Genomic DNA, 56,206 nt, shown 5'->3' with positions numbered 1-56,206 from the left:
CGTACGACGCGTAGTGCGACGAGGCGGCGTCGGAAGCCGGAGCCGGGGTGGTCATTGTCCCCGACGGGTGACGGTCGTTCACCAACTTCTCTTTCGCCTCGACAACAGGGGCTGCCAGAGCAGTGCGGCGACTGTACCCGGCGGTATGCGGGCACGACAATCTTCGGCTGGTTTTAGGCGCGCAGGAAACGGGCATTCGGCTGTGTTTCGGGGGACGGCGGGCACGGGTTTGGCCCTGTGTTCGGAGCGTGTTCGATTTCAGTCGGTTGTTCAGGTGCTGTCGGCGGACTGTCGGCGAGCTTTGTGGGCGGTCGTCGGCGGGTTCGTCGGCGGGTGCGTGGCGGACGGTCGGGCGCGGTCCGCTTGTGGTGCTGTCACGCCACCGTCAGACCGCCTGGACGCGCCTCGGCCTCGGCTGCTGTGCGTGCCGTGTCGAGCACTTCCCGTATTCCGGTTGCGACGGCGGGGTGCACGGGCAGGGCGAGATGCCCGATGCCGCTCACCCGCACGTTCTGCACGCTCAGGTCGGGGTGGTTGATGCAGGCGGTCTCCAGCGGGTCCATCAGGTGGTCGAGGTCGCTCCAGTAACTGACGAAGTGCGTACGGCAGCCGGGCGCGGGCCGGGTCAGCTCCTCGAGCAGCTCAGAACCGGGGCGCATCTGGCGCACGATCGGGTGCGCGTTCGCCAGCCGCACCACGTTGGTGCCGGAGTGCGGGGTGCCGAGTGTCACGAGCGTGCGGACGCGGAGGTCACCGCCGAGCCGCTGGACGTAGTACCGCGCTATCAGCCCGCCGAGGCTGTGCCCCACGATGTCGACCTGTTCCCGGCCCGTGCGCTCGCAGATCTCCTCTATGTGCCGGCCCAGCAGCTCCGCCGCAGTGCGGATGTCGCAGGTCAGCGGCGAGTAGTTGAGCGACTCGATCTGCTGCCTGCCGTGCTGGGCGAGGCTGCGGCGCAGCAGCACGAAGACCGAGCGGTTGTCGATGAACCCGTGCAGCAGGACGACCGGGGGTTTCGCCTCCGTGGGCAGCTGCGGCGTGGCGCCGTCGTCCGGGGAGGGGACCGGGTGCCCGGGGGACCGGCGCTCCTGGGTGATGCCGGAGGGGTAGAGGAGCAGGTGGCCCGCGAGGATCGCGATCTCCAGGGCGGTGGCCTTCAGGAGTGCCAGGGAGACGCCGGCCAGCTTGCCTGGGAGTCCCGGGAGTCTGTCCGGAAGGAGGCGTTGGCAGAGCGGGAGAAAGGGCAGTGCAGCCCCGGTGACCTTCATGGCCGACCTCCTGTCGGCGCGCGGAGGACGGCTTCGTCCCCCGTGTGCCCTTGGTGGGGGAGGCGTGGCGGAGGTCTTCGACGGAGCGCGAGTGGGGCACGTGGGGTGAGGTGGTGCGCGGCGCGTGCTTCCGGGTGCCGGTACGTGTGGTCCTTGGGGGTGCCGGTAGTGCCGGGTGGTGCGGGTGGCGGCGATGACGCCGGTGGTGGTGGCCCTGGTAGCGGTCGTGTTGTGGCGGTTGCGGCGGTTGTGGCGGTGATGTGGGTGGTGCTGGTGGTGCGCCGGTGACGTGACGAGCTTCCTGCCGGTGTGGCGCCGAGGCTCCCCGCTGTCGTGCTTTACCTGCCCTGCGTGCCCTTCGTGCCCTCGCCGAAACGCCCCACTGCCGCGGCGCGCGATCTGCGGCGCGGCGGTGACGCGACCTCGTCGCGGCTCCCGAACGTGTCCCACGTGTGATTTCCCCCTCGGTATCCACCGCGAAACTGCCGGTTGCGGGATCCTGGCGATAACGTTCGTTCACTTTCCCTGCCGGTGCGGTACTTGTCGGTACGTTTGGATGTAGTCGCTTCATGGAGGCAGTGATGGGTGTGGCAGCCGGTCCGATCCGCGTGGTGGTGGCCAAGCCTGGGCTCGACGGCCACGATCGCGGGGCCAAGGTGATCGCGCGGGCGCTGCGCGACGCCGGTATGGAGGTGATCTACACCGGGCTCCACCAGACCCCGGAGCAGATCGTCGACACCGCGGTCCAGGAGGACGCCGACGCGATCGGCCTCTCGATCCTGTCCGGGGCGCACAACACGCTTTTCGCGGCCGTGATCAAGCTGCTCAAGGAGCGCGACGCGGAGGACATCCTCGTCTTCGGCGGCGGGATCATCCCAGAGGCGGACATCGCGCCGCTGAAGGAGCAGGGCGTCGCGGAGATCTTCACGCCGGGCGCGACAACGGCTTCGATCGTGGACTGGGTACGGGCGAACGTGCAGCAGCCTGCGGAGGCCTAGGCGGACGGGTTGCGATGGCGGGCCTGCGGCGATGGGCCGGGCTGCGGGCACCACGTCAGTGGGGGCCCGTGGCTCTTGGCTTTCACTACCTGGCTTCCGCCAGGGGGATCTGCCGTCTTGGCTGCATCACCAGGCTCTCCGCCACGGCCCCCGTTTCAGAGGGCTCGTCGTCGGACCTCCGTGGGTGTCTGGGACCTCGTCGTCGAATGCCGGGCGGGGGAAGGTCCCTGTCGGGCCGCGCCGCGGGACCGCCCCTACCGCCAGGACCAGGACGCGTAGCCGCCGACCGCCCCCACCCCTACGTCACCCCCACCCCTACCTCGCAGCACCTCTGCGCACGTCACCCCCGCCCCAACGGCGCTCCCAGCTCTACGCCGCACGTCACCCCCGCCCCAACGGCGCCCCCAGCTCCTCCGTCATCGCCGCCCGCAACCGCAGCGTGGTCACCAGCCTCTGGAAGGCCTCCGCCCAGTACCCCCCAGCTCCGGGCGACGCGTCCTCCGTCTCGTCCGGCACCGCCAGCAGGCCGTCGAGGCGACTGACCTCGGAGGGGTCCAGGCAGCGCTCGGCCAGGCCCATCACTCCGCTGAAGCTCCACGGGTAACTCCCCGCGTCCCGCGCGATGTTGAGCGCGTCCACCACCGCACGTCCCAGCGGCGCGGCCCACGGCACCGCGCACACCCCGAGCAGTTGGAACGCCTCGGACAGACCATGCGCCGAGATGAATCCGGCGACCCATTCGGCCCGCTCGCCGGAGCCCAGCGTGCCGAGCAGCTTGGCGCGCTCGGCCAGCGACACCGCGCCGGGGCCGCCGGCCTCGGGTGCCTCGGGCGCCCCCAGCAGCGCTCGCGCCCAGTCGGCGTCCCGCTGTCGCACCGCCGCCCGGCACCACGCCGCGTGCAGCTCGCTCTGCCAGTCGTCCGCGACCGGCAGCGCCACGATCTCCTCGGGCGTCCGGCCCCCCAGGCGTCCCGACCACGTGGTGAGCGGGGTCGATTCCACCAACTGGCCGAACCACCACGATCGTTCACCCCGCCCCGCCGGCGCCTTCGGCACGACTCCGTCGCGCTCCATGCTCGCGTCACACTCGTGCGGCGCTTCGACGGTGAGGGCAGGTGCGTCCCCGGTGTGGTCGACGGCCACGCAGGCCCCGGCGCGAACAGCCATCCGCGCCGCCAGCGCCGAACCCGGCAGCGCCGACAGCAGTTCCGCCGCGGTCGCACGCACATTGCGGCTCCGGTCGGACAGGGCCTGCTCCAGGAACGGCTCGTCCTCCGCGGCCAGCCCGGTGCGCAGGGAGTCGAGGAACATCAGCCGGTCCTCGGCCCGCTCCGTCGCCCAGGTGGTCGCGAGCAGATCGCGGGCGGCGGCCGGCTCGCGGGCGCGTATCGCTGCGAGCAGAGCGACCCGCTCGGCGAACAGCCCCTCCTGCCATAGCTGTTGAACGCTGTCGGTGTCCTCGGGGGCCGGGAGAGCGGTGCCCCCGCCGGGCGTCGCGCGCAGGGCGAACCGCCACTCCGGGTTCAGCCGGGCGAGCCACACGGCACGCTGTCCGGCGAAGGCCAGCGCCGCCGGCCGCAGGTCGGTGCGTCCCCGGGCGGCGTCCAGGAGCGCGGGCAACATCTCGGGCGGCGCGGCGAACCCGCGGGTGTTCGCCGCCGCCAGCCACTGCGGAAGCAGTTCCATCAGGTCAGGAGCCGCACCTCTGCGGCCACCGCCACCGGCCCCGGGGCGGTCGGCCAGGAGCATCGACAGCCGACGGGCCGCCGCGGCGGGCAGCGGCGGGCGCGGATCCCGTGCCGCCGGTTCCGGACGCCGGGCCGCCCGCCCGGGGCGCAGGCCGGCCCGCCGCCGTACGGTCTCCACGGCCGCCGCGTCCAGCAGCGCCACGGGCGCCTCTCGGCCCGGCGCCGAGCCCGGCGGTGTGCGTCGCTCGGTGCCGAGCAGCGCCGCCGTGACCAGTTCCTCCCAGACGTTCGCCACCGGCGAGCCCGCGGGAGCGGAGGTGCTGTTCATTCGGGTCCTTTCCGTGCGGGGCCTGGAAGTGGCTGAAGGCGCGTCAGCCACGTCGACCTGTTCAGTCGGTTCAGCGGTCCGGTCAGCACAGGCGCACCGCCTCGCCCGGGCCCTCCGGCCACGCCGTCAGCGGGGTGAAGCCGCGGTGGCCGCACTCGCCGAAAACCTTGACGGGTGCGCCGCCCGAGAGGGCGACCAGACGCCACAGGCCCGGGCGGGAGCGGGCGGCGGGGGTCAGTGGCAGCGCCTGGTCCCCGTCGGCGTCCGCCAGCTGCCAGGAGTCGCCGTCCGGGGTCGGTACGACCCTGTCCAGCGTCACCGGGACGGAGTCCAGCCAGGGGTCGTCCCTGAGGGCCGTGCCGTAACGGTCGGCCGCCTGGGCCGGCGTCACTCCCGGCGGCCGGCTCGTCGCGGGAACGGGCGGGGCGAACTGCTCACCCAGGGCCGCCCGTAGCTGCCCGGCGCCCGGATAGGCGGCCACCTCCGCGTCCAGCGCCAGCCCCACCGGCAGCGCGAGTTCGGGGGCGCGGCCGGCGGCGCCGTAGGACAGGAGCAGCACGGTGCGGGTCGACTCGGCGCCGTACAGCCATATCCGCCGGGTCGTCAGTCGGGCGTCCGCGGTGTCGTACTGGGCGAGGACCAGCCAGCGGTCACGCACCGGAGGTCCGTCCGGGGAGGCGGACAGGCCGATCCGGGAGCGGACCGTCGCCGCCAGCCCCTCCGGGAGTTGCTCCCGGCGCAGCCAGCCCTGGTCGAGGAGGTGGAGCAGGGCGCACTCCTCCAGCAGCCGGACCGGCCAGCCGGGACCGGACGCCGGGACCGCCCCCAACTCCCGCACCCGTGCCGCCAGTCCGGAGGCCTGCGCGTCCACCATGCGGGCAGCGGTCTCCTCCCACAGTCCGTACCCGGCCTGTTCCGCGCCCGCGAGGCCGCCGCGCACCAGGTCCGTCAGGCGCTGCTCCAGCTCCGTGGCGCCCGCGGTGACCCGCTCGGCCCGGCGTTCGGCCCTGCGCCGCGCCGCCTCGGGATCACCGGAGCCGGACGAGGAGCCGGCCGCGCCCGCCGCCCTCTTCTCCGTCGCCCGCTTCCTTCTCCCCTCTATCCACTCCCCGGCCCAGTCCGGCGGCTGGGCAGACGTGACCACGCCGTCCCCGCCGGCCCAGAGCAACAGCAGCCCGAGCGCGTGCTTGCACGGGAACTTGCGGCTCGGGCAACTGCACTTGTACGCCGGCCCCGCCGCGTCCGCGATGTCGACGACCGTCTGATACGGCTTGCTGCCACTGCCCTTGCACAGCCCCCACACCGTCCCCTCGTCGCAGCTCCCCGCCTCGGACCACGGCCCTGCCGCACCGAGTTTGCTTCCCGCTTTGCGTGATGAGGCGTCAGGCGCCAGCGCCAGCACCTGATCCGCACTCCAGCGCACCCCCTGCTGAGTCATGAGTCGAAGGTAGGTCCCACCACTGACAATCGGCCCCGCGAGCCGTGCCGCCGGGCTGGCCTGGGAGGCGTCTTCGCAGGTCACAACGCGTTGTCAGTGCCGTGGTGCACGGTGGACACCAGATCCGAACCGGCCGAGCTGGAGGGGGCCTCAGCCATGACTGTGTCCGTGGAACCGATGTCTGTGGAAGTGTCCGACGGGAAGCCGTCCGCCGCGTTGCGGCCGCACGCCGAGGACGCCTTCGCCGGTGAACTCGCCGCGCTCGCCGCGCAGGACGACCGGCCGCGCCCGGAGCGCTGGAAGCTGTCGCCGTGGGCAGTGGCCACCTACCTGCTCGGCGGCACCCTGCCCGACGGCACGGTGATCAGCCCGAAGTACGTGGGGCCGCGCCGGCTCGTCGAGGTCGCCGTCACCACGCTCGCCACCGACCGTGCCCTGCTGCTGCTCGGCGTACCCGGCACCGCGAAGACCTGGGTGTCCGAGCACCTGGCCGCGGCGGTCAGCGGCGACTCGACGCTGCTGGTGCAGGGCACGGCCGGCACCCCGGAGGAGGCGATCCGGTACGGCTGGAACTACGCGCAGCTGCTCGCCCGCGGCCCGAGCCGTGACGCCCTGGTGCCCAGCCCGGTCATGCGGGCGATGGCGGACGGGATGACGGCCCGCGTCGAGGAGCTCACCCGCATCCCGGCCGACGTGCAGGACTCGCTCATCACGATCCTGTCGGAGAAGACGCTGCCGATACCGGAGCTGGGCCAGGAGGTGCAGGCGGTTCGGGGCTTCAACCTGATCGCGACCGCCAACGACCGGGACCGAGGGGTCAACGACCTGTCCAGCGCTCTGCGCCGCCGCTTCAACACGGTGGTCCTGCCGCTGCCCGAGAGCGTCGAGGCCGAGGTCGACATCGTCTCGCGCCGCGTCGACCAGATCGGCCGCTCCCTCGACCTGCCTACCGCGCCCGACGGCGTCGACGAGATCCGCCGCGTCGTGACCGTCTTCCGCGAGCTGCGCGGCGGCGTCACGTCCGACGGGCGGACGAAGCTCAAGTCGCCCAGCGGCACGCTCTCCACGGCCGAGGCGATCTCCGTCGTCACCAACGGGCTCGCTCTGGCAGCCCACTTCGGCGACGGCGTGCTGCGGGCCGGCGACGTGGCCGCGGGCATCCTCGGCGCCGTGGTCCGCGACCCCGCGGCCGACCGCGTCATCTGGCAGGAGTACCTGGAAGCGGTCGTTCGCGAGCGCGACGGCTGGAAGGACTTCTACCGGGCCTGCCGGGAGGTGAGCGCGTGAACGACCCGGACGACCTGGGGTGGGGGCGGCCCGGCGGCGGCTCGGTGACGGTGTCCCGGGAGGCCGGAGGGCCGAACGGGCACGGTTCGCGGTGGATCTGGTGGCGAGGGGGACGGTGTGGCAGGTACTGAGGAGTCCGGGAGCGGGTGGCCCGTCGCCGGTCCGCTGCTGCTCGGGGTGCGGCACCACGGGCCCGGTTCCGCGCGGGCCGTGCGGGCGGCGCTGGACGCGGCCCGGCCGCGGGTCGTGCTGATCGAGGGACCGCCCGAGGCCGACGTCCTGATCCCGCTGGCCGCGGACGAGGACATGCGGCCCCCGGTCGCCCTTCTCGCCCACGCCGTGGACGAGCCCGGCCGCTCGGCGTTCTGGCCACTGGCCGAGTTCTCCCCGGAGTGGGTGGCGATCCGCTGGGCCCTGGAGCACGACGTGCCGGCCCGTTTCATCGACCTGCCGGCCACGCACTCGCTGGCGTGGGGGAGGGACGGGGACGACGTGGGTGCCGATCCGGGCAGCGTCGGAGGCGGTGGCGACGGCGGCGACGACGTGACCGGTGATGACGAGGCCGTGGCCGGCGACGGCGAGGCCGTGGTCGGTGCCGACGTGCGGGTCGATCCGCTCGGGGTGCTCGCCGAGGCGGCCGGCTACGACGATCCGGAGCGGTGGTGGGAGGACGTCGTCGAGCACCGGGGGGTGGGCGCGGGGGACGCGTTCGTGCCGTTCGTCGTGCTCGAGGAGGCCATGGGGGCGCTGCGGGAGGAGTACGGGAGCGGGGGCCAGGACCGCGATCTCGTGCGGGAGGCGTACATGCGGCTCCAACTGCGCGTGGCCCAGCGGGAGTTCGGTGACGGTGTCGCCGTGGTGTGCGGGGCGTGGCATGTGCCCGCTCTGCGGCGGAAGACCGCCGTCACAGCCGACCGGGCCCTGCTGAAGGGGCTGCCCAAGGTCAAGGCGGACATGACCTGGGTGCCGTGGACGTACCGCAGGCTGTCACGGCACAGCGGGTACGGCGCGGGCATCGAGTCGCCGGGTTGGTACGGGCATCTGTTCGGCGTGCCGGACCGTCCGGTGGAGCGGTGGCTGACCAAGGTGGCGGGCCTGCTGAGGGGCGAGGACCGGCTGGTGTCCTCGGCGCACGTCATCGAGGCGGTGCGGCTGGCGGAGACACTCGCCGCGATGCGCGGTCGGCCGCTGCCCGGGCTCAGTGAGACGACCGACGCGGTACGGGCGGTGATGTGCGAGGGGTCGGACGTGCCGCTCACCCTGGTGCACGACCGGCTGGTCGTGGGCGACGTGCTGGGGGAGGTGCCGCAGAGCGCGCCCGCGGTGCCGTTGCAGCGGGACCTCGACCGTACGCAGCGCAGGCTCAGGCTCAAGCCGGAGGCGCTGGAGCGGGAGTTGGAGCTCGACCTGCGCAAGGACACCGACGCGGAGCGCGGCAGGCTGCTGCACCGGCTGCGCCTGCTGGGTGTCGGGTGGGGCGAGCCGGTGGCCTCCCGGGGGAGCACGGGCACGTTCCGGGAGACGTGGCGGCTGCGTTGGGAGCCGGAGCTGTCCGTGCGGGTCGCGGAGGCCGGGGTCTGGGGCACGACCGTGCTCGGCGCCGCGACCGCCAAGGCCGAGGCGGACGCCGTCTCCGCGCAGGGCCTCGCCGATGTCACCGCCCTCGCCGAGCGTTGTCTGCTGGCCGAACTGCCGCAGGCGCTGCCGGTGGTCATGCAGGTCCTGGCCGACCGCGCCGCGCTCGACGCGGATGTCGGCCACCTGGCCCAGGCCCTGCCGGCCCTGGTCCGTTCCCTCCGCTACGGCGACGTACGAGGCACGGACACCGGCGCGCTGACCGAGGTCGCCGCGGGCCTCGCCGAGCGGATCTTCGTCGGCCTGCCCCCGGCCTGTGCCGCGCTCGACGCGGACGCGGCACAGGACATGCGGCGCCATGTGGACGCGGTGCACGGGGCGGTGGGACTGCTGGGCGAGGCTGTGGTGGCAGACCGGCGTGCGGGGAGCGGGGCTGCCGTGTCCGGGGAGCGCGGCAGGGGCGAGGCGGCAGGGGCCGTGCACGGTGTGCCGGGCGACGGGGGTGGTGGCGTCGTCCCGGCCGGGCCCCACGGCGACCTCCGTGAGCGCTGGTGCGGCGTGCTGCGGGTGTTGTGCGGGCGGGACACCGTGCCCGGCGTCGTTCGCGGACGGGCCGTGCGACTGCTCCTGGACGAGGGGGAGTTGGAGCAGGAGGAGGCGGCTCGGTTCATGGGGCTGGCGCTGTCGCCGGGGACACCACCCGGGGACGCGGCCGCGTGGATCGAGGGCTTCGTCGGCGGGGGGTCCGGCGGCGGGATGCTGCTCGTGCACGACGAGCGGCTGCTCGGGCTGGTCGACGCCTGGCTGACGGGCGTGCCGGCGGACGCGTTCACCGACGTACTGCCCCTGCTGCGGCGGACCTTCTCGGCGTACGAACCGGGAGTGCGGCGGACCCTGGGCGAACTGGTCCGACGCGGACCGGGGCAGCGGGGGAGCGGGGCAGCGGCCGGGGGCGGCATACCCGGTTTCGGGGCCGACCTCGACGGCGAGCGGGCGGACGCGGTGCTGCCGGTGGTGCGCCTGTTGCTCGGGCTGGACGGCGAGACGGCGCCTGGTGACGACAACGACCTGGTGGGGGTGGCCTGATGACGACGACTGCGACGGCGATGACAGTGACGATGACGACGACCGACAGGCGGGGCGAGCCGTCGTGCAGAACCCACGTGGTGGACGCCGGACTGGGCGCCGGGCGTGGCGGGCCGGAGTTCCGGCCGGCGGTCGGCACGACGGCGACCGTGCCGGTGATCCCCCTCTGGGAACGGCTTCGGGCGGGGGTGCGCGGATGACCGTCGGGGCGATGGGACGGGCCGGTGCATCGGGTCGGTGGCCGGTCCGCGGCTGCCGGAGCAGGGGAGGGGCGCGATGACGGGCGAATCGACCGACTCCACGCAGGAGAGGCTGCGGCGCTGGCGGCTCGTCCTGGGGGGCGACGCGGCCGACGGCACCGGATGTGCGCTGTCCGGGCAGGACGCCGCGATGGACGGGGCGCTGACCGCGCTCTACGGCAAGGCGGACAAGGGGGCGGCGGGGCGGGACCGTTCGGCGGGGCTGGGGGCGTCCGCGCCGGCCGTGGCCCGTTGGCTCGGGGACATCCGTACGTACTTCCCCTCCTCCGTCGTCCAGGTCATGCAGCGTGACGCCATCGACCGGCTCGGACTGTCCACGCTGCTCCTGGAACCGGAGATGCTGGAGGCGGCCGAGGCCGACGTGCACCTCGTCGGCACGCTGCTCTCCCTCAACAAGGCGATGCCGGAGACCACGAAGGAGACGGCGCGGGCGGTGGTGCGCAAGGTGGTCGAGGACCTGGAGAAGCGGCTCGCCAGCCGGACCCGGGCCACCCTCACCGGCGCCCTCGACCGTAGTGCGCGGGTCAACCGGCCCCGCCACCACGACATCGACTGGAACCGCACGATCGCGGCCAACCTCAAGCACTACGTGCCGGAGTACCGGACCATCGTGCCGGAACGGCTCATCGGGTACGGGCGGGCCTCCCAGTCGGTGAAGAAGGAGGTCATCCTCTGTATCGACCAGTCGGGGTCGATGGCGGCGTCCGTCGTCTACGCGTCCGTGTTCGGGGCGGTGCTGGCGTCCATGCGGTCGATCAACACCCGGCTGGTCGTGTTCGACACGGCGGTCGTCGACCTCACCGACCAGCTCGACGACCCGGTCGACGTCCTGTTCGGCACCCAGCTCGGCGGCGGCACCGACATCAACCGGGCGCTGGCGTACTGCCAGTCGCAGATCACCCGGCCCGCGGAGACGGTGGTCGTGCTGATCAGCGACCTCTACGAAGGGGGCATACGCAACGAGATGCTCAAGCGGGTGGCGGCGATGAAGGCGTCGGGCGTCCAGTTCGTGACGCTGCTCGCGCTGTCGGACGAGGGGGCACCCGCCTACGACCGGGAGCACGCGGCCGCGCTCGCCGCGCTCGGGGCACCGGCCTTCGCCTGTACGCCCGATCTGTTCCCGGAGGTGATGGCGGCGGCGATCGAGAAGCGGCCGTTGCCGATACCGGAGAGTGTGTGAAGGACGAGAGGGGCCGGGCCTGGAGATTTGTCGACCCGCTGACCTGCGCGGTCGATCGATCCCGTTAGGCAAAACGGACATGACCGCCCATCGGTTGTGGAGGGGTTGCGCAACCGTGGGAGGGCCGTGCGAATATCGACGCGCCCGTCGGCGGCGCGTCACGCTCCGCTTCTTCCGCGCGGAGGACCTTCCCCTCTTGACCCTGCAAGTCACTGTCTCCGGTGCCGCTGTGCGCGTGATGCGTACGGCGGCCGGACGGCGTGCGCTGCAAGTGGCGCTGCTGGTGGGAGCGTTGTTCACGCTCGGACTTCTGTGCGGCGAGCAGGCACATGCGGCGGAGGGTGCGCTGCCGACGACGTCCGAGGCGTCCGAGATCTCGGTGACGTCGGTGTCGGCGGTGTCGACGAGCTCGCTCCCGTACGGGAAGCGGGACGCCGGGTCTCCGGCCGACGACCACGCCCTTGACCCGCCGGCCGACGCGGCTGACGAAGTCCCGGTCGCCGGCTCCGCGGCCGGCGAGCCCCCGGTCGACGAGACGGAGCGGGTGCACGTCGTCCAGCCGGTGAGCCGTCACGTGGGCCGGACGGTCGACACGGTCCACGCCGAGGTCACGCGGCCGGTCGGCCGGCTCGTGGACAGCGTGGTCGAAAGGTTGGCCGAGGCGGAGGCGGAGGCGGAGGCGGAGACGGGGGCGGAGTTGCCGTCGTTGCCCGAATTCCAGGTCGCGTGGCCGAGCGCGCCGGGCTATGGGGGACCGCCCACCTTCCCCGAGCTGCCCGGTCGTCCCGGTCTGCCCGGTCTGCCCGCGCTTCCGGGGCAGACCTTGCCGGCGCCGGTCACCACCGCGCCGCAGCCGGACTCGCCGGTCGCGCCGGCGGTGACGGAAGAGCAGGAGTCGCAGGGGCGTTCCGCCGTGGCGGTGTCCCTCGCATACGGACCTCGGGGCGTCGCCGGTCCGATCTGGACCGGCCTCGCGGAGCACGCGGCAACGCACACCTCCGCGCACAGAGCAGCGTCCGCCGGGTACGCCCCCGTGCGTCACGCGCCCCCCGGCAATCCGGGCGGCGCGCCGGCCGGCAAGTCGGCGGTCGACAACGGCACGCCGAGGCACGGCGACGCGTGCGCCGTCACCGACAACAACCAGGCACCGCTTCGGCTCAGGGCCGGCGTTGCCGCGTCCGCCGCGGCGGACGGTACCCGGGACAGGCACCGGGACATCCCCGTATTCCCCGGCTAGGGCAGGCGTTTCCCCCGCTGTGGACCTGCCGCGCGGGGGCGGCACAGGTCTGCCCGACCGTTCGGACCCCTCCGATCTCCGGACGGAAGCCCCCGGGAGCCCTCTCCGGCACCGGAATGTCCCCAAGCCTGCTTCAAGTCCCGAAGGACCAGACGTACGCATGAACAAGAACATCCGCCGTTCCATCGTCATAGCCGCCGGCGTCACCGGCGCCTGGGCTCTCGGCTCCGCCGTGGCCAGCGCGGACGAACTGCCCGCCTCCTCCCTCTCGACCACGGACGTGACACCCGAGTCGACGGCCGACGCGACGACTGACACGACAACCGGACTCACCGGCACCGTCGGCACGATCACCGACACCGACACCGACACCGTCACCGGCACGGTCGCCGGAGTCGTCTCCGGCGTCTCCGGCGTCGCCGACGGCACGACCGCCGACGGTGTGGCCTCGACGGTCGCCGGCACGTCCGCCGATGGCGCGGACCAGGCCCGTCGGTACGTCGACGCGAAGGTCACCGTCCCGAAGGCGTCCAAGGTGAAGGGCGCCGCGGCCATCCAGGGTGCGAAGGCCGCCCGCGCCGCACAGGCCGCGGCAACCGTCACCCCGGCCACGGCGGCCGCCTCGGACGCCATCGCCGACGAGACCGTCACGGCTGTCCGAGCCACCGCCAGCGCCACCGACGCGAGCACCCCGAACATCCGGAACACCCCGAACTTCCGGAACACCCCGGGCAGCACCCCTCAGGACGAGATCGACTACCTCTTCGGCCCCCTCACCGCCTTCGCGCCCGAGCTGGAGCAGGCCCTCGCCGCAGCACAGACGAAGCTTCAGACAAGGGTGCAGGGCGGCCAGACCGCGGCCCGCTCCCAGGCGCACGCCGTGACCGGCGCCGCCCGGGCCACCGTCTCCGCCGTCCCCCAGCACGTCACCGGCACGGTCACGGGCACGGTCACCGGGATCCCCGCCACCGTCACGCCCGTCGTCGGGCAGACGGCCGCCGCGGCCGTGCCGCCCGTGGCGTCGGCGGCCGTCGCCGGGGTGCTGCCGACCGCGGCCGGCACGGTCGGCGCCGTGCCCCCGGTCGTCAACGGAGTGGTGACCGGCGTGACCCCCGTCGTGGACGGCACGGCCGCCGGCGTCCGGCAGACCGCGGGGAACGCCGTCGACACCGCGACCGAGCTGGCGTACGGCGTCGTCGCGGACGTGCGGCCGGTCGCCGGAGGCGCTGTGCGGGGTGCGCACTCCGTCGTCAACCACGCGGTCACCGATGTCACCCCCGTCGCGTCCGGTGTCGTCGCGGACGTCCCCCCGTACGCCACCGGCCTCGTCGGCCAGGTCGCCGACGACACCACCGCCTCCGTGCTGCCGCCGGTCGTCAACACCGCCGTGCACGGGGTGGTGCCGGTCGCCGGGCAGGCCGTCGCGGACGCGGGCGGGCTGGCGTACGGAGCGATCGGTGACGTGACGCCGTTCGCGGAGGGCGTCGTCGGCGCCGTACCGCCGCTGGCGCACGGTGTGACCGGGCACGCGGCCGACCTCGGGTACGGCGTCGCCGGCCAGGTGCCGCCCTTCGCGCAGGGAGTCGCCGATGCGGTCCAGCCGGTCGTCACCACTGTCGTCGAGACGGTGCAGCCGGTCGTCCGCGGCGTCGGCGGCAGCGCCACCACGCTCGCGTACGGCGTCACGCAGGACGTCCAGCCCTTCGCGTACGGGGTCGTCGGCGAGGTCGCCCCGTTCGGGTACGGCGTCGGCCAGGACGTGCGGCCCTTCGCGCAGGACCTGACCGGGACCGTCCGGGCCACGGCCGGCCCGCTCGCGGGCAACGCCGTCAGCGGCGTCGAGGGCGTCGCCGAGTCGATCACCCCGGCCTACGTGCAGGACGTACAGAACGCACAGGCCGTGCAGGACATGCACTACGGCGGCATCTCTCGCGTCTGACTATTCATGAGGCCGCAGGCCCCGGACGGCCGAAAGCCATCGGTTCGTCCAGCCGGAACCTCATGGAGGGGTGGAGGTGTCCTCATTGGGGTGAGGACCATCCGCCCCACGCCCCTTAGGGGCTGCTCAAGGGGCCTCACCGGGCCAACCCCAGCCCGGTGAGGCCCTTCCCCGCCCCTCACAGGCGGCACGCCGTGCCAGTGAGTCCGGCATCATGTGACAGGTATCACCGCTCAGGTGTGACCCGCGATTTAGAGGCCCCCGGTAAGCAGAGATAACCTGCGAGACGGACATGCCGCGCGCTCGGACACCGTGTGCGCCTCCCTTGTGACTGACAGACGGCGGACGTCACGTTGCCCTCGCGGCACGCCCACGCAGACAACGAACCGCGAGATCACTGATAGGGACGGAAGCGCGTGGACCTGTTCGAGTACCAGGCGAGGGACCTCTTCGCCAAGCACGATGTACCGGTGCTGGCCGGTGAAGTCATCGACACGCCTGAGGCGGCCCGCGCAGCCACCGAGCGTCTCGGTGGCAAGTCCGTCGTCAAGGCCCAGGTGAAGGTCGGCGGCCGCGGCAAGGCCGGCGGCGTGAAGCTGGCGGCGACCCCGGACGAGGCCGTCGCCCGCGCGACGGACATCCTCGGCATGGACATCAAGGGCCACACGGTCCACAAGGTGATGATCGCCGAGACGGCCCCGGAGATCGTGGAGGAGTACTACGTCTCCTTCCTCCTGGACCGCACCAACCGCACCTTCCTCTCCATCGCGTCCGTCGAGGGCGGCATGGAGATCGAGGAGGTGGCAGCCACCCGTCCGGAGGCCGTCGCCAAGACCCCGATCGACGCCAACGAGGGTGTGACCCCCGAGAAGGCCCGCGAGATCGTCGAGGCCGCGAAGTTCCCGGCCGAGGTCGCCGACAAGATCGTCAACGTCCTGGTGACGCTGTGGAAGACCTTCATCGAGGAGGACGCCCTCCTCGTCGAGGTCAACCCGCTGGCGAAGGTCGCCTCCGGCGACGTCATCGCCCTTGACGGCAAGGTCTCCCTGGACGAGAACGCGGACTTCCGCCACCCCGACCACGAGGAGCTCGTCGACCACGCTGCGGCCAACCCGCTCGAGGCCGCGGCCAAGGAGAAGAACCTCAACTACGTCAAGCTCGACGGTGAGGTCGGCATCATCGGCAACGGCGCGGGTCTCGTCATGAGCACCCTGGACGTCGTCGCGTACGCCGGTGAGGCGCACGGTGGCGTCAAGCCCGCCAACTTCCTCGACATCGGCGGCGGCGCCTCGGCCGCGGTCATGGCGAACGGCCTGGAGATCATCCTCGGCGACCCGGACGTCAAGTCCGTGTTCGTCAACGTCTTCGGTGGCATCACCGCCTGTGACGAGGTCGCCAACGGCATCGTGCAGGCGCTGCAGCTGCTCGCGGACAAGGGCGAGGAAGTCACCAAGCCCCTCGTCGTCCGCCTCGACGGCAACAACGCCGAGCTGGGTCGCAAGATCCTCTCCGACGCCAACCACCCGCTGGTGCAGCGCGTGGACACCATGGACGGCGCGGCCGACAAGGCCGCCGAGCTCGCGGCTGCGAAGTAAGGAAGAGGGACAGACACAGCCATGGCTATCTTCCTCAACAAGGACAGCAAGGTCATCGTCCAGGGCATGACCGGTGCCACGGGCATGAAGCACACCAAGCTCATGCTGGCCGACGGCACGAACATCGTCGGCGGCGTCAACCCCCGCAAGGCGGGTCAGTCCGTCGACATCGACGGCACCGAGATCCCGGTCTTCGGCACCGTCGCCGAGGCGATCGAGAAGACGGGCGCGAACGTGTCCGTCCTCTTCGTCCCGCCGGCCTTCTCGAAGGCCGCCGTGGTCGAGGCGATCGACGCCGAGATCCCGCTCGCCGTCGTCATCACCGAGGGCATCGCGGTCCACGACTCGGCCGCGTTCTACGCGTACGCCGTGTCCAAGGGCAACAAGACCCGGATCATCGGCCCGAACTGCCCCGGTCTCATCACCCCGGGTCAGTCGAACGCCGGCATCATCCCGGGCGACATCACCAAGCCGGGCCGCATCGGTCTGGTCTCGAAGTCCGGCACGCTGACGTACCAGATGATGTACGAGCTGCGTGACATCGGCTTCTCCTCCGCCGTCGGTATCGGTGGCGACCCGGTCATCGGTACGACGCACATCGACGCGCTCGCCGCGTTCGAGGCCGACCCCGACACCGACCTGATCGTGATGATCGGTGAGATCGGCGGCGACGCCGAGGAGCGTGCGGCGGACTTCATCAAGGCCAACGTGACGAAGCCGGTCGTCGGCTACGTCGCCGGCTTCACCGCGCCCGAGGGCAAGACCATGGGCCACGCCGGCGCCATCGTCTCCGGCTCCTCCGGCACGGCCGCCGCGAAGAAGGAGGCCCTCGAGGCCGCCGGCGTCAAGGTCGGCAAGACGCCGACCGAGACGGCGAAGCTGGCGCGCGAGATCCTGGCCGGCTGACCTTCCCAGCCCGGCGTTGGTGGGCCCGTTCCCGACCGGGGGCGGGCCCACCGGTGTTTCCGGCGTCGGCGTCCGGGCGGATCAGCGGGGCGCCGGCGCCAGCCGCTCCGGCCCGTTCAGCGTCTCCTCCCTGAGCCGCGCCCGCAGCTCCGCCTCCTCCTCGGACAGGGAGCCAGGCGCCACCCGCGGCGGCACCCCCTGCACCGTCTCGCCCGGCGGGACCGGCGGCTCGTAGCGCGTCGGAGCCGTCCGCAACGTCAGCGCCGTGGTGCCGACGAGCGCGACCGTGAAGGCGATGGCGGCCCGGGTCCAGAACCGGGCCCGGCGCTCACTGCCGATCCGTACCGCGGGCGGCTTCGCGGCCCGCAGGCGTTCCGTGGAGGCCAGTTCGGACAGCCGCCGGTTGAGTGTGACGGGGTCGGACAGCTCCGGCAGCCGCGACGCCACCGTCTCCCGCGCGTGCAGCAGCCGGTTCGCCGTCGCCGGTGTGCTCGCCTCCGTCTCCGCCGCCGTCTCCGGCAGGTCGAGGCCGACACCGTCGTACAGCAGCAGGGTGCGGCGCTGCGGCGGCGGGAGGTGCAGCAGTACGTCCATCAGCGCACGGTCGGACGCGTCGGCCGGCGGCGGCTCGGGGTGCCGGTAGCGGGGGCGGAACCGGTGCCAGGGGGAGAGGGCGTACTCGTAGGCCGCCGCCCGCACCCAGCCCGCCGGATCCCGGTCGACCGCCACCTCCGGCCAGCGCTGCCAGGCGAGTTGGAAGGCCCGCTCCACCGACTCGCGCGCGAGCTCACGCCGCCCGGTGAGCAGATAGGCCTGCCGTACGAGGGCGGGGGCGCAGAACGCGTAGAGCGCGTCGAAGGCCTGAGCAGGCGTCAGGGACGGCGTGGTGGTCCCGGGTTCGGCTTGAGCCGGGGGTGTGGGCGTGGGCTCGTGCTTGGCGTCGGGCTCAGCACCCGGCGTGGGTCCGGCGGCCTCCGGCGCGGGCGCCGGCTCGGGCGCAGACGCGGGCGCCGGATCGGTGCCGGTTGTGGCCTGTGGTTCGGGGGCGGGGTCGGGTGCGGGGGAGTCTTCCGCCCGTACGGCACGGTCTGCGGCGTCGGACGCCAGCTCGGCCAGCAGATTCGCGTACGCCTCCCGTCGCCGGCCGCGCGGAGTCGTACGACCGGACTCCCACCCGCGTACCGTCTCGCGGGGGACACCCAACCGCGCCGCGATCTGAGCCTGCGTCAAGGACCGGGCCTCACGCAGACGTCGGCGCTCCTTCGGCGCGGGGAGCGGGGTTGCATGACGCTGCGTCACCGTGTGCCCCTTCGTGCGAAAAAGTACATAAACGTATATTGAGCGACACATCGGAGGTTCGCCTGTTACGACGAGAAAGCGCGTGTCGTTGGGAACATGGCGGTCGTGATCCAGATGACCGCACGCCGACCGCCGTTGTCGTCCCTGCTCACCCGGTTGCGCGACCGATCGCCCGGACTGGCCGCCGGTTTCCTGGGGGGCGTGGTGGCCGCCGGGCTGGGGCTCGGCTCGTTCGCCGTCCTCGTGACCGTGCTGTGGATCAGTTCGCCGTACCCCGACAGCGGGCCCGGTGGCGCGTTGCACGTCGCCGCGGCTCTGTGGCTGCTGGCGCACGGCGCCGAACTGGTCCGCACCGACACGCTCTCCGGGATCCCGGCTCCGGTCGGCGTCACCCCGCTGCTCCTGCTCGCGCTGCCGGTCTGGCTGGTGCACCGCGCGGCACGGGACGCGACCGACGGTGACGGCGCGGGCGAGGACGACGGAGGGGCGCCCGTCTCGGGCGGTACGGCCTGGGCGGGCGTCGTCCTCGGCTACCTCGCCGTCGGCGCCGCCGCCGCGCTGTACGCGGCCGGCGGTGACCTGCGGCCCTCGTGGCTGTGGGCGGGCGTGTGCGTACCCCTGGTCGCGGCGGTGGCGGCGGGAGCGGGGGTGTGGACGGCGTACGGCCGTCCGCGCGCGGCCCTGGACGGCGTGCCAAGCCTGCTGCCGGCAGGGCTGCGACCGCTGGTTCTCGGCCCGGAGGCGCAGGCCCGTCTGGCCACGGCCGCGCGGGCCGCGGGCGCGGGGGCGATGGTGCTCGTCGGGGGCGGGGCGGTGCTCCTCGCCACGTCGCTGGTGTGGCACGGCGGGGCCGCCCGAAGCTCGTTCCTCCAGCTCACGGAGGGGTGGTCGGGCCGGTTCGCCGCACTGCTGCTCTGCCTCGCCCTGGTCCCGAACGCGGTGGTGTGGGCGGGGTCGTACGCCCTCGGCCCCGGCTTCGCCCTCGGCGTCGGCCACACGGTGAGCCCCCTCGCCTCCACGCCCGCTCCCCTGCTCCCTCCGTTTCCCCTGCTCGCCGCCGTGCCGGACCCGGGCACCGGAACGCCGCTGCACTGGGCGTCGGGGGTGGTGCCGGTGGCGGTCGGGGTGACGGTGGGGTGGTTCGTGGGGCGGGGGGCCGGTGGGGGAGTCGTCGTGGGTGGGAGTGAGGTCTCCGAGGCGGTGCGGGGCGGTGGAACGCTTCCGCGAGCCGGGGTGAGTGCCTGGTCGCGCGGGCGGACCGCGGGGACCGCCGCCTTGGCGGCTGTCCTGTGCGCGGGTCTGGTGGCCGCCCTGTCGGCGCTCGCCGGAGGGCCGCTCGGCGTCGGTGCGCTGGCCCGGTTCGGTCCGGTGTGGTGGCAGACCGGAGCGGCGGCTCTGCTGTGGACGTCGGTACCGGCGGTTCCCACGGCGTTGGGGCTGCGGGCCTGGCGGCGCCGTGGGCGTTCGGCGCGCGAACCGGAGTTGAGCCGTGGGAACGAGGAACGCGCCGCGGCGATCGGGAAGCAGCGGGCAGAGGCGGAGAGGGGCGCGAAGGCAGCGAAGGCAGCGAAGACGGAGAAGACGGCGAAGTCAGAGAAGGCGCCGAAGTACGAGGGCATGTCCACGGCTGACGACGGCGACCTCGAGCCGTACGACTTCCTGCCCGTGGAGGCCGCGCAACCGCTGTGGCACGACGGGGAAGCGGCGCGCGAGGCCCGCTGGGCGGCGCTGAAGGAGGCGATGGCGGTGTCGGAACCGCAGATGTCAGAACCGCCGCTGTCGAGGCCGCCGTTGTCGAAACCGTCGGTATCGGCACCACCGGTGCCGGAGTGGACGGAGCCCGAGGCGTTGGAGTCGGACCCGTCGGAGTCGGACCCGTTGGAGTGGGACCCGGCGGAGACGAGACCGCCGGAGCCTCCGGCCGCCGCCTCTTGACGATCCGTTCACCATCGACGGCAGGCACGGAGTTCGACGCCCGGGCCCAGCAGGGCCCAGTGCGCTCCGGTGCGTCCATAAGGCATGCCGGCCGTGGGCGAGGCGGACGAACGGCATGTGGGTGTGGCAGCAGACCACGGTGTCGCCGAGGGGGTCTGAGGGAACCGCTTCGGCGCGATGGGCGAAGGACAGGTGAAAGCCCAAGTATTCGAGCATCGTCCCTTGGACGAGAGGAGCCCCGATGACCGTCGGACCAGGCGTCGGTATCGGCACCGCGCGTGCCGATGCGGAGAGCGACGCCTCAGTGATCGCGCGGTCCCGGGATCAGCCCGAGGCGTTCGCCGCGCTCTTCGACCGGCACGCCGACGCCGTGCACCGCTACGCGGCCCGCCGCCTCGGCGGCGAGGTCGCCGATGACCTCGTGGCGGAGACCTTCACCACCGCATTCCAGCAGCGGCATCGCTACGACCCGGCCCGCGGCGCAGGCGCCGACGCCCGGCCCTGGCTGTTTGGCATAGCGACCAACTTGGTCGGCCGGCATCGGCGGGCTGAGGCCCGCCGGTTCAAGGCCATGGCCCGGGTCCCGGCCCTCGCCGACCACGACGAGCCGCTGGCCGACCGGGCCGCGGACCGGGTGGTGGCGCGGGCCGTACGCCGCGAGCTGGCGGCGGCGCTGGCCGCGCTGCCCGCTCGGTACCGGGACGTGCTGCTGCTGGTGGCCTGGGGTGATCTCGGCTACGAGGAGGCGGCCCAGGCCCTCGGTATCCCCGTGGGCACGGTCAGATCACGGCTGCACCGGGCTCGCAGCAAGCTGCGCGAAGCATTGGGCGGATCCAATCCGACGGCACTGCGAGAGGTATCCGACCATGAATGACGAACTCGAACTCTTGAGGGAGTGGGACGCGGACGCGGCCCCGCTCACCGGTCCGGCCCGCGACCGGGCCCGGCACCAGCTGCTCAACGCGATCGCCCACGCGGACCAGCGCACCGGCACCGGCCCCAGTCGCCGCCATGCACTGCGCTTCGCGGCGGCCGCAGTGCTCGCCACGGCGGTTACGGGGACGGCGGTGCTGATCAGCACGGACGGCTCCGGCGAGGGCGGCGCACCGGGCACGAGCACCCCGCGGGTGGAGAACGCCGCCGCGACGGTGCTGAACGGGGCGGCGGCGTGGGAACGCGAGCGGGAGAAGGAGCCGGTGGCGCCGCGCGACGACCAGTTCATCTACTCGAAGCGGATCATCCAGGAGACGGAGCAGAAGACCGGCAAGGTCAAGACCTACACCGACGAGATGTGGGACTCGGTGGACGTCTCCAAGCCCTCCTTGTCCATGGAACTGGGCCGCGAGATGTGGGAGGAGCCCGCGGGGAAGGGCGGCGGGGTGTGGCCACCCCGGAAGTGGAGCGAGCTGAAGAAGCTGCCCCAAGACCCGGAGAAGCTCATCTCGGTCATCATCTCCGGCTCCGTCGGCGGGTCCGACGACCGGTCGATCAGCGATCTCGGCAAGCTCCATCGGTTCGAGGCCTACTGGCTGCTCGGCGAGCTCCTGAAGAACCCGGTGCTGCCCCAGGGACTGCGCCCCGCGGCGTACGAGGCGATGGCCCTGGTGCCCGGCGTCAAGACAATCCCGGGAGTGAAGGACTCCGCCGGGCGGACCGGGGTGGGGATCGCCTATACCGAGCGCGGGTCCTACGATGACAAGTACCTGATCTTCGACCCGGCGTCGTATGAATTCCTGGGCTTCCGCGACGAGCGGATCTCGGCTTCCGGGAAGAAAAAGTACATCCAGCTGTCGCACGTAGTGGACTGGGGGATCGTCGACCGGGTGAAGCAGCGCCCGTAGGCCGCTGTCGCGCGCCCGGGCCCCGCAGGGCCGCCGGCACCGGCAGACGGTCGCCGGCGGCCCTGAGGTTTGCCTCCGGGAGGTCCGTGGGGGTGCCGCAGCCGAGGACCTCGCCGCCCGGCGTCGCGAACGCCGCGTCGCCGGAGCCCCCACCGCCTACCGAAAAGCCGCCGTCAGCTGCTCGCCCCCAGCACCCCACGGAGCTCCTTCGGCAGCAGCTCCTCGCAGGACTGCTTCGCCGTGTTGGTCAGGGCGTCGTTCGTGCAGGTGTAGTAGTCGCTGTAGACCAGCTTCACGGTGAAGCCCGCGGCGACCAGGACGATGGCCAGCGACGCCGTGACCAGGCCGCTGATCGCGGCGGTCCGCTGCGGACGGCCGCTCTGCGCGGGCGCCGGGGTGTCGGGGCCGGGGTTGCCGGGCTTGGCGCGCAGGGCGCTGATGGCCCAGTACATGGCGAGCGCGCCCAGCATCAGCGCCACGTACGGCCAGCTGAACAGGGCGAAGAAGAAGGCCCACATGCCGCTCAGCAGGGCGTAGCGCGCGCGTCGCTGGGCGGGGTCCGTCGGGTCCCAGCGCATGGCCGGGCCCTTTCCGCCCCCGCCGCCGCCCTGTCCCTCGGGGCCGGCCCCCGGGCGTTCACCGAAGCCGCCGCCACCCCGGCCGGGCTGACGGTCGCTCCACTGGTTGCCCCACGGACCGCGGCCGCCGTCGCCCTGCCCGCCGTCCGACCCGTCGCCGCCCTCCCCGCCCGCCGGGCGCCGGGGCTGCCAGGGCTGGTCCGGCGTGCCCTCGGGCGGCGGCGCGAAGGGGTTGTCGTCCGAAGCCGGCGTCCTGGACGGCGGCGCCTCGGCCGGGTTCGAGGCCCGGCCGTCCTGCCCGTCGCCGCTCTGCCGGTCCGAGGGCGCGTCGGGCGGTGAGGTGGGGCGCTCCCGCAGAAGCACGCCGCTGCGCACCCCTCCCGACGACGACTGCGGGAGGAGCGTAAGGAGTCGCAGACTGCGGTCCGGCATCAAATGAGCGTCTTCCCCTAGGCGATACGGCTGGCTGTCCTGAGCTGTCACATGGAGAACGCACCGTACGACGACCGCGTTCCCGAGCCCGCTCGCCCCAGACGCTACCTTCCGGCCACGCCCCCGTCCCGTGGGGGCCGCCCGGTGTGCCGGTATCGTTGCTGACGGTCGGCCGCTTCGTAGACTTCCCCGTATCCCGGGGCGCGAAGCATTCGTACGACCGTACAAACGCACCCCCGAGAAAGGGCCTCACCGTGGCCGCCAAGCCCGTGGCCAAGCGCCTCGTCGTGCTGGTCTCCGGTTCCGGTACGAACCTCCAGGCGCTGCTCGACGCCATCGAGACCGCCGGCCCCGAGGCCTATGGTGCCGAGATCGTGGCCGTCGGTGCGGACCGGGCGGGCATCGAGGGGCTGGCCCGCGCCGAGCGCGCCGGCATCCCCACCTTCGTACGCAGGGTCAAGGACCACGACACCCGTGACGCGTGGGACGCGGCCCTCGCCGAGGCCGTCGCCGCGTACGAGCCCGACCTCGTGGTCTCCGCCGGGTTCATGAAGATCGTGGGCAAGGTGTTCCTGGCCCGCTTCGGCGGGCGGTTCGTGAACACCCACCCCGCCCTGCTCCCCAGTTTTCCCGGCGCTCACGGCGTCCGTGACGCACTCGCGTACGGCGCCCGGGTCACCGGCTGCACCGTCCACTTCGTCGACGACGGCGTCGACACCGGACCGATCATCGCTCAGGGCGTGGTGGAGGTCCGGGAAGAGGACTACGAGGACGAGGGTGCCGCTCTACACGAGCGCATCAAGGAAGTCGAGCGAAAGCTGCTCGTCGATGTCGTGGGGCGGCTCGCCCGCAACGGCTATCGCATCGAGGGACGAAAGGTAGTTATCCAGTGACCGCCGAGAGCAACAAGCGGGCCATCCGACGGGCGCTCGTCAGCGTCTACGACAAGACGGGCCTCGAAGACCTCGCGCGCGGCCTGCACGAGGCGGGTGTGGAGCTCGTCTCCACCGGGTCCACCGCCTCCCGCATCGCCGCCGCCGGCGTCCCCGTCACCAAGGTCGAGGAGCTCACCGGCTTCCCCGAGTGCCTCGACGGCCGCGTCAAGACGCTGCACCCCAAGGTGCACGCGGGCATCCTCGCGGACCTGCGTCTCGAGGACCACCGCAACCAGCTCACCGAGCTCGGTGTCGAGCCGTTCGGCCTGGTCGTCGTCAACCTCTACCCGTTCCGCGAGACGGTCGCCTCCGGCGCCTCCCCCGACGAGTGCGTGGAGCAGATCGACATCGGCGGCCCGTCGATGGTGCGCGCGGCGGCCAAGAACCACCCGTCGGTCGCGGTCGTCACCAGCCCGGCCCGGTACGCGGACGTTCTCACGGCGGTCAAGGACGGCGGGTTCGACCTCGCCGCCCGCAAGCGGCTGGCCGCGGAGGCCTTCCGGCACACCGCCGAGTACGACATCGCGGTCTCCTCCTGGTTCGCCTCCGCGTACGCGCCGGCCGACGACTCCCCGTTCCCCGACTTCCTGGCCACCAGCCTGGAGCGCGCGCACACCCTGCGCTACGGCGAGAACCCGCACCAGCCCGCCGCCCTCTACACCGCGGGCACGGGCGGCCTGGCGGAGGCCGAGCAGCTGCACGGCAAGGAGATGTCGTTCAACAACTTCACGGACACGGACGCCGCCCGCCGTGCCGCGTACGACCACGACGAGCCGGCCGTCGCGATCATCAAGCACGCCAACCCGTGTGGCATCGCGATCGGGGCGGACGTCGCCGAGGCGCACCGCAAGGCGCACGCCTGTGACCCGCTGTCGGCGTTCGGCGGTGTGATCGCGGTCAACCGCCCGGTGTCGAAGGAGATGGCCGAGCAGGTCGCGGAGATCTTCACCGAGGTCATCGTGGCGCCCGACTACGAGGACGGCGCGCTGGAGGCCCTCACCAAGAAGAAGAACATCCGCGTGCTGCGCTGCCCCGACGGGCCCGGCCACCCCGTGGACGTCAAGCCGATCGACGGTGGCGCGCTGCTCCAGGTCACCGACCGCCTCCAGGCGGACGGCGACGACCCGGCCAACTGGACGCTGGCGACGGGCGAGGCGCTGTCGCCCGCCGAACTGCGCGAGCTCGCCTTCGCCTGGAAGGCCAGCCGGGCCGTCAAGTCCAACGCCATCCTCCTGGCCAAGGACGGTGCCTCGGTCGGCGTCGGCATGGGCCAGGTCAACCGCGTCGACTCCGCGAAGCTGGCGGTGGAGCGGGCGGGCGCCGAGCGAGCCGCCGGTTCCTACGCGGCCTCGGACGCCTTCTTCCCGTTCCCCGACGGCCTGGAGATCCTCACCGAGGCCGGCGTCAAGGCGGTCGTCCAGCCCGGCGGTTCCGTCCGCGACGAGCTGGTCGTCGAGGCCGCGCAGAAGGCGGGCGTCACGATGTACTTCACGGGGACGCGGCACTTCTTCCACTGAGAACGCGGCGGAGCGGGCCGGCGGCGTCGCCGGCCCGCTCCGTACGACTCAGCCGTCGACCTCGTACCGCCCGGTCTCCAGGAAGTACCGCAGCTCCTCCGGAGTGCCGTCGATGGCGTCCTCGGCGGCCGCGCGGAGCGCCGGGCTGATGGTGGGGTCGGCCAGGATGCGGGCGACGGCGACCCGGTCGTCCTCGGCCCGGGCGAGGCGGTAGCCGGTCTCCAGGAAGGCGCGCAGGGCTTCCGGTGAGTTGTCCTCGATGGCCTTCACGGCCTCCCGGTAGACCGCCGAGCGGGTGTCGGGCGAGGGGCCGATGATGCGGAAGATGGCGACGCTGTCGTCCTCGGCCTGGGCCAGCCGGTAGCCGGTCTTCAGGAAGGTGCGCATGTCCTCCACGGTGCCGTCGAGCGCCGCGTCGGCCTCTCGGGTGACCCTGAGGCCGCTGTCCTCGTCCGCCAGGATGCGCAGGATCGCGATACGGAGGTCGTGCTCGTCCATCTCGTCCACCGGCGTGCCGTCCGTCTGCGACGTCGCCGTCACCGCGGTGGACGCGGACGGCTGGCCGGCGGCGAAGGCCGGGGTGGTGAGCAGGAGGGCCGGTGCCAGGGCGGTGGCGGCGACGATCAGTGCACCGCGCGTGTGTCTCATACGTGGACCTGCCTTGGGGTGAAGGGAATCCGGATGATCGGGGGCGGGCACCGGACGTGTGCCGTGGTGGCCGCCCGTACGGGAATGCTCGCAGTCCCGGGTCGGTGGATCACTGCCCGGTGCGGGCAGTGTTCGGGCTGTGCCGTTGCCGGATCGTGCCCGGGGGCTGCCCGGCACGTCCGGCGCGTCCGTCACGTCGAACTGCGCAGCGCCGCCCACGTTTCGGGGCCGACCTTGCCGTCGGGGCTCAGTCCCCTGGCGCGCTGGAACTTCCGCACCGCCGCGTCGGTGTCCTTGCCGAACTGGCCGTCCCCGTCCGTGCCGCCCACGTCGTAGCCGCGTTCGGTCAGCATGCACTGCACCTGCACGACGCGTCGGCCACTGTCGCCGCGCCGGGTGAGTTCGGTGCCGGAGTAGTGGGTGCACCGGGAGATCCAGGGCGGGGTGGCGGGTGTCGTCGCGGTCCCGGTGGGGGTGGGGGCGCTGCTGTGACTGTCGCTCCCGGTACCGCCGCTGCCGGTGGCCCCGCCGTCGGGGGTGGCTTCGGCGCCGCCGGCACTGCCGGCTGACCCGGACGCATCGCTGCCGGGGTCTTTCCACGCCTCGTCCTTCACCTCCTTCCCGCCGGGCTTCTTCTCCCCGGTGGCGGAGGGCGAGGCGGAGGAGCTGGGCAGGACGGAGGCCGGTCCGTCGACGCGGGTGGCGTCGGCGGTGGCCGTCGGCGAGGCGAACGTGGTGTCGTCGGAGCCCGGGCGGGTGAGGAAGAAGGTGCCCGCCGCCACGGCGACCACGGCGATGACGGCCGCGATGGCGAGATAGGGCGCCTTTCGCTTGCGGCGGTCAGCGTGTTCGTCGGCGGGGGACGCGGCGGAGGGGACGTCCTGAACGCGCGGCGTCGCCGGGTCGCTGTGCCGTCCCGGCGGCGTCGGCGCGCGGAAGTGGCCGGACTCCTCGACGGAGAAACGTTCCAGCTGCTCACAGCCCTGCTGCCGGGTGAGCAGACGGGTGGCGAGCGGTTCCTGCCAGGGGGAGGCGGGGCCGTGGCCGGCCGCCGCGGACGCGCCGGTCAACTGTCCAGGGGTGGGCCGCCCGGCCGGATCCTTGGCGAGGCAGGCGGACAGCAGCGAAGCCAACGCGGGGTCGGCGGCCGTCAGTTCGGCCATGACCTCCGGCTTGGGCTCTTCGGAGGCGACCCGGTGCATGACATCCACGCCCGTGCCGTCACCGAAGGGGGCGCGCCCGGTGGCGGCGTAGACGATGGTGCAGGCGAGAGAGAAGACGTCGGAGGCGGTGTCGCAGCGGCCCTCACGCAGGTACTCGGGCGACATGTAGGCCGGCGTGCCGACCCGGTTGCCGGTGATGGTGATCGAACTGCTGTCGACGGCCTGCGAGATGCCGAAGTCGATGACGTGCGCGCCCTGCGGCGACAGGATCACGTTGGACGGCTTGAGATCCCGGTGTACGACGCCGGCGGCGGCCAGCGCCGACAGCGCCCGCCCCAGTTCCGTCACCAGCCGCCACACCCCGGTCGGCTCGAGCGCGCCGCACTCGCGGACGGCGTCGGCGAGGTTGAGGCCGGGCAGGTACTGGGTGGCGATCCACAGCAACTCGTCCTCGAACCCGCTGCCGAGCAGGCGTGGCGCGTGCGGCGTACACAGCCGGGTGTGCACCAAGGCCTCCCGCTCGAAACGCCGCCGGAACCTGGGGTCCTCGGCGTACTCGGGGCGGATCACCTTGACGGCGGCGAGGCCGGGGGTGTCGTCGGCGGGGCGGGCGAGGTAGACGCGGCCCATGCCGCCGCTGCCGAGTAACCCGAGGGGTACGTAGGGGCCGATCTGCCCCGGGTCCCTCGACCGTAACCGGCTCGCGCCGGCCTGCTCCAGGGCCGCGTCCCCGGACGCCGGTGAGTACGGCGGTATCGGCCGTTGGTCTGACATGGGCCCCCCGATGTGCTGCGGTCTCGCAACGAACGCTCGCGTCACGCCAGTTTGACGGAAGGCTACCGTTCCCGGGGCAGGAGTGGCGGGAGTGACCAGAACCCCGGCGCACCGGTCGGCCACGGTCGCCACCGAACGAACGGCCCGCCGGAGAACCGGCGGGCCGTAGGTCACTTGTGTACTGGTGCGGTCAGCCGTGCACCGAGCTGGCCTGGTTGTCCTTGGAGCCCATGTCGCTCACGTAGCCCTTCGCGCTGAGCTTGATGTTCCAGCCGCTGGAGCTGCCGTTCTCGTACTGGGCCAGCTTCCCGGTGTCCCCGGACCCCTGCCTGTTCCGCCACGACGACGTCTTGTTGTCGAAGCCGTAGTCATCGAGGTTCTGCCAGTGCTCGTCCTTGAAGATGAGGCGCTTGCCCTCGCCCTTCTTGTACTGGTACAGGCACAGCCAGTCGTTCGCGCAGGCGGGTACGGCGGCGGCGCCCACCTCGGCGGCGGCGAGCGCCACCGTGTCGGCGGACCGCTGGTAGCCGGACGCCTTCTCACCGGCCGCCGCGCTGCTGTAGCAGCGGATGTCGTCCTGCGTGAAGACCGCGCAGGTGTGGGCGCCCTGCCAGTCCTTGGACAGGTCGATGGTCTTGCCCTGGTACGAGGCCAGAAGCCCGTGGCCGGCGGACGGCTGGGCCTGTGCTGCTCCTGTCGAGACGAGTACCCCCAGGGTGGCCGTCGCGATCGCAGCGGTCATCAAGCGTGCTGAGCGCATGTCACTCCTTGTGTGGTCGAAGCGCCATCCCCCGTGGCGGCGCATGCATCACACTGGCGGTCGTGGCAGCGGAGCAGTACCTGCAATGTTTCAGGGTCGACCGGGAGTTCGCGCCACACGGCCCTGCCACCGGGGCCGGATCGACGCCCCGGCGCCGGGCGACCGCGTCGAGGTCGCCCACGACGTCCCCGGTGCCGTCCCCGTCCGTGACTCCGGGAACGCCGAAGGCCCAGCCCTGGTGGTCCCCACCAGGGCTGGGCCGTGTTCCTCGGCTCTCTTTGGACGTCCTAGCAGTTCTTGCTGGTGACGTCCTTCCACGTGTTGCCCGTCCCCGTGTACTTCTTGCCGTTGAAGTGCACGGGCTGGCGGTTGGCCTCCGTCGGGACGCCACTCGTCTTGTAGCGCTGCTCGTAGTGCAGGTGCGCCCAGCCTCCGCCGTTGCTGCCGGTCGCGCCGATGCGGCCGATCCTCGTCTTCGCGGTGACGCTGTCGCCCTTCTGGACGTACTTGTCGTGCTTGTCCTTGAGGTGGTAGTACGCGGTGTACCAGCCGCCGCCGTGGTTGACGACGATGACGTTGCCGGCGCCCCGGTCCCAGAAGGTGCGGGCGACCTTGCCCTTGTAGCCGGGGTACACCGCCTTGCCCGAGGACCCCGTGTTGCCCTTCACCACGATGTCCAGGGCCGGGTTGTGGCCGCTGTCGTAGGTGTCGAGCCGCCAGTGGGTGTTGCAGGCGAACGGCATCTGGAACCGGGGCTTGGCCGCCGCCGCGACCACGTCGGCCGCCGGGGTGGGCGTCGGTGCCGCCGTGGCCGTGCCGGCGGACTCGAGGCCGAAGGAGAGCGCGAGCGCGCCGGCCGCGAGTGCCACGGCCGTCCTGCGGCGGCGGGCCATGTCTGTTGTCCTCATCCGTGTCTCCCCGTTGTCGTTCCGATGTCGTTTCTCGAGCCGCTTCTCGTTGCGGACAGGTCGAGCATCCGGTGGCGGCCGCGAAGGCGGTACCTCGAAAGTTGCAGGGTTCAGCAGGTTGACACCCACTCGTGGGAACGGATCACCAGGCCACCGGGGTCGGGGAAATTGATCTTCTGGAGTTCCTGGAGGCAGCCGAACGGCTTCTTCCTGTTCGCCTCGCGGAAGAGTTCGACGTCGGCGTGCGGATCCCCGGTGTAGCCGTTGTTGAAGGCCGACCTCGGCCTGGTGGTCTTCGCCCAGTCGCAGGTGACGATGCCGCCGATCCAGTCGTCGTCGTACTCGTACCAGGCGCACATCTCGCCCTGTCCGTCCGGCTCCGTGAAGAAGCAGACGTCGCCCTGGTCGCAGCGCGCGTACCCCTGTGCCGCCGGCTCGCGCAGGGCGAAAAGGCCGGCGGTGGCCAGCGACAGCACCGTGACCGCCGCGAGCGCGCCGAGGACGGCTGGGTGCGGCCCGCGCCTCGGCTTCAGCCGGGGCAGCCGCGGGGAACGGGCGGCCCCTGCCGCGGCCTCGACCCGGCGGAGCAGGGCCTGCGCGGAGTGCGGGGCCCGGTCGGTGTGGGTGGGGGCGAGGCAGTCGATGACGATCTGCCGCCAGGCGTCGGGGAGTTCCGGTGAGAGGCGGAGCTCCTCACGGCCCTTGGCGTAGCGCTGGACCGCTTCCCGGCGGGCGACCGGGTTCGCCCCGGGGAAGGGCAGGCTGCCGGTCAGGACCAGGTGGGTGATGATGCCGAAGGCCCAGATGTCGGCCGTCGGACGGGTGACGTGGCCGCGTTCCCCCACCTCGGCCCACAGGAGTTCGGGCGGGGTGTAGTCGGCGGTCGTGAACGCGGGGGAGTAGGCGTGGGTGCCGTTCAGCTCGGCGGCCAGGTTGAAGTCGGCGAGCCGGACCGAACCGTCCGCCATCAGCAGCACGTTGGCGGGCTTGAGGTCACCGTGGACCCAGCCGGCGTGGTGCAGGTGGGCCACTCCCTCGCAGATCTGGGCGACCAGGGAGGGCCCTCCGGGGACGGCGACGGCACGGTCGGCCGGGGCGTCGCCACGCCCCCGCGACCGGGTCGGCACCTGGTCGAGCAGTTGGTCGAGGGAGCCCTCGGCACGTTCCAGAACGAGGACGGTGGCGCCGTCGAGGCCGGGGTGGGCGGGGTCGTCCACGGTCAGGGTCTCGTACATGCGGACCAGGCGCGGGCGCTGCAGCCTGCGCAGCAACTCGGTCTCCCGCTCGGTGAGTTCCCGCAGGTGGTGCAGCTGGCGTGGAGTCCGGGTGCCCGTGGGCAGGAACTTCAGCGCGGCCTCGGCCGGCAGGCCCTCGGCGGGCTCGGCGCACCGGGCGGCGTACACGCTGCCGAAGGCCCCGGACGCGATGGGTTCGCGCACCTCCCAGGCACCGACGCGGTAACCCCGCGGGACCTGCACGGTGTGCGGCGACGAGGTGGCGCTCATCGGGCAGCACCCCCGCGCCCGCTCAGCAGGGCCAGGTCGGTCTCCCGTACGAGATCGAAGCGCAGTGCCAGGGAGACCAGGCGCTCCTTCTTGCCGTTGAGGCGGGGGCCGCCGCCCGGCACCGTGTCCGGAGCCGGTTTGAGGCGCAGCTTCACTGCGAGGTAGTCGATGTTCCACGCCACCGCCGTACGGGAGACCGCCGGCCACAGCGGTCGCAGTTGATCGATCAGCTCTTCGGCGGTGGGCAGCGGGGCGTGCGGCTCGCCGCGCAGACGCGCGGCGCACAGGGCGACCAGGACGTGGAAGTACCGCTTGCCGCGGTCCAGCGGGAAGGCGCACGCGGTGGGCGCGCCGTCCCTCGGGCCGGTGCTGTCCAGGAAGTCGTGGCGCGGGGCCCAGACGTCGAAACTGAGCAGCTCGCTTCCGGCGGGCAGGACCACGCGGGCGAACTCGAAGGGCACCGGGGCGTCGAGCCGACCCGGCGCGACCTTGATGTGCTCGCCCGCGCCCTCAGGGTTCTCGACCACGTACGTCTGCGCGCTGCTCAGATTGCTGATCCTCCAGTAGGCGCCCGCGGTCGTGATCTCCCCGGCCTCACGGGAGACGCCCTCGTGCGGGATGGTCAGGTGCGGGCCGTGCGGTCGGGCCGTACGGCCGAACGGCAGGGAATCGCCCGGCTCCAGGTGAATGTGATCGTCCGGACACGTGCCGTGCATGGGCACGACAATGATGCTGTGCATGGCTACTTCCTTTCCCCCGGGAAGGAACTGGCGCCAGGGTAGGAAGGAAGCGCACAGGTGCCCCAAGAGCACGCAAAGATGGCGTGTCGGGTGCGAACGTGCAGGAACTGAGTGATAAAGGCCCGGGGGTCACCTCTTGCCCGGGGGCGTGTACTCCTTGAGGTAGTGGGCGACGCGGGCGGCGTACGTCCGGTACTCCGGGGGGACGCCGGCCGCGTCGTTCACCGTGTCGTACGACGTCCGGTACGCGGCCGCGATCAGTACCCGGCGGTCGCCCGGCAGCTCGGTGTCCAGGCGCGGGGCGATCCAGCAGAGGTAGCGGGCCATCGCGGGGATGGACTCGGCGGGCGGGAAGGGCGGTTCGGGCACGGTCTCGCCGGGGGTGCCGTCCTCGTGCATCCACCAGCGCAGCACCTTCGGGGTCCAGCGGGCGATGCCGTACTCGTCGTTCTCGGGGTCGGAGAGGGTCGGGTCGAAGTCGCTCTCGACCTTCAGCATGGCGGCGATCAGGGAGGCGGAGACGTCGCCCTGGTCGCAGTCGTCGGCCGACTCGACGATGAGCAGGCGGTAGGCGGGCGGGACGCCCCGGTCGGTCCGCAGTTCGCTCGCCCCGTACGAGGCGGCGGCGATGTTCGTGCCCCCGGTGCCGGTCCCGCTGCCGCCGTCGCCTGACGCCGTCTCGTCCGTCATCCGGGTGCTGATGCCGTACCCGAGTGCCGAGGTGAGGACGGCGGCGGACGACACCAGCAGGGCCAGCCGGGTGCGCGAGCGGCGGCGGCCGCGCCACGTGGACGGCAGGGGCAGCCGGGCCGGCCGGGTCGTGCCCGCCGCTGCCGCCACCCGCCGCAGCAGGGTCCGGGTGTCGATGCGGTCCGCGTGGGTGCGGGTCAGACACTCCCGCACGATCTCCCGCCAGCTGTCCGGCAGTTCGGGCGACAGGCGCAGCTCGTCGGTGCCCCGGGCGTAGGCGGCGGCCGCGTCGCGACGGGCCGTCGGGGTGCCGCCGGGCAGCGGGAAGGAGTCGGTCAGCAGCAGGTGCGCCAGCACGCCGAACGCCCACACGTCGGCCGACGGGCGGATCCGGCGGCCGCGTTCGCCGATCTCCGACCACAGGAGTTCCGGCGGGGTGTAGTCAGGGGTGGAGAACGCCGGCGTGTAGGCGTGGGTGCCCTCCAGCTCCGCGGCCATGTTGAAGTCGGCGAGCCGGGCCGAACCGTCCTCCATCAGGAGGACGTTGGCGGGTTTCAGGTCCCCGTGCACCCAGCCCGCCCCGTGCAGCTGGGCCAGCCCCTCGCAGATCTGCGCCAGCAGCGCGGGCCCGTCGGCCGGGCGGGGTGTGGCGCCGAGCAGCGCGGACAGGGAGCGTTCCGCCTTCTCCAGTACGAGGACGGTGGCGCCGTCGAGATGCGGGTGCCCGGGGTCGTCGACGGTGAGCGTGTCGTACATCCGGATCAGCCGGGGACGGCGCAGCCTGCGGTGCAACTCGACTTCCCGGTCGATCAGTTCCCGAAGGTGAGTCAGCTGGCGGGGGGTGCCCGTGCCGGTGGGCAGGAACTTCAAAGCGACCGTGCGCGGCAACTCCTCCGGGCCCCCCGGACCGCCCGTGCGCCGAGCCTCGTACACGCTTCCGAACGCCCCCGTCGCGATCGGCTCGCGCACCTCCCACACGCCGACCCGGTACCCCCGCGGCACCGTCACCGCGTAGGGCTCGGTCATCGCGTGCCCCGGGCGGCCGCTGCCGTCAGGGCGACCGGGTCGCCCTGACGGACCGGGGCGAGACGCGCGGCAAGGGACACCGGGGCCTCCTTCTCGCCGTTGCGGGGCCCGGCGTGCAGAGGGGCGTGGCGCGGCGCCCGCGCCTCGGTCGGCAGCGGGTCACCCGCGGAGGGCGGCGCGATCCGCGAGACCTCGGACCGGCCTCTGCCTCTGCCTCTAGGGGGTCTCGACTGTGTGCGGGTTCGCTCGTCCTCCGTGGTCGGCGGAGGTACCACGATGATGCTGTACAAGGTGCGTCTCCCCGTGCCTGACGGCTACAGGGGTCAGAGTAGGGCGACGCACCCGGGCCGTGTCCCCCTCTGACGGGTGAGACACGGCCCGGGGCGGTGAATGGCGCAAACGCTTCGTCGCGCGTCAGTGCTTGTGGACGACCATCGTGCTCGCCGCCTTGTCGTGCCAGCCCATCTGGCGGCCCGACTTGTCCCAGAACGGGGACAGGTACACGAGCAGCTGACCGATACCGCAGGCGAAGCTGCCGACGACCGGGATGATCCAGCGGATGAACGCGGAGCCCAGACCGGGCTTCTGGCCGGTGTCGGCCTTCGCCACGCGGATGCCGACGGCCATCTTGCCGAGGGTCGCGCCCGCCAGGCCGGTCATCAGCCACTCGTAGAGCAGGCCCGCGATCGCCAGGGCGCCGAACACCGCGCCCATGGAGGCCGCGATGCTGCCGCTGGCGTCGTTGATGCAGCTCTCGTAGTCGGCCGCGTTCGGGTCACAGTCCTGGGCCGCGCCGATCGAGCCGGCGATGCCCGCGAAGCTGAAGCCGATGTAGATGACGGAGAGGATCACCATGTCGATCAGGCGGGCGCCCAGCCGACGGCCCATCGAGGCGACCGCGGGACCGGACCCGCCCGGGTAACCCGGCTGCTGGGGGTAGCCCGGCGCCTGCGGATAGCCGTAACCCTGCTGCGGCGGGACACCCTGGGGCGCCTGCGGGTAGCCGTAGCCGGGGGGCTGCTGGCCCTGCTGGGGGTAGCCGTATCCGGGCTGCTGCGGCTGCTGAGGGTTCTGCGGCTGACCGTACGGGTTGTTGGGCGAGCCGAAACTCATGGTGGGTTCCTCCGTTGCACAACTGGGGACGATGCGGATTGCGCGGAGGAACGTCACGATCTGAGCGGTTTGCCCCCCGAACATCAACCGCGACACTGCGCCCGACATGCTTCTAGGAGAGGCAAGTTGTTGTCCAGCCGCATTCCGCAGGTGTTGTGCAAGTGCAACATCGCTGATCATGGCGGGATACGGGCGGACGGGCGCCGTGCTGTCCGGTGGGACCCGGATTGGAACCGGGACCGGGTCATCCGCGAGGATGGGGGTATGACCGCCCAGATTCTCGATGGCAAGGCCACCGCAGCCGCGATCAAGTCCGACCTGACCGCCCGCGTGGCGGCGCTGAAGGAGAAGGGCGTCACGCCCGGCCTCGGCACGATCCTCGTAGGGGAGGACCCTGGCAGCCAGAAGTACGTGGCCGGCAAGCACCGCGACTGCGCGCAGGTCGGCATCGCCTCCATCCAGCGCGAGCTGCCGGCCACCGCCACGCAGGACGAGATCGAGGCGGTCGTCCGCGAACTGAACGAGGACCCGGCCTGCACCGGCTACATCGTCCAGCTGCCGCTGCCCAAGGGCATCGACGAGAACCGGATCCTGGAGCTCATGGACCCGGACAAGGACGCCGACGGCCTGCACCCGATGAACCTCGGCCGCCTCGTCCTCAACGAGCCCGCCCCGCTGCCCTGCACCCCGAACGGCGTCCTGACCCTGCTGCGCCGGTACGGCGTCGAGATCAAGGGCGCCGAGGTGGTGGTCGTCGGCCGCGGCGTGACCATCGGCCGCCCGATGCCCCTGATGCTCACCCGGCGCAGCGAGAACGCGACCGTGACCCAGTGCCACACCGGCACGCGCGATCTGTCGGCCCACCTCAAGCGCGCGGACATCATCGTCGCCGCGGCCGGCTCCGCCCACCTGATCCGCGCCGAGGACGTGAAGCCGGGCGCCGCCGTCCTCGACGTCGGCGTCTCGCGCAGCGCCGAGGGCAAGATCGTGGGCGACGTCCACCCGGACGTCGCCGAGGTGGCCGCGTGGATCTCCCCGAACCCGGGCGGCGTGGGCCCGATGACCCGGGCCCAGCTGCTCGTCAACGTGGTCGAGGCGGCGGAGCGCGGTGTCGGCTGAGGACGGGTCCGGCAAGGCCGAGGACAGCGAGAACGCCGTGCACATCGAAACCGCCGAAGACAAGAGCGGCGACACCGGCGACAAGACCGGTGGCATCGAGGACATCGAGGTGCGGGACGCGGTCAGCGCGCCCGACGCCGAGGGGAAGCCGCGCCGGGCGACCCGCCGCTTCCCGCTGTTCACCCGGGACACCGCGCGCCCCGAGGGCGGCGGCCGGGCCGCGCCCCGGGACGCCCCGGCGCCCGCCCGGCAGTGGCCGATCCTCACCGTGCTGGTGATGGCCGGGCTCGGCCTGCTGCTGACCGCCTTCGACCTGTTCCGCGTCGGGACGCTCGTGATCGGCGCCGCGCTGCTGGTCGGCGGAGTGCTGCGCTGGCTGCTGCCGGACGTCGGCATGCTCGCGGTGCGCTCCCGCTTCACCGACATCGTCACCTACGGCGTGCTCGGCCTCGCGATCGTCCTGCTGGCGCTGATGGTGCAGCCGAGCCCCTGGCTGGTGGTCCCGTTCCTCAAGGACACGCTGCACCTCACGGTCAGCAGCTGACCGGTGCCCTTGCGACGGCGGCCCGTCCTCTCCCCCGAGCAAGGGCGGGCCGCCGCCGTGGACAACCCTCCTGCACGGTGAACGGCCTGTTCAATGGCTGTCCGCGCGCTGTGGCACGGAAGTGACCGTTCCGGCAACGTGTCCCCGCCTCGCGACAGTCGGGCCCCGCGCGGGAACCGGTCAGCCCTCCGACGTCGTCAGTCGCAGAGGACCGGGGTCCCGAGGGGAGGTGGCCGATGGGCGGCTGGCAGCCGTTGCCGGACGACCTGCCGCCGGAGGTGCGGCATTTCGTGGAACAGTTGCGGCTCCTGAAGGACCGCACCGGGCTCAGCCTGGTCGCACTGGGCGCCCGCACCGCCTACAGCAAGTCCTCCTGGCACCGCTATCTCAACGCCACCCAGCCCCCGCCCCGGCAGGCCGTGTCCGCCCTGTGCCGGATCGCGGACCTGGAGAGCGCGGACGCGGAACGCTTCGGTGTGCGCTGGGAGCTGGCGGTCCAGGCCTGGCCCCGCCCGGCGACGGTGCCCGCGCGGTCCGCCGGGAGCGACGCGGGCGGCGACGGGCGCGCCGGGGGTGGTGGGAGCGTCGGGAGCGCCGTGGGTGACGGGAGCGCGGGGAGCGACGGTTACGAGGACGATCCCACGCTGCCCTGGTGGGACACGCCACCCGAGGAGGACGGCCGTGGGCGGGGCGTGCACCTGCTGCTGACCGCCGTGCTGCTGCTTCTGCTCACGCTCCTGATCGGCGTCGTCGGCGCTGTTGTGTTCGGGTGACGCGAACACTTGTGTGACGGGCGGTATTTCCGGTGTGTCACACCTGTGTCGATGTATTGATACGTTCGCGGATTTGAGCCGAAGTCGTTCGACATCAGCGCTAGCGTGGCCCTTTCTGCCGACAGTCACTGGACCTCTGCCCGGTGGGCGTGCGACGGTGCATGCCCGCGGCCACCATGCACCTGTGCGCCCCCACCCCGGGAACTGAGATCCTGAGTGCGCGCATCCCTGTGGGTAGCCACACCGGGGACTCGGCAGAGGCACCACGTACGGGGAATCGCGCGGAACAACCAGCACTACCGGGGGGAAGAGGGGGGTAGCAATGCCTCGTTGGAGGGCCTTGCCCGACGAGCTCGATCCGCAGGTCAGAGAGTTCGCGAGCCAGCTGCGGCGGCTCGTGGACCGCAGCGGACTGAGCATCGCAGCCGTGGCCGACCGCACGGGCTACAGCAAGACGTCCTGGGACCGTTATCTCAACGGCCGGCTGCTCGCGCCCAAGGGTGCGATCGTCGCCCTGGCCGAGGTCACCGGCACCAATCCCATTCATCTGACGACGATGTGGGAGCTCGCCGAGCGTGCCTGGAGCCGCTCGGAGATGCGCCACGACATGACCATGGAGGCCATCCGGATCTCCCAGGCGCGGGCCGCTCTGGGCGAGTTCGGCGCGCCTCCGGCAGGCGCCAAGGGCAGCAGGACGGCCCGCAGGAGCGGCAGCGCCACGGCCACGCCCGGCATCGCCGGACCGGCCGGGGTGGCCCCGACGGTGCCGCCGCAGCCCACGGCGCCGGAGGTCCGGGACTCGACGGGCGGCGACGTACGGGAGGACCGCGCCCCGGGGACGTCCACGGGCGGGTCTCAGGGCGGATCTTCTGGGGGTGCGTCCAGCGAGTCATCGAGCACGTCGAGCGCCGCGGGTACCTCGGGCACGTCGAGTGGCTCGGGCAGCTCGGGCGTCAACTCGTGGGGGCTGGCGGGATATGAGCGGCCCGCTCCGTCCGGACGGCGTGGCCCCGGGACCGGTGCGGGGGCCCCGGCCGCCGCTTCGACCTCCGCCTCCGCCTCCGCCTCGGCCGGCGGGGCGGCGTGGAGCCCGAGCTCGCCGAGCCCGCACGACGAGCCCTCGGGGGGCCCCCGCCCGGTGGGCGGTTCCTCCGGCGGATCGGGCGGAAAGCGGCGGCTGACGATGTTCCTCGCGGGTGTCTTCGGCGTCCTGGTCGTGGTCGTGGCCGCGTACTTCCTCACCAACGCCGCGGGCGGCGACAAGAAGAACGACGCCGCCAACTCGCCCTCACCCTCCGCCACCACGAACCCCGACCTGCCGGCCGGAGTGAAGTGCAGCGGTGCCTCCTGCACCGGCAAGGACGCCGAGACGATGGGGTGCAGCGGCGACCTCGTGACCACCGCCAAGACCGCGACCGTCGGGACCGCCGTCGTCGAGGTCCGCTACAGCGAGACCTGCGGCGCCGCGTGGGGCCGCATCACCCAGGCCGCCCAGGGCGACGAGGTGCGGGTGACGGCGGGCAAGGCCAAGCAGACCGGGAGCATCACGGTGGCCGGGGACACCATCGCGTACACCCCGATGGTGGCGGTCAAGGACGCGGGAGAGGCGGCGGCCTGCGCGGTGCTGGCCGCAGGTCAGGAGGGGTGCACCGAGTAGCGGGAAAAGAATCCGGGGAAACACGCATGACCGCCTCGATCGCGGGCACGCGCACGTTACCCCCACGGGAGTCCGGATACCGGTACCCCCACAAGGCGGCCGCCTTCGTCCCCCCTCTCCCGGACGGGCGGCCGCCTCTTTTTGCGCGGGGACTACGCGGTGGAGGACTCTGTGGGCTGGGCCACACCGACCCGGACGTCCGACATCCCGGATGCGCGATAGCCTGACCGCTGGATCTCTTGACGCCAAGAGATCGATCAAACGTCCGGGGCAGGGACGCCCCACCGCCAGCTGTCATACGGAGAACGCCATGACCCGCACTCCCGTGAACGTCACCGTCACCGGCGCGGCCGGCCAGATCGGTTACGCCCTGCTCTTCCGCATCGCCTCCGGCCAGCTGCTCGGCGCGGACGTGCCGGTCAAGCTCCGCCTCCTGGAGATCACCCCGGCGCTCAAGGCCGCCGAGGGCACGGCCATGGAACTGGACGACTGCGCGTTCCCGCTGCTCCAGGGCATCGACATCAGCGACGACCCGAACGTCGCCTTCGCCGGCGCCAACGTCGCCCTCCTGGTGGGCGCCCGTCCGCGCACCAAGGGCATGGAGCGCGGTGACCTCCTGGAGGCCAACGGCGGTATCTTCAAGCCGCAGGGCAAGGCCATCAACGACAACGCCGCGGACGACATCAAGGTCCTCGTCGTCGGCAACCCGGCCAACACCAACGCCCTGATCGCCCAGGCCGCCGCCCCGGACGTACCGGCCGAGCGCTTCACCGCGATGACCCGCCTGGACCACAACCGCGCGCTGACCCAGCTCGCGAAGAAGACGGGTTCCACGGTCGCCGACATCAAGCGCCTGACCATCTGGGGCAACCACTCCGCCACCCAGTACCCCGACATCTTCCACGCCACCGTCGGCGGCAAGAACGCCGCCGAGGTCGTGAGCGACGAGAAGTGGCTGGCCGAGGACTTCATCCCGACCGTCGCCAAGCGCGGTGCCGCGATCATCGAGGCCCGTGGCGCCTCGTCGGCCGCCTCCGCCGCCAACGCCGCGATCGACCACGTGCACACCTGGGTCAACGGCACCGCCGAGGGCGACTGGACCTCCATGGGCATCCCGTCGGACGGCTCCTACGGCGTTCCGGAGGGCCTGATCTCCTCCTTCCCGGTCACCACCAAGGACGGCAGGTACGAGATCGTCCAGGGCCTGGACATCAACGAGTTCTCCCGCGCCCGCATCGACGCCTCCGTGCAGGAGCTGGCGGAGGAGCGCGAGGCCGTCCGCGGTCTCGGCCTGATCTGAGGCTGCCGCACGGCTGTCTCGCCGCGCCTGTCTTCGCGGCGGCTGTCTTCGCGACGGCTCTGTCACGACCCCGCACGGGCTCTGTTCCGGTTCCGACCGGAACAGGGCCCGTGCCCCTTTCCGCCACTACCGTCGGAATGTCACCGGGCGTTGGTGTTTCGGGGGGTCGTGATGAGCGGCGGAGGGTACGGCTACAGCTCCGGATCGGGAGCGGAACACGAGCCGAGCGAGGAGAGAGGCCAGGCGCCCTGGGCGTCGGCTCCGACGCGGACGACTCCGGTGTACGGGCCCGCTCACGTGCCCAGTCCCGTGCCCGCTCACGGGCCCACTCCCGTACCCGCTCCCGTACCCGCTCCCCTCCCGCGCCACGGCCTGCGGCGTCTGCTGGTCGCCTTCCTCGTCGCGGTCGTGGTGGGCGTGGCGGTCGGCGCCGGCGTCTGGTTCCTGATCCACGACACCTCCGCCCGGACCGCCGCCGATCCCGCGGTGGGCATCACCCTCGCCCCGATCACACCTCAGTCACCGGCCCTGGGCTACCGCCGTGCCGAGGACCCCGTCGGCTACTCCGTCGACATCCCCGAGGGCTGGATCCGCACGCAGAAGCAGGGCCGCCTCGCACCGGTGGTCTCCTACGACGCCCCGGCCGACGGACGCCGGCTGCAGATCTTCCGGCTCGCGGAGGACACCCCGGCCGAGTCCCTCGACCTCGCCGAGAACCACCCCGGCTACGGCTTCGCCGCCCAGCCCGGCTACCGGCCCCTCGACCGGGCCTTCGGCACCGCCTGGTCCGAACTCACCTACCGCTACGACGACCCGGCCACCGGTCCCCGCCGGGTCGTCGACCACCGGTTCGAGTCGGCCGGCGGCACCCTGTACGCGATCCGTTCCAGCGGACCCGAGACCCTGACCGCCGCCGCGGTGCGCGAGCCGCTCACCCGGGCGGTGGGCTCCTTCTGCCCGACGGGGAAGAAGTGCGGGTGAGCGCTATGCGAGGCGCTTCTCGAACCAGTGCGCGGCGTACACGTTGTCGTCGTAGCGGGGGATCTCCCGGTATCCGCACGCCCGGTACATCGCCTGCGCCTCGGTGAGTGACGCGTGCGTGTCCAGGCGTACGACGGCGAAACCGCGCGCGGTCGCCTCCCCCTCCAGTGCCGCGAGCAGGCGTCGGGCCAGGCCCAGGCGGCGGGCGTCCGGGTGCACCCACACATGCCGGATCTCGCCCACGCCGGGCTCCAGCCGGCGCAGCGCCCCGCAGCCCACCGGGCGGTTCTCCTCGTACGCGACGAAGAAGTCGCCGGCGTCGCCGGACACCTCCTCGGGCCGTACGAGAGCGGACTCGTCGAAGCCCTCGGGGAAGCGGGCGTCGATGTCGGCGGCGTACGCCCGCAGGCAGGCGCGGGCGTCCGGGGAGGCACCGGGAAGGCGGGTGACGGTGATGGCGGCCAGCCGCAGCAGGCGCTGCGCGGTGGCCAGCGCTCCGGTCAGCTCGGTGCGCTGGTCCGGGGCGAGCCCTTCGAGCAGGCCGGAGGCGAGGGCGCCGGCCCGGCGGTTCTGTTCCCTGACCTCGGCCCGTCCGGCGGCGGTCAGCTCCACCCGGCGCAGCCGGTTGTCGTCGGGGTGCACGCTCGAGCGGACCAGGCCCTGCGCCTGAAGGGCCTTCGCCATCCGGCTGAGGTACCCGGCGTCCAGGCCGAGGCGCGTCCTGAGCTCGCGCAGGGAGGCGCCGGACGCGCTCTCGTCGATCTCGAAGAGCAGCCGGGCCTCGCCGAGCGGGCGGTCCTGGCCGAGGTAGTGGTCGTCCAGGACGCCGATGCGGCGCGTGAAGTAGCGGTTGAAGTGACGCAGGGCCGTCACGTCTTCCGCCGACACTGGTTCCGTCGCCACTGGCTCCATAGTTCTTTGACTTTAGTCAAAGAACAGAGGGAGGTCCATGGCCCGGGGCCGGATGAGCGCGCGTACCCGGCGTCACATTCCGGTTCCGCTCGTCCCACCCGTCGCTCTATGCTGATGGTTTGTCAACAGCAGTGTGAACATGGGTTTTTCCACGCATCGGGGGAGTGGCGTGAGTACCGCATTCGTGCCTCGGCAACCACAGCAGACACCCGCCGGCACACCGCCGGCCGAACCACCGCCCACCGCGCCGCACGCCAGCGAGGCGACCCGGCTGCTGTGTGCGGGCACCTATCTCGACTCCGGTTACCGCGACAAGGTCATCGAGGAGCTGCATCTCAACGAGCAGCGGATCGTGGCCCCTTCGTTCGGCTTCGACGCGGCCCGCGTCCTGGCGCACGCCCTGCGGGCCCGTCGCCTGGAACTGACCTGGGCCGGGGCGATCCTCGGGCTCTGGGTCGTCGGCGCGGTCCTGACCCAGGGCGTGCTGGCCCTGTTCATCGTGCCCAGCCTGTACCTCGCGGTCGCCAGATGGATCAGGGGCCGAGGCGAACAGCCGCTGTACCGGCGGGTGCCCGCCTTCCTGGTCCGCTGGTACGGCCGCGTCATCTTCGCGTTCCTGCTGGTCGTCACCGTGATCGCGGCGTTCGGCGGCGGGGACGAGGAGGACGTGTACGGCTCGTCCTACGACTCCTACGGCTCGTCCGGCCTGTACGGAGACGGGTTCTCCGACTCGCCGAGCCTCTCCGACTGGCTGGTCCTCGGCTTCGACGACCTGGGCAGCCTGATCGAGCCCTGGCAGGCCTGGGCCACGCTCTTCCTGTTCGTCCTGATCGCGCTCTGCATCGCCGCGCAGCGGGGGCAGTTCGCCCGGGTGATGGCCGCGGAACTGTCTCCGCAGCGCTTCCCGGACGCCGCGGGCGACCCCGCCGAACGGGCCGAGGGGCAGCGGTTCCAGCGGCTGAAGGAGCGCGTCCGGCTCGAGCAGCACGCTCCGTTGATCATGTACCACGAGGGGCGGCCGTTCTGCGGCGCGGGCGCGGCCTACGAGACCTGGGTCCTCGCCGTCGAGCTGCGCCCCGACGAGATGAAGAAGCAGCAGCCGCTCGGCAACCGCATCGTCCTGGAGAAGATCCGGCCGCTGCTCGAACAGCTGCGGCTGCCCGCGGAGTACGCCGGGAACCTGGGGCGCGACCGACTGCGCCGGCTGGAGATCGACGAGTGCGTGTTCCTGCCCGCCGAAGGGCTGCGCCGCCGGGAGGAGGCCCCCTACACCCCGCACGCCTTCGAGGAGCACCGGGCGCGCGCGGTCGAGGAGGGCGCCGAGAAGCGCCGGCACTTCCTGCGCATCCGCGTCGGCGGCTGGGAGGAGGAACTGGTCGTCACCGTCTTCGTGCGCATCCACACCCAGGGCCGCATGCTCACGCTGGAGGTCGCGCCGCACGTGCTGACGCCGGTGCGCGAGGACTTCAAGAACGCCGACCGCACCGCACACCGGTTCCGCCACAACAGCCCGCTGGGCAAGGCGGCCTGGGCGGTGGTGCGGGTCCCCGGCTCGGCGGTCGGTTCCCTGGTCCCCCTCGGCAAGGGGGTGGGGTACGTCTGGCGGCTGCTGACCGGCGGATACGCGGGCGCGCTGCCCGACGGGCCGGCCGTGTCGGTGCGGGAGCTGGGCTCGGTGGCGGTCGGGTCCCTGTTCCAGGAGATGGACGTCTCCCGGTACCTCAAGAGCGTCCAGGACCGCGTCGCCAACGGGGTGCGGGCCGCGCTCGCCGAATCCGGTTACCAGACCGGCGAGTTCGTCCAGAAGATCGTGAACATCAGCAAGGGCGGCGTGAACATCGACCGGGTCGACAGCAGCACCTTCGCGGTCGGCAGCCACGCGACCGCGTCCTCCACGACCACCACCGGCGGCGCCTCGCCGCAGAAGGGAAACCCCACCGATGGCAACGGATGAACCGAAGGTCAGCATCACCGGTGGCGTCTCGCACAGCACCTTCGCCATCGGCAGCCACGCGCACGCCGAGAGCCACCACGGCACGGCGACACAGCGCGACCAGGCCGCCGAGGAACTCCTGAAGGCGGTACGCGAGTTGCGCGCCGACCTGACCCGGGTGCGGGCCAGCGAGGAGACGGCGACCCTGGACGAGGCGCTGGCCGAGACGGAGGAGGAGATCACCCGTACCGGCCAGGCCGCCCCCTCCCGCCTCGACCGGCTCCGCCAGTTGCTCACCGACTCCCAGGCCCTGGTGGGCCTGATCGCGTCCGCCGGGGCCGTCGCCGGTCTGCTGGGGCTGTGAGAGGGGCGACATGAGCGACAGCGGGGGAACGCGGTACTGGAACGAGGAAACCCAGCGCTGGGAGGACGACGACGGAACCCGGTCCACCCCCGCCCCGACGACACCACCGCCGCCGTCCCGACCGGGGTTCACCCCGACGTGGCCCGCGGCCGCGGGAACGTCTGCAGCGGGAACGTCTGCAGCGGGAACGTCTGCAGCGGGAACGTCGGCAGCGGGGGAGCCGGAGGCAGGAGGAGCGGGTGGCTCGGGTACCGGGGCGCCGGACGCCTCCGGTGCGGCTGCCGCGGCGCCGGAGCCGGGGCCTGGGCCGGAGCCGGGGCCCGCACCGACCGCAGGCGCGTCGGGCGAACCGGCCGACGCGGGTCCGGTCGCGGCCACGGCTGAGCCCGGTCCTCCGGGGCCCTCGGACTGGCCGGGTGGTGCCGGCGGGCCGGGAGGATGGCATGGGCCGCGGGGCGTGGGTTCCGCGGGTGACGGTGGAGCCGCGGCATGGTCCGCGGCGGAGGTGGCCGTCGGCGGGGCGGCCCCGGCCGACCACGGGGCCGGTGGTGACCAGGGGGTGTGGCCGGCGGCCCCGTGGCCGGGTGCGTCCTGGCCGCCCGCCGACCAGCCCGCCCAGCCCGCGCCCGCCCGGGGGATGAGCCGGCGGGTCGTATGGTCCGTGTTGGTCGCCGCCGCCGTCGTCGGCGTCGTGGTGAGTCTGGTCCTGACCCTGGTGGTCGGTTCCGGGGACGACGGGCCCGCGGCCGCGGCGAGCGCGTCTCCGCCGACGTCGGACGCCGGGGTCTCGCAGCAGGGCGACCCCGACACCTCTCCGCCGCCGACAGCCACGCCGACCGGGACGCCCTCGCCGACCGGGCCCGAACTCCCCGCCGGATACGAGGAGTACGAGGACGCCGAGGGCTTCCGGATCGCGATACCGAAGGGGTGGTCGCGCACGACCGTGCCCTCGCAGTACGGCATCGCCGTCGTCAACTACCGCAGCGCGGACGACGAACGCCGGCTGCAGGTCTACCAGGTGTCGGAGGAGTCGCCGGACGCGTCCTTCGACCTGTACCTGTCGGAGGAGACCGCCAAGCCGGACGGCTTCGAGAAGCTCTCCCTGCAGAACCTGGACGACGGCGAGTACACGGGCACCCGCCTGGAGTACCTCGCCGACACCATCAAGGGCGAGCCGGACGTCGGTCGCTGGCACGTCTACGACGAGCGCTTCGTGGCCTCGGACGGCAGCATCTACGCCATCGCCGCGTACGGCCCGGACGCGGACGGCCGCGACGACGAACTGGAGCTGCTCACCACGGCGTTGGAGGGGTTCTGCCCGCCCTACGCCTGCGAACCGGCCTCCGTGGACTGACGCGACGGCCTGACGTCGGTGTCTGTCGGTGGGCTGACCCGGGCGTTCACACGCTCTCCAGCTCCTCCCGCAGCTTCCCGACCTCCACCGAGTCCTCGGCCGGGGGTGTCTTCGTCGGCACCGGCTTGTCGTAGTCCGTGAAGGCCAGCGTCATGTCGGTCCCGGCGCCCTTCTGCGTGGCCGACACCAGCCGGTGCGGCGCGTCGGACGTCACGTACAGGGTCGTCCGCATGCCGTCCTCGCTGCCCTTGAGCGGGATGACCCTGGTGTCGTCGACCGTCGTCTCCTCGCCCTTGGTCAGCGGGGTGTCGCCGGAGGGGCCGGCTGTGTCGACGTCCTTCTGGAAGGCGGTGAGGTCGCAGATGTCGGCCATGCCCTTGAGCATGGCGTCGTCGGTGGAGCCGTGGATGTAGCGGTTCCCGAACAGCTTGGCCACCGCGTCGCCCTCGCTCCCGGGTACCTGCGCCTTCCAGAACGCGGTGTCCGGTTTCATCCACACCTCGTCGCCCTGCTTGACGATCTCGACGCTGCCGCCGTCCGAACCCATCCGCATCGTGCCGACGCAGTCGCCGGCCTGGTCGAGGGAGAGATCCATCGAGGTGGGCTGCGTCCCGCTGGTCCTCGCGTCCGCGCCGCGGTCCGTCAGCTTCAGATGGACGGACTCGACGTCGAGGAGGTGGTCCTTCGCCTGCGTCGCCAGCTCCCGGGCGCTCAGATCGTCGGCGTCGCCCGCCGCGGCCGGGGCGGACGAGAGGAGCAGGGCCGCGCCCGCCGCCGCGCAGACCCACGCTTTCGAGGCCATGGCGTCACCTCCGTGGTGCGCATCACCCTCAGCGTACGATTCGCCCCATTTGCCCGCATGTCCAGTGACCCAGCGCACTTTCGGCCATGGATTGCGCATGCAATCGAAAGACGGGGGCATGTGCTCACGGTCTCGATGAGTGACATTCGTGTGACTCAGCGGCACTGAACAGGAACGGAAGGCAATCCCGATCATGGCGGACACAGCAGAACTCCAGGCGCGGAAGACCATCCACGTGGACGGCGAGTGGCGCGAAGCCGCCTCCGGTGCCACGCGCGAGATCCTCGACCCCGCGGACGCCCGGCCGTTCGTCCTGGTCGCGGAGGGTGACGAGAAGGACACCGACCTCGCGATCGAGGCCGCGCGCCGAGCATTCGACCAGGGCGACTGGCCCCACACCCCCGTCGCCGAGCGCGCCGCACTGCTGCGCCGCGTCGCCGATCTCCTCGTACGCGACCGCGAAGAGCTCGGTCTGCTGGAGAGCCGGGACGCGGGCAAGACCGTGGAGGAGGGCCGCGTCGACATCGACTGTGTCGCCGACGCCTTCCGGTACTTCGCCGACCTCGTCGCGGGAGAGGCCCCGGGTCGCGTCGTCGACGCGGGCTCGCCCGAGATCCACAGTGTCGTCGTGCACGAGCCCATCGGCGTGTGCGCGCTGATCACGCCGTGGAACTACCCGCTGCTCCAGGCCAGTTGGAAGATCGCCCCGGCCCTCGCGGCCGGCAACACCTTCGTGGTCAAGCCGAGCGAGATCACCCCGATGACGACGGTCGCCCTGATCGACCTGCTGGCCGAGGCGGGGCTCCCAGCGGGCGTCGCGAACATCGTCACCGGCCCCGGCCACACGGTCGGCGCCCGGCTCGCCGAGCACCCGGACGTCGACCTCGTCTCCTTCACCGGCGGCCTGGTCAGCGGAACCAAGGTCGCCCAGGCCGCCGCCCCGAGCGTCAAGAAGGTCGCCCTCGAACTCGGCGGCAAGAACCCCAACGTCGTCTTCGCCGACGCCTGCGCCACCGACGAGGCCTTCGACACCGCCGTCGACCAGGCGCTCAACGCGGCCTTCATCCACAGCGGCCAGGTCTGCTCGGCGGGCGGCCGCCTCATCGTCGAGGAGAGCGTCCGGGACCGTTTCGTCGCCGAACTCGCCCGCCGGGCCGGGAGGATCCGCCTCGGGCGCGGCACGGAGGACGGCGTCGAGTGCGGACCGCTCGTCTCCGAGCAGCAGCGCGCCAAGGTCGAGGCGTACGTCGACTCCGCGCTCAAGGAGGGGGCGGTACTGCGCTCCGGCGGCAAGCGTCCCGAGCCGTCGCCGCAGCGTCCCGAGGGCGGCTACTTCTACGAGCCGACCGTCCTCGACCGCTGCCACCGCGAGATGAAGGTCGTACGGGAGGAGGTCTTCGGACCCGTTCTCACCGTGGAGACCTTCCGTACGGAGGACGAGGCGGTCGCCCTCGCCAACGACACGGAGTACGGCCTCGCGGGCGCCGTCTGGACCGCCGACGCCGGCCGGGCCCGCAGGGTCGCGGGCCGTCTGCGCCACGGCACGATCTGGATCAACGACTTCCACCCCTACCTCCCGCAGGCGGAGTGGGGCGGCTTCGGCAAGAGCGGAGTGGGCCGCGAACTCGGCCCCGCCGGTCTCGCCGAGTACCGCGAGACCAAGCACATCTACCAGAACCTCGCGCCGAAGCCGGTCCGCTGGTTCGCCGGCTGACCCCGACCCGCCCACGGCACAGCGCGCGAAGCGCACGCCTAGAGGCACCGCACCCCCCAGACGACTCGCACGACCTCACGACTTCGCACCACCAGGTACCACCGCACCACCAGGTACCGGCGCACCACCAGGTACCAGTCCACCACCCGGCACCACCCACACCACCGTGAGACCGCGTACGACTTCGCAGCCCTGGAGTACCCCCCATGCCCGAGACAAACACCGTCTACGACTACGTCGTGATCGGCGGCGGCACCGCCGGCTCCGTCATCGCCTCTCGCCTCACCGAGAACCCGGACGTCACCGTCGCCGTCATCGAGGGCGGCCCCAGCGACGTCGGCCGGGACGACGTCCTGACCCTGCGCCGCTGGATGGGCCTGCTCGGCGGAGAGCTCGACTACGACTACCCCACCACCGAGCAGCCGCGCGGCAACTCCCACATCCGGCACAGCCGGGCCCGGGTCCTCGGCGGCTGTTCCTCGCACAACACCCTGATCGCGTTCAAACCGCTGCCGTCCGACTGGGACGAGTGGGAGGCGGCCGGCGCCAAGGGCTGGGGCGCGGTGCCGATGGAGGCGTACTACGCCCGGCTGAAGAACAACATCGTCCCGGTCGACGAGAAGGACCGCAACGCCATCGCCCGCGACTTCGTCGACGCGGCGCAGAAGGCGCTGGACGTCCCCCGCGTCGAGGGCTTCAACAAGAAGCCGTTCGACGACGGCGTCGGGTTCTTCGACCTCGCCTACCACCCCGAGAACAACAAGCGCTCCTCGGCGTCGGTGGCGTATCTGCACCCTGTGATGGACGAGCGCCCCAACCTCCACATCATGCTGGAGACCTGGGCGTACAAGCTGGAGCTGAAAGGCACCCGCGCCGAGGGTGTGCACGTCCGCACGAAGGACGGCGAGGAGATCCTCGTACAGGCCCGCAACGAGGTCCTGCTGTGCGCGGGCGCCGTCGACTCGCCCCGCCTGCTGATGCACTCCGGCATCGGCCCGAAGTCCGATCTGGAGGCGCTCGGCATCCCGGTCGTGCTCGATCTGCCCGGCGTCGGCGAGAACCTGCTGGACCACCCCGAGTCGGTGATCGTCTGGGAGACCGAAGGCCCGATCCCCGAGAACTCCGCGATGGACTCCGACGCGGGCCTGTTCGTGCGCCGCGACCCCGAACACGCGGGCCCGGACCTGATGTTCCACTTCTACCAGGTCCCGTTCACGGACAACCCCGAGCGCCTGGGCTACGAACGCCCGCCGTACGGCGTCTCGATGACCCCGAACATCCCGAAGCCGAAGAGCCGCGGCCGGCTGTTCCTGACCAGCTCCGACCCCTCCGTCAAGCCGGCCCTCGACTTCCGCTACTTCACCGACGAGGACGACTACGACGGCCGCACCCTCGTCGACGGCATCAAGATCGCACGCGAGATCGCGAAGACCGAACCGCTCGCCGGCTGGCTCAGGCGCGAGGTGGCGCCGGGTCCGCACGTCACCGGCGACGAGGAGCTGAGCGAGTACGCCCGCAAGGTCGCACACACCGTCTACCACCCCGCCGGGACCTGCCGCATGGGCGCCCCGGACGACGAAATGGCTGTCGTCGACCCCGAGTTGAAGATTCGTGGTCTGTCCGGCATCCGGATCGCCGACGCCTCCGTCTTCCCGACCATGACCGCTGTGAACCCCATGATCGGGGTGCTCATGGTCGGCGAGAAGGCGGTCGATCTGATCGGAGGTGACGCCTGATGGCGCTCACAGTCCCCACCCGCAAGCCCCCCACAGATGATTCCGCCACCCCCGTCTTCGCGGTGGACGGCCTGTGGAAGGTCTTCGGCCCCAAGGCCGACACCGTCCCCGGCGATCCCGAACTCGCCTCGCTCCCGGCCGCCGAACTGCGCGCCCGCACCGGCTGCACCGCCGCCGTCCAGGACGTCTCCTTCGACGTCCGCAAGGGCGAGGTCTTCGTCGTCATGGGGCTGTCCGGCTCCGGCAAGTCCACCCTGGTGCGCTGTCTGACCCGGCTGATCGAGCCGACCGCCGGCAACATAGCCATCGACGGCGAGGACGTCCGCGCGATGGACAAGTCCCGGCTGCGCGAACTGCGCCGCCACCGCGCGGCGATGGTCTTCCAGCACTTCGGTCTGCTCCCGCACCGCACGGTCCTCGACAACGTGGCCTACGGCCTGGAGATCCAGGGCGTCGGCAGGGCCGAGCGGCGCGAGCGGGCCCAGCAGGTCGTCAAGAAGGTCGGCCTGGAGGGCATGGAGCAGCGCAGGCCCGGCCAGCTGTCCGGCGGTCAGCGCCAGCGCGTCGGACTGGCCCGCGCGCTCGCCGCGGACCCCGAGGTCCTGCTGTTCGACGAGCCGTTCAGCGCGCTCGACCCGCTGATCCGGCGCGACATGCAGGAGGAGGTCGTGCGCCTGCACCGCGAGGAGGGCCGCACGATGGTCTTCATCACCCACGACCTCAGCGAGGCGCTCAAACTGGGCGACCGGATCGCGCTGATGCGCGACGGCCGCGTGGTGCAGCTGGGCACGCCGGAGGAGATCGTGGGCTCGCCCGCCGACGACTACGTCCGCGAGTTCGTCCGCGACGTACCGCGCGAGCAGGTCATGACGGTCCGCACGGCCATGCGGCCCGGGGACTGCGGCGGCACGGACCACCCGGGCGCGCTCGCCGCCGACGCGGTGGTCGCCGAGGCCATCAAGGTCGTCGCCCGCAGCCACAAGCCCGCCTGCGTCGTGGAGGACGGCCGGTGTCTGGGGGTCGTCGATCACGAACGGCTCCTGGACATCGTGGCCGGAACGGAGCTCCGCAAGGAGGCAGTCTGATGGCAACGGTCACCGCACCCGTCCCCCGGATCGCCCTCCCCGGCGTCCTCAAGCACCGGGCCGTGCACAAGCTCCTGCTGCTGGCTCTCGCCGCGGCGGTCCTCGTGCCCCTGGCGAACGCCCGCTGGGCCAGCGGCAGCTGGCCCGACGCGCTCACCGTCGACCTCACCGATCCGCTGACCAGGACCAGCGACTGGATCATCGACAACCGCGACAGCCACCCGCTGTTCCTCTACTTCTTCGGCCATGTCAGCAACGCGGTCGTCCTCTCCGTACGCGCCGTGTACCTGGTACTGCTCGCCGCCGGGTGGGCCGGCGTCACCGCCTTCGCCGGGCTGGTCGCCTGGCGGGTCGCGGGAGTGAGGCTGGCCCTCGGCACGGCCGCCGCGTTCCTGGCCTGCGGCCTGCTCGGCATGTGGGTGCCGACCATGCAGACGCTCGCGCTGATGGTCGTGGCGGTGCTCGCGTCGGTCGTCGTGGGCGCCGTGCTGGGACTCGCCGCCGGCCTGTCGGACCGTATGGACCGCATCCTGCGGCCGGTCCTGGACACCATGCAGGTACTGCCGGCCTTCGCCTACCTCCTTCCGGTGGTGCTGGTCTTCGGCATCGGTGTCCCCGCGGCCGTCCTCGCCACCGTCGTCTACGCCGCCCCGCCCATGGCCCGGCTCACCTCGCTCGGCCTGCGCGGCGCCGACAAGGAGGTGCTGGAGGCGGTCGAGTCGCTGGGCTCCACCGCCCGCCAGCGCCTGCTGACCGCGCGCATCCCGCTGGCCCGCAAGGAACTCCTCCTCGGCCTCAACCAGACGATCATGATGGCGCTGTCCATGGCGGTCATCGCGTCGGTGATCGGCGCGGGCGGCCTCGGTGACCGGGTCTACCAGGCGCTGGCCTCCGTGGACGTGGGCGCGGCGCTGGCCGCCGGTATCCCGATCGTGCTCCTGGCCGTCGTACTGGACCGCGTCACCGGCGCGGCCGGGGACGGCACTCCGGGCGCCGGCCGCTCGGGGCGCGCGCAGTGGGCGTACGCGCTCGGCGCCACCCTCGTCGTCGCCGTGGCCGCACGTCTCCTGGGCCGTCTGGACTGGCCCGACGCCTGGGTACTGAACATCGCCGAGCCGGTCAACCGGGCCGTCGACTGGATGACCGCGCACCTCTACTCGGGCGTCCCCGTCGTGGGTGGCACCGCCGACTGGGCGGGCCACTTCACCACCTGGGTCCTCGACCCGGTCCGGGACGGCCTGCAGGGGCTGCCCTGGTGGTCCGTCCTGCTCATCGTGGCCGCCCTCGCCTGGGTGATCGGCACCTGGCAGACCGCGCTCACCGCGGTCCTCGCCATGGCCACGATCGGTGTGCTGGGCGTGTGGAAGCCCTCGCTGGACACGCTCTCGCAGGTGCTCGCGGCGGTCGCCGTCACCCTCGTCCTCGGCTTCGCCATCGGTATCACGGCGGCCCGCAGCGACCGCTTCGAACGGCTGCTGCGACCCGTCCTGGACGTCTTCCAGACGATGCCGCAGTTCGTGTACCTGATCCCGGTCGTCGCGCTGTTCGGCGTCGGACGGGCGCCCGCCGTGGCCGCCGCGGTCGTCTACGCGCTGCCCGCCGTCGTCCGCATCACCACCCAGGGCCTGCGCCAGGTCGACCAGGCCGCCATGGAGTCGGCCCGCTCGCTCGGCGCGACCAGCGGCCAGCAGATCCGGCAGGTGCAACTCCCGCTCGCCCGCCCGGCGCTGCTGCTCGCCGTCAACCAGGGCGTGGTCCTGGTCCTCGCCGTCGTCATCATCGGCGGCCTGGTCGGCGGTGGCGCGCTCGGCTACGACGTGGTCTTCGGCCTCGCCCAGGGCGACCTCGCCACCGGTCTGGTGGCCGGCGCGGCGATCGTCTGCCTCGGCCTGATGCTCGACCGGGTGACCCAGCCGACCGAACGCCGCGCGAAGAAGGGAGCATGACATGCGACGACGTACGACTGCCGTAGCGGGCTCCCTCCTGCTGCTGACCGTGACCGGCTGCGGCGCGGCCGACATGACCAAGCAGGCCTCGCCCTTCGCCAACGCCCAGGGCTCGAAGACCGTGAACCTGTCCGTCCAGTCCTGGGTGGGCGCGCAGGCCAACGTGGCCGTCGTCCAGTACCTGCTGGAGCACGAGCTCGGCTACCGCGTCGACACCGTGCAGGTCGACGAGGTGCCCGCCTGGGACGCGCTCAGCCAGGGCCGCGTCGACGCGCTCCTGGAGGACTGGGGCCACCCCGAGCAGGAACAGCGTTACGTCAAGGACAAGAAGACGATCACACGGGCCGGCGACCTCGGCGTGACCGGGCACATCGGCTGGTACGTCCCCACGTACTTCGCCAAGCAGCACCCGGACGTCACGAACTGGAAGAACCTCAACAAGTACGCGGAGCAGTTCCGCACCCCGGAGAGCGGCGGCAAGGGCCAGCTGATGGACGGCTCGCCGTCCTACGTCACCAACGACAAGGCGCTCGTGCAGAACCTGAAGCTCGACTACCAGGTCGTCTTCGCCGGTTCGGAAGCCGCCCAGATCACGCAGATGAGGCAGTTCGCGAAGGAGAAGAAGCCCTTCCTCACCTACTGGTACTCGCCGCAGTGGCTGTTCAAGAAGGTCCCCATGACCGAGGTGAAGCTGCCGGCGTACAAGGAGGGCTGCGACGCGGACCCGGAGAAGGTGGCCTGCGCCTACCCGCACACCCCGCTGCAGAAGTACCTCAACACGGACTTCGCGAAGAACGGCGGCAAGGCGGCCGCCTTCCTGAAGAAGTTCAAGTGGTCGACCGAGGACCAGAACGAGGTGTCCCTGCTGATCGCCGACCAGAAGATGACGCCCGAGGAGGCGGCGAAGAAGTGGGTGGACAGCCACGAGTCCACGTGGAAGGCGTGGCTGTCCTGAACACCGCTACGTGCGGAGGCCGGCGGCGATCTCCCGCAGGGCCGCGGTGGCCCTCCGCTGCAGTCCCGGCCCGAACGTGACACGCGTGGCCCCGAGTTCGCCGAGTCCGGCGGGCGAGGGGCCCGCGCCGTCCAGGGGGGCGAACACGTTCATCGGCCCCTGGATCCCGGACCGCAGCAACGGCAGTACGGTCGTCGGGGCGCCGATCGGATAGACGCAGTCGGCGCCCGCGGCGACGTACAGCGCGGCCCGCCGGATGGTCTGCTCGGGATCGTGGACGCCACGCAGGAAGGTGTCGACGCGCGCGTTGACGAACAGCTGGTCACCGGCCGCGTACCGCACCTCGGCCAGCCGTTCGGCGTGCTCCTGCGGGTCCTTGAGGACGCCCCCGTCGGAGTCCTCGAGGTTGCACCCGACGGCCCCCGCCTCCAGCAACCGCTCCACCAGCTCCTTCGGCGCGAGCCCGTACCCGCCCTCGACGTCCGCCGACACCGGCACGTCCACCGCCCGTACGATCCGCGCGACCGCCGCGAACATCTCGCCCGCCGGCGTCGCCCCGTCCTCGTACCCGAGCGAGGCGGCGACCGCGGCACTGGGCGTGGCGAGCGCGGGGAATCCGGCCTCCGCCAGGGCCCGTGCGCTGGCCGCGTCCCAGGGGCCGGGGAGGACGAGCGGATCGTCCGGGGTCCGGCCGCGGTGGAGCCTGCTGAAGATCTCGACCTTGCTCACGATGTGTGGCCCCCCGGCGGGATCCGGCGGGCGACCATCACCCGGTTCCAGTTGTTGATGGCGGCGATCAGCGCGACCAGGTGGGCGAGCCGAGCGTTGTCGAAGTACTTGGCGGCCTGCTCGTACACCGCGTCGGGCACGAACCCGTCCGTCAGGACGGTGACCGCCTCGGTCAGCGCCAGCGCGGCCCGTTCCCGCTCGTCGTAGACGCCCTCGGCCTCCTCCCAGGCGGCGAGCAGGTCGAGCTGCCGCTGGGGCACGCCGTGCTCGCGGGCGATCGCGAGGTGCATGTCCAGGCAGAAGGCGCAGTGGTTGAGCTGCGAGGCGCGGATCACGACGAGCTCGGCGAGGGCGGGGTCGCCGAGCCCCTTCTTCGCGGCGGCGCTGAGCGCGGACATGGCCCGGCCGACGGCCTGGTCGAGCAGCCCGGTGCGCGGCGCCGTCACTTGTGCCGGCCGGGCTCGTGGTGTCCGGGAGCCATACGGAAGGTCACCCCGAACCGGTTCCACGCGTTGATCACCGCGATCGCCGAGATCAGCTGTGCCAGTTCGGCCTCGTCGAAGTGCTTGGCGGCCTTCTCGTACACCTCGTCCGGCACGAACCCGTCCGTCAGGACGGTCACCGCCTCGGTCAGCTCCAGTGCCGCGAGCTCCTTCTCGGTGTAGAAGTGCCGCGACTCGTCCCAGGCGCCGAGCTGGACGATCCGCTCCACGCTCTCGCCCCCCGCGAGCGCGTCCTTGCTGTGCATGTCGATGCAGAAGGCGCAGTGGTTGATCTGCGAGGCGCGGATCTTCACCAGCTCGTACAGCGTGCGGTCCAGGCCCTGCCTGGCGGCCGTGTCGAGGCGGACCATCGCCTTGTAGACCTCGGGGGCGAGCTGGGCCCACTGCATCCGGGCCGGCTGTTCGGGCACGTACCGCGCAGTCGTCGCCGTGTCGTTGGTCGTCGTCATGCCATCGACCCTAGGAGCGAAGCTGCCCACGGGTATGGTCCACTTCCATGGCGAAACCGTGGGCCACTCTGGGCGTCGATCTGCACCTGGAACCGACCGGGCCGGGCGTCCGCCGCGGTCTCACCGACGCCCTGCGCGAGGCCGTACGGTCCGGCCGGCTCACCCCGGGCACCCGGCTGCCCTCCTCGCGCGCGCTCGCCGCCGACCTGGGCGTCGCCCGCAACACGGTCGCCGACGCCTTCGCCGACCTGGTCGCCGAGGGCTGGCTGACCGCCCGTCAGGGCTCGGGCACCAGGGTGGCCGAGCGGACGATCGTGCCGCCGGCCGGCGCGGCCCCCTCACCCCGGGAACGCCACCGTCCGGCGTACGACCTCCGCCCCGGCGCCCCCGACCTCGCCTCCTTCCCGCGCGCCGAGTGGCTCAAGGCCGCCCGCCGCGCCTTCACCGCCGCCCCGAACGACGCCCTCGGCTACGGCGACCCCCGCGGCCGGGTCGAGCTGCGCACCGCCCTCGCCGGCTACCTCGCCCGCTCCCGGGGCGTGCGCACGCATCCCGACCGGATCGTCGTGGTCGCCGGCTTCGTCCACGGTCTGCAGGTGCTCGGCGCCGTCCTGCGGGGGCGCGGGGTGCGGGCGGTCGCGGTGGAGTCGTACGGCCTGAACGTCCACGAGGACCAGCTCAAGGCGGCCGGCCTGCACACC

The 56,206-nt window shown here is 72.3% G+C and carries 49 protein-coding genes and 1 pseudogene (2 of these 50 cut by a window edge); 30 read left to right on the top strand and 20 right to left on the bottom strand.

All coding sequences use genetic code 11. The features are described from left to right. Both AQJ84_RS30855 and AQJ84_RS30850 read right to left on the bottom strand, forming a co-directional pair. Positions 1-55 carry the 5' end (the start) of a M23 family metallopeptidase gene (locus tag AQJ84_RS30855; protein WP_053191831.1) on the bottom strand. It extends 1,460 nt beyond the left edge of the window, so only the first 55 of its 1,515 coding nucleotides appear in the window; its start codon is at positions 53-55; its stop codon lies beyond the left edge, outside the window. A 319-nt stretch (positions 56-374) separates the two neighbouring features. Continuing rightward, positions 375-1,268, bottom strand: a complete 894-nt coding sequence (locus tag AQJ84_RS30850; RefSeq protein WP_030043170.1) for a lipase family alpha/beta hydrolase — start codon at positions 1,266-1,268, stop codon at positions 375-377. 581 nt (positions 1,269-1,849) lie between these two features. Between AQJ84_RS30850 and AQJ84_RS30845 the strand changes: the two genes are divergently transcribed. Further along, entirely contained in the window at positions 1,850-2,266 is a 417-nt protein-coding gene (locus AQJ84_RS30845; protein ID WP_030043171.1) for a cobalamin B12-binding domain-containing protein, read from the top strand. A 381-nt stretch (positions 2,267-2,647) separates the two neighbouring features. Here AQJ84_RS30845 and AQJ84_RS30840 read toward each other — a convergent pair whose 3' ends face one another. Then, positions 2,648-4,282: a DUF5691 domain-containing protein gene (locus AQJ84_RS30840; RefSeq protein WP_053191829.1), complete on the bottom strand. Its 1,635-nt coding sequence runs from the start codon at positions 4,280-4,282 to the stop codon at positions 2,648-2,650. An 82-nt stretch (positions 4,283-4,364) separates the two neighbouring features. Next, entirely contained in the window at positions 4,365-5,720 is a 1,356-nt protein-coding gene (locus AQJ84_RS30835; RefSeq protein ID WP_053191827.1) for an SWIM zinc finger family protein, read from the bottom strand. 156 nt (positions 5,721-5,876) lie between these two features. On the opposite strand from AQJ84_RS30835, the gene AQJ84_RS30830 reads away from it, so the two are divergent. The 8 genes from AQJ84_RS30830 (at position 5,877) to sucD (ending at position 16,785) form a co-directional block, all read left to right on the top strand. Beyond that, positions 5,877-7,007 carry an ATP-binding protein gene (locus AQJ84_RS30830; RefSeq protein ID WP_030043175.1) on the top strand — a complete coding sequence of 377 codons (1,131 nt, stop codon included), beginning with the start codon at positions 5,877-5,879 and terminating at the stop codon, positions 7,005-7,007. Between the two features lie 117 nt (positions 7,008-7,124). Then, positions 7,125-9,668 carry a DUF5682 family protein gene (locus AQJ84_RS30825; protein WP_030043176.1) on the top strand — a complete coding sequence of 848 codons (2,544 nt, stop codon included), beginning with the start codon at positions 7,125-7,127 and terminating at the stop codon, positions 9,666-9,668. After that, positions 9,668-9,868: a hypothetical protein gene (locus AQJ84_RS30820; RefSeq protein ID WP_030043177.1), complete on the top strand. Its 201-nt coding sequence runs from the start codon at positions 9,668-9,670 to the stop codon at positions 9,866-9,868. The genes AQJ84_RS30825 and AQJ84_RS30820 overlap by 1 nt, the downstream gene beginning before the upstream one ends. Before the next feature lie 76 nt (positions 9,869-9,944). After that, positions 9,945-11,108: a VWA domain-containing protein gene (locus AQJ84_RS30815; RefSeq protein WP_030043178.1), complete on the top strand. Its 1,164-nt coding sequence runs from the start codon at positions 9,945-9,947 to the stop codon at positions 11,106-11,108. A gap of 196 nt (positions 11,109-11,304) precedes the next feature. Continuing rightward, entirely contained in the window at positions 11,305-12,345 is a 1,041-nt protein-coding gene (locus tag AQJ84_RS30810; RefSeq protein ID WP_157874964.1) for a hypothetical protein, read from the top strand. A gap of 160 nt (positions 12,346-12,505) precedes the next feature. Beyond that, on the top strand, positions 12,506-14,284 hold the full coding sequence (locus AQJ84_RS44430) for a hypothetical protein (protein ID WP_225889193.1): 1,779 nt from the start codon (positions 12,506-12,508) through the stop codon (positions 14,282-14,284). Positions 14,285-14,700: 416 nt separating this feature from the next. Continuing rightward, entirely contained in the window at positions 14,701-15,879 is a 1,179-nt protein-coding gene (sucC, locus tag AQJ84_RS30800; RefSeq protein WP_030043182.1) for an ADP-forming succinate--CoA ligase subunit beta, read from the top strand. Positions 15,880-15,900: 21 nt separating this feature from the next. Continuing rightward, a complete protein-coding gene (gene sucD / locus AQJ84_RS30795; protein ID WP_030043183.1) occupies positions 15,901-16,785 on the top strand; it encodes a succinate--CoA ligase subunit alpha in 885 nt (294 codons plus the stop codon). Positions 16,786-16,866: 81 nt separating this feature from the next. On the opposite strand, the gene AQJ84_RS30790 is transcribed toward sucD, so the two are convergent. After that, positions 16,867-18,084: a helix-turn-helix domain-containing protein gene (locus AQJ84_RS30790; RefSeq protein WP_030043184.1), complete on the bottom strand. Its 1,218-nt coding sequence runs from the start codon at positions 18,082-18,084 to the stop codon at positions 16,867-16,869. A 96-nt stretch (positions 18,085-18,180) separates the two neighbouring features. On the opposite strand from AQJ84_RS30790, the gene AQJ84_RS30785 reads away from it, so the two are divergent. After that, on the top strand, positions 18,181-20,019 hold the full coding sequence (locus AQJ84_RS30785; protein ID WP_063785376.1) for a cell division protein PerM: 1,839 nt from the start codon (positions 18,181-18,183) through the stop codon (positions 20,017-20,019). Between the two features lie 26 nt (positions 20,020-20,045). Here the strand turns inward: AQJ84_RS30785 and AQJ84_RS44425 are convergent. Further along, positions 20,046-20,160 (bottom strand): annotated as a pseudogene (locus AQJ84_RS44425) (metallophosphoesterase family protein); the annotation flags it as partial. Positions 20,161-20,260: 100 nt separating this feature from the next. On the opposite strand from AQJ84_RS44425, the gene AQJ84_RS30780 reads away from it, so the two are divergent. Together AQJ84_RS30780 and AQJ84_RS30775 are read left to right on the top strand one after the other, a co-directional pair. Further along, a complete protein-coding gene (locus AQJ84_RS30780; RefSeq protein ID WP_053191823.1) occupies positions 20,261-20,893 on the top strand; it encodes an RNA polymerase sigma factor in 633 nt (210 codons plus the stop codon). After that, on the top strand, positions 20,886-21,860 hold the full coding sequence (locus AQJ84_RS30775; RefSeq protein ID WP_030043187.1) for a CU044_5270 family protein: 975 nt from the start codon (positions 20,886-20,888) through the stop codon (positions 21,858-21,860). The genes AQJ84_RS30780 and AQJ84_RS30775 overlap by 8 nt, the downstream gene beginning before the upstream one ends. A gap of 173 nt (positions 21,861-22,033) precedes the next feature. Here the strand turns inward: AQJ84_RS30775 and AQJ84_RS30770 are convergent, their stop codons facing one another. After that, entirely contained in the window at positions 22,034-22,870 is an 837-nt protein-coding gene (locus AQJ84_RS30770; protein WP_030043189.1) for a hypothetical protein, read from the bottom strand. 254 nt (positions 22,871-23,124) lie between these two features. Here AQJ84_RS30770 and purN point away from each other — a divergent pair, with 254 nt between their 5' ends. Together purN and purH are read left to right on the top strand one after the other, a co-directional pair. Then, positions 23,125-23,763 (top strand): phosphoribosylglycinamide formyltransferase, encoded by a 639-nt coding sequence (gene purN, locus AQJ84_RS30765; RefSeq protein WP_030043190.1) that lies wholly within the window; start codon positions 23,125-23,127, stop codon positions 23,761-23,763. Next, positions 23,760-25,322, top strand: coding sequence for a bifunctional phosphoribosylaminoimidazolecarboxamide formyltransferase/IMP cyclohydrolase (gene purH / locus AQJ84_RS30760; protein ID WP_053191821.1), 1,563 nt, complete (start codon positions 23,760-23,762; stop codon positions 25,320-25,322). Before purN ends, purH begins: the two co-directional genes overlap by 4 nt. Positions 25,323-25,370: 48 nt before the next feature. Here purH and AQJ84_RS30755 read toward each other — a convergent pair whose 3' ends face one another. The 3 genes from AQJ84_RS30755 to AQJ84_RS30745 all read right to left on the bottom strand — a co-directional run bounded on the left by AQJ84_RS30755 (position 25,371) and on the right by AQJ84_RS30745 (position 28,667). Continuing rightward, positions 25,371-25,970, bottom strand: coding sequence for an ALF repeat-containing protein (locus AQJ84_RS30755; RefSeq protein ID WP_030043192.1), 600 nt, complete (start codon positions 25,968-25,970; stop codon positions 25,371-25,373). Positions 25,971-26,161: 191 nt separating this feature from the next. Continuing rightward, positions 26,162-27,907: a serine/threonine-protein kinase gene (locus AQJ84_RS30750; RefSeq protein ID WP_053191819.1), complete on the bottom strand. Its 1,746-nt coding sequence runs from the start codon at positions 27,905-27,907 to the stop codon at positions 26,162-26,164. Between the two features lie 190 nt (positions 27,908-28,097). Continuing rightward, on the bottom strand, positions 28,098-28,667 hold the full coding sequence (locus tag AQJ84_RS30745; protein WP_063785375.1) for a peptidase inhibitor family I36 protein: 570 nt from the start codon (positions 28,665-28,667) through the stop codon (positions 28,098-28,100). Between AQJ84_RS30745 and AQJ84_RS42605 the strand changes: the two genes are divergently transcribed. Then, positions 28,666-28,974, top strand: coding sequence for a DUF397 domain-containing protein (locus AQJ84_RS42605; RefSeq protein ID WP_310591777.1), 309 nt, complete (start codon positions 28,666-28,668; stop codon positions 28,972-28,974). The two genes, AQJ84_RS30745 and AQJ84_RS42605, sit on opposite strands and share 2 nt — an antisense overlap. Here the strand turns inward: AQJ84_RS42605 and AQJ84_RS30740 are convergent. From AQJ84_RS30740 to AQJ84_RS30720, 5 genes are all read right to left on the bottom strand, one after another. Then, positions 28,955-29,575, bottom strand: coding sequence for a M23 family metallopeptidase (locus tag AQJ84_RS30740; RefSeq protein ID WP_079022689.1), 621 nt, complete (start codon positions 29,573-29,575; stop codon positions 28,955-28,957). The two genes, AQJ84_RS42605 and AQJ84_RS30740, sit on opposite strands and share 20 nt — an antisense overlap. A gap of 110 nt (positions 29,576-29,685) precedes the next feature. After that, positions 29,686-31,080: a protein kinase domain-containing protein gene (locus AQJ84_RS30735; protein WP_053191813.1), complete on the bottom strand. Its 1,395-nt coding sequence runs from the start codon at positions 31,078-31,080 to the stop codon at positions 29,686-29,688. Further along, on the bottom strand, positions 31,077-31,820 hold the full coding sequence (locus tag AQJ84_RS30730) for a hypothetical protein (RefSeq protein ID WP_030043196.1): 744 nt from the start codon (positions 31,818-31,820) through the stop codon (positions 31,077-31,079). The genes AQJ84_RS30735 and AQJ84_RS30730 overlap by 4 nt, the downstream gene beginning before the upstream one ends. 129 nt (positions 31,821-31,949) lie before the next feature. Continuing rightward, on the bottom strand, positions 31,950-33,536 hold the full coding sequence (locus tag AQJ84_RS30725) for a serine/threonine protein kinase (RefSeq protein ID WP_030043197.1): 1,587 nt from the start codon (positions 33,534-33,536) through the stop codon (positions 31,950-31,952). Between the two features lie 414 nt (positions 33,537-33,950). Next, a complete protein-coding gene (locus AQJ84_RS30720; protein ID WP_030043198.1) occupies positions 33,951-34,649 on the bottom strand; it encodes an RDD family protein in 699 nt (232 codons plus the stop codon). A 264-nt stretch (positions 34,650-34,913) separates the two neighbouring features. Here AQJ84_RS30720 and AQJ84_RS30715 point away from each other — a divergent pair, with 264 nt between their 5' ends. The 6 genes from AQJ84_RS30715 to AQJ84_RS30690 all read left to right on the top strand — a co-directional run bounded on the left by AQJ84_RS30715 (position 34,914) and on the right by AQJ84_RS30690 (position 41,023). Next, entirely contained in the window at positions 34,914-35,768 is an 855-nt protein-coding gene (locus AQJ84_RS30715) for a bifunctional methylenetetrahydrofolate dehydrogenase/methenyltetrahydrofolate cyclohydrolase (RefSeq protein WP_030043199.1), read from the top strand. A 94-nt stretch (positions 35,769-35,862) separates the two neighbouring features. Beyond that, complete coding sequence (locus AQJ84_RS30710) at positions 35,863-36,312, top strand: DUF3017 domain-containing protein (protein ID WP_030043200.1); 450 nt, start codon at positions 35,863-35,865, stop codon at positions 36,310-36,312. A 236-nt stretch (positions 36,313-36,548) separates the two neighbouring features. Beyond that, the gene (locus AQJ84_RS30705) at positions 36,549-37,085 is read left to right on the top strand and encodes a helix-turn-helix domain-containing protein (protein ID WP_030043201.1); all 537 of its coding nucleotides are present in this window, start codon (positions 36,549-36,551) and stop codon (positions 37,083-37,085) included. 340 nt (positions 37,086-37,425) lie between these two features. Continuing rightward, complete coding sequence (locus tag AQJ84_RS30700; protein WP_107082735.1) at positions 37,426-38,742, top strand: helix-turn-helix domain-containing protein; 1,317 nt, start codon at positions 37,426-37,428, stop codon at positions 38,740-38,742. 310 nt (positions 38,743-39,052) lie between these two features. Then, positions 39,053-40,042, top strand: a complete 990-nt coding sequence (locus tag AQJ84_RS30695; protein WP_030043202.1) for a malate dehydrogenase — start codon at positions 39,053-39,055, stop codon at positions 40,040-40,042. A gap of 309 nt (positions 40,043-40,351) precedes the next feature. Next, positions 40,352-41,023, top strand: coding sequence for a hypothetical protein (locus tag AQJ84_RS30690; RefSeq protein ID WP_225877376.1), 672 nt, complete (start codon positions 40,352-40,354; stop codon positions 41,021-41,023). A gap of 3 nt (positions 41,024-41,026) precedes the next feature. Here AQJ84_RS30690 and AQJ84_RS30685 read toward each other — a convergent pair whose 3' ends face one another. Further along, positions 41,027-41,935, bottom strand: a complete 909-nt coding sequence (locus tag AQJ84_RS30685; RefSeq protein WP_053191809.1) for a bifunctional helix-turn-helix transcriptional regulator/GNAT family N-acetyltransferase — start codon at positions 41,933-41,935, stop codon at positions 41,027-41,029. 169 nt (positions 41,936-42,104) lie between these two features. On the opposite strand from AQJ84_RS30685, the gene AQJ84_RS30680 reads away from it, so the two are divergent. The 3 genes from AQJ84_RS30680 (at position 42,105) to AQJ84_RS30670 (ending at position 45,586) form a co-directional block, all read left to right on the top strand. After that, a complete protein-coding gene (locus AQJ84_RS30680) occupies positions 42,105-43,889 on the top strand; it encodes a hypothetical protein (protein ID WP_053191807.1) in 1,785 nt (594 codons plus the stop codon). After that, positions 43,876-44,232: a hypothetical protein gene (locus tag AQJ84_RS30675; protein WP_053191805.1), complete on the top strand. Its 357-nt coding sequence runs from the start codon at positions 43,876-43,878 to the stop codon at positions 44,230-44,232. The genes AQJ84_RS30680 and AQJ84_RS30675 overlap by 14 nt, the downstream gene beginning before the upstream one ends. A 457-nt stretch (positions 44,233-44,689) precedes the next feature. After that, positions 44,690-45,586 carry a hypothetical protein gene (locus AQJ84_RS30670; protein ID WP_225889190.1) on the top strand — a complete coding sequence of 299 codons (897 nt, stop codon included), beginning with the start codon at positions 44,690-44,692 and terminating at the stop codon, positions 45,584-45,586. 46 nt (positions 45,587-45,632) lie between these two features. Here AQJ84_RS30670 and AQJ84_RS30665 read toward each other — a convergent pair whose 3' ends face one another. Then, the gene (locus AQJ84_RS30665; protein WP_030043211.1) at positions 45,633-46,388 is read right to left on the bottom strand and encodes a LolA-like protein; all 756 of its coding nucleotides are present in this window, start codon (positions 46,386-46,388) and stop codon (positions 45,633-45,635) included. 193 nt (positions 46,389-46,581) lie between these two features. Here AQJ84_RS30665 and AQJ84_RS30660 point away from each other — a divergent pair, with 193 nt between their 5' ends. The 5 genes from AQJ84_RS30660 (at position 46,582) to AQJ84_RS30640 (ending at position 53,824) form a co-directional block, all read left to right on the top strand. Then, the gene (locus AQJ84_RS30660) at positions 46,582-48,102 is read left to right on the top strand and encodes an aldehyde dehydrogenase family protein (protein WP_053191803.1); all 1,521 of its coding nucleotides are present in this window, start codon (positions 46,582-46,584) and stop codon (positions 48,100-48,102) included. A gap of 206 nt (positions 48,103-48,308) precedes the next feature. Then, a complete protein-coding gene (locus AQJ84_RS30655) occupies positions 48,309-49,838 on the top strand; it encodes a GMC family oxidoreductase (protein ID WP_030043214.1) in 1,530 nt (509 codons plus the stop codon). Further along, positions 49,838-50,923, top strand: a complete 1,086-nt coding sequence (locus tag AQJ84_RS30650; RefSeq protein ID WP_030043215.1) for a quaternary amine ABC transporter ATP-binding protein — start codon at positions 49,838-49,840, stop codon at positions 50,921-50,923. The genes AQJ84_RS30655 and AQJ84_RS30650 overlap by 1 nt, the downstream gene beginning before the upstream one ends. Beyond that, entirely contained in the window at positions 50,923-52,869 is a 1,947-nt protein-coding gene (locus AQJ84_RS30645; protein WP_030043216.1) for an ABC transporter permease, read from the top strand. Before AQJ84_RS30650 ends, AQJ84_RS30645 begins: the two co-directional genes overlap by 1 nt. A gap of 1 nt (position 52,870) precedes the next feature. Continuing rightward, the gene (locus AQJ84_RS30640; RefSeq protein ID WP_030043218.1) at positions 52,871-53,824 is read left to right on the top strand and encodes an ABC transporter substrate-binding protein; all 954 of its coding nucleotides are present in this window, start codon (positions 52,871-52,873) and stop codon (positions 53,822-53,824) included. Positions 53,825-53,830: 6 nt separating this feature from the next. Here the strand turns inward: AQJ84_RS30640 and AQJ84_RS30635 are convergent, their stop codons facing one another. Genes AQJ84_RS30635 through AQJ84_RS30625 form a run of 3 tightly spaced genes read right to left on the bottom strand, consistent with a single transcriptional unit; the run spans position 53,831 to position 55,505 of the window. Continuing rightward, positions 53,831-54,553, bottom strand: a complete 723-nt coding sequence (locus AQJ84_RS30635) for an isocitrate lyase/PEP mutase family protein (protein WP_030043219.1) — start codon at positions 54,551-54,553, stop codon at positions 53,831-53,833. Then, positions 54,550-54,951: a carboxymuconolactone decarboxylase family protein gene (locus AQJ84_RS30630; protein WP_051870152.1), complete on the bottom strand. Its 402-nt coding sequence runs from the start codon at positions 54,949-54,951 to the stop codon at positions 54,550-54,552. Before AQJ84_RS30630 ends, AQJ84_RS30635 begins: the two co-directional genes overlap by 4 nt. A gap of 44 nt (positions 54,952-54,995) precedes the next feature. Next, positions 54,996-55,505, bottom strand: a complete 510-nt coding sequence (locus tag AQJ84_RS30625; protein ID WP_030043221.1) for a carboxymuconolactone decarboxylase family protein — start codon at positions 55,503-55,505, stop codon at positions 54,996-54,998. Between the two features lie 47 nt (positions 55,506-55,552). Here AQJ84_RS30625 and pdxR point away from each other — a divergent pair, with 47 nt between their 5' ends. Further along, positions 55,553-56,206, top strand: partial view of a MocR-like pyridoxine biosynthesis transcription factor PdxR gene (pdxR, locus tag AQJ84_RS30620; protein WP_053191802.1) — the beginning only. Its footprint extends 732 nt past the window's final position; the window shows 654 of its 1,386 coding nt (coding positions 1-654); its start codon is at positions 55,553-55,555; its stop codon lies off the right edge, out of view.

Origin of the sequence: Streptomyces resistomycificus (assembly GCF_001514265.1) — a bacterium.
GTDB lineage: Bacteria > Actinomycetota > Actinomycetes > Streptomycetales > Streptomycetaceae > Streptomyces > Streptomyces resistomycificus.
This window is presented reverse-complemented; position numbering and strand designations above follow the sequence as displayed.

What these genes read in the sequence shown, in the direction of transcription:
- AQJ84_RS44430 (WP_225889193.1), top strand. Translation starts at nt 12,506, where the DNA reads ATGAACAAGAACATCCGCCGTTCCATCGTCATAGCCGCCGGCGTCACC.
- AQJ84_RS30830 (WP_030043175.1), top strand. Translation starts at nt 5,877, where the DNA reads ATGACTGTGTCCGTGGAACCGATGTCTGTGGAAGTGTCCGACGGGAAG.
- AQJ84_RS30735 (WP_053191813.1), bottom strand. Translation starts at nt 31,080, where the DNA reads ATGAGCGCCACCTCGTCGCCGCACACCGTGCAGGTCCCGCGGGGTTAC.
- AQJ84_RS30645 (WP_030043216.1), top strand. Translation starts at nt 50,923, where the DNA reads ATGGCAACGGTCACCGCACCCGTCCCCCGGATCGCCCTCCCCGGCGTC.
- AQJ84_RS30630 (WP_051870152.1), bottom strand. Translation starts at nt 54,951, where the DNA reads ATGTCCGCGCTCAGCGCCGCCGCGAAGAAGGGGCTCGGCGACCCCGCC.
- AQJ84_RS30850 (WP_030043170.1), bottom strand. Translation starts at nt 1,268, where the DNA reads ATGAAGGTCACCGGGGCTGCACTGCCCTTTCTCCCGCTCTGCCAACGC.
- sucD (WP_030043183.1), top strand. Translation starts at nt 15,901, where the DNA reads ATGGCTATCTTCCTCAACAAGGACAGCAAGGTCATCGTCCAGGGCATG.
- AQJ84_RS30725 (WP_030043197.1), bottom strand. Translation starts at nt 33,536, where the DNA reads ATGACCGAGCCCTACGCGGTGACGGTGCCGCGGGGGTACCGGGTCGGC.
- AQJ84_RS30655 (WP_030043214.1), top strand. Translation starts at nt 48,309, where the DNA reads ATGCCCGAGACAAACACCGTCTACGACTACGTCGTGATCGGCGGCGGC.
- AQJ84_RS30840 (WP_053191829.1), bottom strand. Translation starts at nt 4,282, where the DNA reads ATGAACAGCACCTCCGCTCCCGCGGGCTCGCCGGTGGCGAACGTCTGG.
- AQJ84_RS30705 (WP_030043201.1), top strand. Translation starts at nt 36,549, where the DNA reads ATGGGCGGCTGGCAGCCGTTGCCGGACGACCTGCCGCCGGAGGTGCGG.
- AQJ84_RS30835 (WP_053191827.1), bottom strand. Translation starts at nt 5,720, where the DNA reads ATGACTCAGCAGGGGGTGCGCTGGAGTGCGGATCAGGTGCTGGCGCTG.
- AQJ84_RS30750 (WP_053191819.1), bottom strand. Translation starts at nt 27,907, where the DNA reads ATGTCAGACCAACGGCCGATACCGCCGTACTCACCGGCGTCCGGGGAC.
- AQJ84_RS30775 (WP_030043187.1), top strand. Translation starts at nt 20,886, where the DNA reads ATGAATGACGAACTCGAACTCTTGAGGGAGTGGGACGCGGACGCGGCC.
- AQJ84_RS30695 (WP_030043202.1), top strand. Translation starts at nt 39,053, where the DNA reads ATGACCCGCACTCCCGTGAACGTCACCGTCACCGGCGCGGCCGGCCAG.
- AQJ84_RS30785 (WP_063785376.1), top strand. Translation starts at nt 18,181, where the DNA reads ATGGCGGTCGTGATCCAGATGACCGCACGCCGACCGCCGTTGTCGTCC.
- AQJ84_RS30640 (WP_030043218.1), top strand. Translation starts at nt 52,871, where the DNA reads ATGCGACGACGTACGACTGCCGTAGCGGGCTCCCTCCTGCTGCTGACC.
- AQJ84_RS42605 (WP_310591777.1), top strand. Translation starts at nt 28,666, where the DNA reads ATGTCACTCCTTGTGTGGTCGAAGCGCCATCCCCCGTGGCGGCGCATG.
- AQJ84_RS30685 (WP_053191809.1), bottom strand. Translation starts at nt 41,935, where the DNA reads ATGGAGCCAGTGGCGACGGAACCAGTGTCGGCGGAAGACGTGACGGCC.
- AQJ84_RS30625 (WP_030043221.1), bottom strand. Translation starts at nt 55,505, where the DNA reads ATGACGACGACCAACGACACGGCGACGACTGCGCGGTACGTGCCCGAA.
- AQJ84_RS30665 (WP_030043211.1), bottom strand. Translation starts at nt 46,388, where the DNA reads ATGGCCTCGAAAGCGTGGGTCTGCGCGGCGGCGGGCGCGGCCCTGCTC.
- AQJ84_RS30845 (WP_030043171.1), top strand. Translation starts at nt 1,850, where the DNA reads ATGGGTGTGGCAGCCGGTCCGATCCGCGTGGTGGTGGCCAAGCCTGGG.
- AQJ84_RS30650 (WP_030043215.1), top strand. Translation starts at nt 49,838, where the DNA reads ATGGCGCTCACAGTCCCCACCCGCAAGCCCCCCACAGATGATTCCGCC.
- AQJ84_RS30720 (WP_030043198.1), bottom strand. Translation starts at nt 34,649, where the DNA reads ATGAGTTTCGGCTCGCCCAACAACCCGTACGGTCAGCCGCAGAACCCT.
- AQJ84_RS30780 (WP_053191823.1), top strand. Translation starts at nt 20,261, where the DNA reads ATGACCGTCGGACCAGGCGTCGGTATCGGCACCGCGCGTGCCGATGCG.
- AQJ84_RS30715 (WP_030043199.1), top strand. Translation starts at nt 34,914, where the DNA reads ATGACCGCCCAGATTCTCGATGGCAAGGCCACCGCAGCCGCGATCAAG.
- AQJ84_RS30820 (WP_030043177.1), top strand. Translation starts at nt 9,668, where the DNA reads ATGACGACGACTGCGACGGCGATGACAGTGACGATGACGACGACCGAC.
- AQJ84_RS30745 (WP_063785375.1), bottom strand. Translation starts at nt 28,667, where the DNA reads ATGCGCTCAGCACGCTTGATGACCGCTGCGATCGCGACGGCCACCCTG.
- AQJ84_RS30660 (WP_053191803.1), top strand. Translation starts at nt 46,582, where the DNA reads ATGGCGGACACAGCAGAACTCCAGGCGCGGAAGACCATCCACGTGGAC.
- AQJ84_RS30770 (WP_030043189.1), bottom strand. Translation starts at nt 22,870, where the DNA reads ATGCCGGACCGCAGTCTGCGACTCCTTACGCTCCTCCCGCAGTCGTCG.
- AQJ84_RS30755 (WP_030043192.1), bottom strand. Translation starts at nt 25,970, where the DNA reads ATGAGACACACGCGCGGTGCACTGATCGTCGCCGCCACCGCCCTGGCA.
- AQJ84_RS30740 (WP_079022689.1), bottom strand. Translation starts at nt 29,575, where the DNA reads ATGAGGACAACAGACATGGCCCGCCGCCGCAGGACGGCCGTGGCACTC.
- AQJ84_RS30730 (WP_030043196.1), bottom strand. Translation starts at nt 31,820, where the DNA reads ATGCACAGCATCATTGTCGTGCCCATGCACGGCACGTGTCCGGACGAT.
- AQJ84_RS30815 (WP_030043178.1), top strand. Translation starts at nt 9,945, where the DNA reads ATGACGGGCGAATCGACCGACTCCACGCAGGAGAGGCTGCGGCGCTGG.
- AQJ84_RS30675 (WP_053191805.1), top strand. Translation starts at nt 43,876, where the DNA reads ATGGCAACGGATGAACCGAAGGTCAGCATCACCGGTGGCGTCTCGCAC.